General features: G+C 72.3%; 52 protein-coding genes and 1 riboswitch (2 of these 53 running past the window's edge). Of the genes, 35 read left to right on the plus strand and 17 right to left on the minus strand.

Annotation, left to right across the window (positions count from 1 at the left end):
- The 4 genes from ACZ7FF_RS03090 to ACZ7FF_RS03105 all read left to right on the plus strand — a co-directional run.
- Positions 1-471, plus strand: partial view of a lysophospholipid acyltransferase family protein gene (locus tag ACZ7FF_RS03090; protein WP_470809578.1) — the 3' portion only. It extends 243 nt beyond the left edge of the window; 471 of the gene's 714 nt are visible here — the last part of the coding sequence; its start codon lies beyond the left edge, outside the window; the stop codon is at positions 469-471.
- A gap of 25 nt (positions 472-496) precedes the next feature.
- Complete coding sequence (macS, locus tag ACZ7FF_RS03095) at positions 497-1,741, plus strand: MacS family sensor histidine kinase (RefSeq protein WP_470808981.1); 1,245 nt, start codon at positions 497-499, stop codon at positions 1,739-1,741.
- Positions 1,738-2,415 (plus strand): response regulator, encoded by a 678-nt coding sequence (locus tag ACZ7FF_RS03100; protein WP_470808983.1) that lies wholly within the window; start codon positions 1,738-1,740, stop codon positions 2,413-2,415. The genes macS and ACZ7FF_RS03100 overlap by 4 nt, the downstream gene beginning before the upstream one ends.
- Positions 2,416-2,535: 120 nt before the next feature.
- Complete coding sequence (locus ACZ7FF_RS03105) at positions 2,536-3,564, plus strand: 6-phosphofructokinase (protein WP_470808985.1); 1,029 nt, start codon at positions 2,536-2,538, stop codon at positions 3,562-3,564.
- 62 nt (positions 3,565-3,626) lie between these two features.
- Here the strand turns inward: ACZ7FF_RS03105 and ACZ7FF_RS03110 are convergent, their stop codons facing one another.
- Together ACZ7FF_RS03110 and ACZ7FF_RS03115 are read right to left on the minus strand one after the other, a co-directional pair.
- On the minus strand, positions 3,627-5,489 hold the full coding sequence (locus ACZ7FF_RS03110) for an anthranilate synthase family protein (RefSeq protein ID WP_470808987.1): 1,863 nt from the start codon (positions 5,487-5,489) through the stop codon (positions 3,627-3,629).
- A gap of 101 nt (positions 5,490-5,590) precedes the next feature.
- Positions 5,591-5,647, minus strand: a complete 57-nt coding sequence (locus tag ACZ7FF_RS03115; protein ID WP_111582571.1) for a trp operon leader peptide — start codon at positions 5,645-5,647, stop codon at positions 5,591-5,593.
- A 100-nt stretch (positions 5,648-5,747) separates the two neighbouring features.
- On the opposite strand from ACZ7FF_RS03115, the gene ACZ7FF_RS03120 reads away from it, so the two are divergent.
- Positions 5,748-7,100: a class II 3-deoxy-7-phosphoheptulonate synthase gene (locus tag ACZ7FF_RS03120; RefSeq protein ID WP_470808988.1), complete on the plus strand. Its 1,353-nt coding sequence runs from the start codon at positions 5,748-5,750 to the stop codon at positions 7,098-7,100.
- Positions 7,101-7,236: 136 nt separating this feature from the next.
- Positions 7,237-7,461, plus strand: coding sequence for a (2Fe-2S)-binding protein (locus tag ACZ7FF_RS03125; RefSeq protein WP_470808989.1), 225 nt, complete (start codon positions 7,237-7,239; stop codon positions 7,459-7,461).
- On the opposite strand, the gene bfr is transcribed toward ACZ7FF_RS03125, so the two are convergent.
- Positions 7,458-7,967: a bacterioferritin gene (gene bfr, locus ACZ7FF_RS03130; protein ID WP_470808991.1), complete on the minus strand. Its 510-nt coding sequence runs from the start codon at positions 7,965-7,967 to the stop codon at positions 7,458-7,460. The two genes, ACZ7FF_RS03125 and bfr, sit on opposite strands and share 4 nt — an antisense overlap.
- A 174-nt stretch (positions 7,968-8,141) precedes the next feature.
- Between bfr and ACZ7FF_RS03135 the strand changes: the two genes are divergently transcribed.
- Positions 8,142-8,774, plus strand: coding sequence for a sulfite oxidase-like oxidoreductase (locus ACZ7FF_RS03135; protein ID WP_470808992.1), 633 nt, complete (start codon positions 8,142-8,144; stop codon positions 8,772-8,774).
- A gap of 27 nt (positions 8,775-8,801) precedes the next feature.
- On the opposite strand, the gene ACZ7FF_RS03140 is transcribed toward ACZ7FF_RS03135, so the two are convergent.
- The 5 genes from ACZ7FF_RS03140 to thiO form a co-directional block, all read right to left on the minus strand.
- Positions 8,802-9,680, minus strand: coding sequence for a deoxyribonuclease IV (locus tag ACZ7FF_RS03140; protein ID WP_470808993.1), 879 nt, complete (start codon positions 9,678-9,680; stop codon positions 8,802-8,804).
- Positions 9,681-9,736: 56 nt separating this feature from the next.
- Positions 9,737-11,650, minus strand: coding sequence for a Stk1 family PASTA domain-containing Ser/Thr kinase (gene pknB, locus ACZ7FF_RS03145; RefSeq protein WP_470808994.1), 1,914 nt, complete (start codon positions 11,648-11,650; stop codon positions 9,737-9,739).
- A gap of 131 nt (positions 11,651-11,781) precedes the next feature.
- Positions 11,782-12,576 carry a thiazole synthase gene (locus ACZ7FF_RS03150; RefSeq protein ID WP_470808997.1) on the minus strand — a complete coding sequence of 265 codons (795 nt, stop codon included), beginning with the start codon at positions 12,574-12,576 and terminating at the stop codon, positions 11,782-11,784.
- Between the two features lie 3 nt (positions 12,577-12,579).
- Complete coding sequence (thiS, locus tag ACZ7FF_RS03155; protein WP_470808998.1) at positions 12,580-12,792, minus strand: sulfur carrier protein ThiS; 213 nt, start codon at positions 12,790-12,792, stop codon at positions 12,580-12,582.
- Positions 12,789-13,949, minus strand: coding sequence for a glycine oxidase ThiO (gene thiO / locus ACZ7FF_RS03160; RefSeq protein WP_470809000.1), 1,161 nt, complete (start codon positions 13,947-13,949; stop codon positions 12,789-12,791). The genes thiS and thiO overlap by 4 nt, the downstream gene beginning before the upstream one ends.
- Positions 13,947-14,058, minus strand: a riboswitch (TPP riboswitch). Its footprint overlaps the gene before it by 3 nt.
- Before the next feature lie 53 nt (positions 14,059-14,111).
- Here thiO and ACZ7FF_RS03165 point away from each other — a divergent pair.
- The 6 genes from ACZ7FF_RS03165 to ACZ7FF_RS03190 all read left to right on the plus strand — a co-directional run bounded on the left by ACZ7FF_RS03165 (position 14,112) and on the right by ACZ7FF_RS03190 (position 19,021).
- Positions 14,112-14,462 carry an avidin-fold protein gene (locus ACZ7FF_RS03165; protein ID WP_470809001.1) on the plus strand — a complete coding sequence of 117 codons (351 nt, stop codon included), beginning with the start codon at positions 14,112-14,114 and terminating at the stop codon, positions 14,460-14,462.
- A gap of 32 nt (positions 14,463-14,494) precedes the next feature.
- Positions 14,495-15,724: an NAD(P)/FAD-dependent oxidoreductase gene (locus ACZ7FF_RS03170; protein WP_470809003.1), complete on the plus strand. Its 1,230-nt coding sequence runs from the start codon at positions 14,495-14,497 to the stop codon at positions 15,722-15,724.
- 174 nt (positions 15,725-15,898) lie between these two features.
- Positions 15,899-16,264, plus strand: coding sequence for an Rv2175c family DNA-binding protein (locus tag ACZ7FF_RS03175; protein WP_470809004.1), 366 nt, complete (start codon positions 15,899-15,901; stop codon positions 16,262-16,264).
- 88 nt (positions 16,265-16,352) lie between these two features.
- Complete coding sequence (gene thiE / locus ACZ7FF_RS03180) at positions 16,353-17,000, plus strand: thiamine phosphate synthase (RefSeq protein WP_470809006.1); 648 nt, start codon at positions 16,353-16,355, stop codon at positions 16,998-17,000.
- Between the two features lie 108 nt (positions 17,001-17,108).
- On the plus strand, positions 17,109-18,032 hold the full coding sequence (gene metF, locus ACZ7FF_RS03185; RefSeq protein ID WP_470809007.1) for a methylenetetrahydrofolate reductase [NAD(P)H]: 924 nt from the start codon (positions 17,109-17,111) through the stop codon (positions 18,030-18,032).
- A gap of 56 nt (positions 18,033-18,088) precedes the next feature.
- Positions 18,089-19,021, plus strand: a complete 933-nt coding sequence (locus ACZ7FF_RS03190) for an SCO2102 family sporulation regulator (RefSeq protein ID WP_470809009.1) — start codon at positions 18,089-18,091, stop codon at positions 19,019-19,021.
- Positions 19,022-19,057: 36 nt separating this feature from the next.
- On the opposite strand, the gene ACZ7FF_RS03195 is transcribed toward ACZ7FF_RS03190, so the two are convergent.
- From ACZ7FF_RS03195 to ACZ7FF_RS03210, 4 genes are all read right to left on the minus strand, one after another.
- Positions 19,058-20,569 (minus strand): phytoene desaturase family protein, encoded by a 1,512-nt coding sequence (locus tag ACZ7FF_RS03195; protein WP_470809011.1) that lies wholly within the window; start codon positions 20,567-20,569, stop codon positions 19,058-19,060.
- 352 nt (positions 20,570-20,921) lie between these two features.
- On the minus strand, positions 20,922-21,551 hold the full coding sequence (locus ACZ7FF_RS03200) for a TetR/AcrR family transcriptional regulator (RefSeq protein ID WP_470809013.1): 630 nt from the start codon (positions 21,549-21,551) through the stop codon (positions 20,922-20,924).
- 47 nt (positions 21,552-21,598) lie between these two features.
- The gene (locus tag ACZ7FF_RS03205) at positions 21,599-23,683 is read right to left on the minus strand and encodes a YhgE/Pip family protein (RefSeq protein WP_470809015.1); all 2,085 of its coding nucleotides are present in this window, start codon (positions 23,681-23,683) and stop codon (positions 21,599-21,601) included.
- Positions 23,655-24,485, minus strand: coding sequence for an ATP-binding cassette domain-containing protein (locus ACZ7FF_RS03210; RefSeq protein WP_470809017.1), 831 nt, complete (start codon positions 24,483-24,485; stop codon positions 23,655-23,657). The genes ACZ7FF_RS03205 and ACZ7FF_RS03210 overlap by 29 nt, the downstream gene beginning before the upstream one ends.
- A gap of 162 nt (positions 24,486-24,647) precedes the next feature.
- Here ACZ7FF_RS03210 and ACZ7FF_RS03215 point away from each other — a divergent pair, with 162 nt between their 5' ends.
- The 3 genes from ACZ7FF_RS03215 to ACZ7FF_RS03225 all read left to right on the plus strand — a co-directional run bounded on the left by ACZ7FF_RS03215 (position 24,648) and on the right by ACZ7FF_RS03225 (position 26,782).
- The gene (locus ACZ7FF_RS03215; protein ID WP_470809019.1) at positions 24,648-25,211 is read left to right on the plus strand and encodes an SAV_6107 family HEPN domain-containing protein; all 564 of its coding nucleotides are present in this window, start codon (positions 24,648-24,650) and stop codon (positions 25,209-25,211) included.
- A 134-nt stretch (positions 25,212-25,345) separates the two neighbouring features.
- Entirely contained in the window at positions 25,346-26,116 is a 771-nt protein-coding gene (locus ACZ7FF_RS03220) for a methyltransferase (RefSeq protein ID WP_470809020.1), read from the plus strand.
- 276 nt (positions 26,117-26,392) lie between these two features.
- Positions 26,393-26,782, plus strand: coding sequence for a DUF3040 domain-containing protein (locus ACZ7FF_RS03225; RefSeq protein WP_470809022.1), 390 nt, complete (start codon positions 26,393-26,395; stop codon positions 26,780-26,782).
- Between the two features lie 497 nt (positions 26,783-27,279).
- On the opposite strand, the gene ACZ7FF_RS03230 is transcribed toward ACZ7FF_RS03225, so the two are convergent.
- The 4 genes from ACZ7FF_RS03230 to ACZ7FF_RS03245 all read right to left on the minus strand — a co-directional run bounded on the left by ACZ7FF_RS03230 (position 27,280) and on the right by ACZ7FF_RS03245 (position 32,932).
- Complete coding sequence (locus ACZ7FF_RS03230; RefSeq protein WP_470809023.1) at positions 27,280-29,664, minus strand: transglutaminase TgpA family protein; 2,385 nt, start codon at positions 29,662-29,664, stop codon at positions 27,280-27,282.
- Positions 29,661-31,022 (minus strand): DUF58 domain-containing protein, encoded by a 1,362-nt coding sequence (locus ACZ7FF_RS03235; RefSeq protein WP_470809024.1) that lies wholly within the window; start codon positions 31,020-31,022, stop codon positions 29,661-29,663. Before ACZ7FF_RS03235 ends, ACZ7FF_RS03230 begins: the two co-directional genes overlap by 4 nt.
- Positions 31,022-32,062 carry an AAA family ATPase gene (locus ACZ7FF_RS03240; RefSeq protein WP_470809025.1) on the minus strand — a complete coding sequence of 347 codons (1,041 nt, stop codon included), beginning with the start codon at positions 32,060-32,062 and terminating at the stop codon, positions 31,022-31,024. The genes ACZ7FF_RS03235 and ACZ7FF_RS03240 overlap by 1 nt, the downstream gene beginning before the upstream one ends.
- 258 nt (positions 32,063-32,320) lie before the next feature.
- The gene (locus tag ACZ7FF_RS03245) at positions 32,321-32,932 is read right to left on the minus strand and encodes a beta-class carbonic anhydrase (RefSeq protein ID WP_470809026.1); all 612 of its coding nucleotides are present in this window, start codon (positions 32,930-32,932) and stop codon (positions 32,321-32,323) included.
- Between the two features lie 357 nt (positions 32,933-33,289).
- Between ACZ7FF_RS03245 and rsmH the strand changes: the two genes are divergently transcribed.
- From rsmH to ACZ7FF_RS03330, 17 genes are all read left to right on the plus strand, one after another.
- Complete coding sequence (gene rsmH, locus ACZ7FF_RS03250; protein WP_470809027.1) at positions 33,290-34,246, plus strand: 16S rRNA (cytosine(1402)-N(4))-methyltransferase RsmH; 957 nt, start codon at positions 33,290-33,292, stop codon at positions 34,244-34,246.
- A gap of 42 nt (positions 34,247-34,288) precedes the next feature.
- A complete protein-coding gene (gene ftsL, locus ACZ7FF_RS03255; protein WP_470809028.1) occupies positions 34,289-34,885 on the plus strand; it encodes a cell division protein FtsL in 597 nt (198 codons plus the stop codon).
- Positions 34,886-34,890: 5 nt separating this feature from the next.
- Positions 34,891-36,855 carry a peptidoglycan D,D-transpeptidase FtsI family protein gene (locus ACZ7FF_RS03260; protein ID WP_470809029.1) on the plus strand — a complete coding sequence of 655 codons (1,965 nt, stop codon included), beginning with the start codon at positions 34,891-34,893 and terminating at the stop codon, positions 36,853-36,855.
- Positions 36,856-36,886: 31 nt separating this feature from the next.
- On the plus strand, positions 36,887-38,542 hold the full coding sequence (locus ACZ7FF_RS03265) for a UDP-N-acetylmuramoyl-L-alanyl-D-glutamate--2,6-diaminopimelate ligase (RefSeq protein ID WP_470809031.1): 1,656 nt from the start codon (positions 36,887-36,889) through the stop codon (positions 38,540-38,542).
- A gap of 4 nt (positions 38,543-38,546) precedes the next feature.
- Positions 38,547-39,953 (plus strand): UDP-N-acetylmuramoyl-tripeptide--D-alanyl-D-alanine ligase, encoded by a 1,407-nt coding sequence (locus tag ACZ7FF_RS03270; RefSeq protein ID WP_470809032.1) that lies wholly within the window; start codon positions 38,547-38,549, stop codon positions 39,951-39,953.
- Positions 39,950-41,023: a phospho-N-acetylmuramoyl-pentapeptide-transferase gene (mraY, locus tag ACZ7FF_RS03275; protein WP_452976706.1), complete on the plus strand. Its 1,074-nt coding sequence runs from the start codon at positions 39,950-39,952 to the stop codon at positions 41,021-41,023. The genes ACZ7FF_RS03270 and mraY overlap by 4 nt, the downstream gene beginning before the upstream one ends.
- A complete protein-coding gene (gene murD / locus ACZ7FF_RS03280; RefSeq protein ID WP_470809034.1) occupies positions 41,005-42,447 on the plus strand; it encodes a UDP-N-acetylmuramoyl-L-alanine--D-glutamate ligase in 1,443 nt (480 codons plus the stop codon). The genes mraY and murD overlap by 19 nt, the downstream gene beginning before the upstream one ends.
- Before the next feature lie 68 nt (positions 42,448-42,515).
- The gene (ftsW, locus tag ACZ7FF_RS03285; RefSeq protein ID WP_470809035.1) at positions 42,516-43,874 is read left to right on the plus strand and encodes a putative lipid II flippase FtsW; all 1,359 of its coding nucleotides are present in this window, start codon (positions 42,516-42,518) and stop codon (positions 43,872-43,874) included.
- A 6-nt stretch (positions 43,875-43,880) separates the two neighbouring features.
- Positions 43,881-44,969 (plus strand): undecaprenyldiphospho-muramoylpentapeptide beta-N-acetylglucosaminyltransferase, encoded by a 1,089-nt coding sequence (gene murG, locus ACZ7FF_RS03290; protein ID WP_470809037.1) that lies wholly within the window; start codon positions 43,881-43,883, stop codon positions 44,967-44,969.
- A gap of 26 nt (positions 44,970-44,995) precedes the next feature.
- Positions 44,996-45,790, plus strand: a complete 795-nt coding sequence (locus ACZ7FF_RS03295) for a cell division protein FtsQ/DivIB (protein ID WP_470809038.1) — start codon at positions 44,996-44,998, stop codon at positions 45,788-45,790.
- Between the two features lie 279 nt (positions 45,791-46,069).
- Complete coding sequence (gene ftsZ / locus ACZ7FF_RS03300; protein WP_470809040.1) at positions 46,070-47,281, plus strand: cell division protein FtsZ; 1,212 nt, start codon at positions 46,070-46,072, stop codon at positions 47,279-47,281.
- A complete protein-coding gene (gene pgeF / locus ACZ7FF_RS03305; protein WP_470809042.1) occupies positions 47,278-48,006 on the plus strand; it encodes a peptidoglycan editing factor PgeF in 729 nt (242 codons plus the stop codon). The genes ftsZ and pgeF overlap by 4 nt, the downstream gene beginning before the upstream one ends.
- Before the next feature lie 6 nt (positions 48,007-48,012).
- Positions 48,013-48,732, plus strand: coding sequence for a YggS family pyridoxal phosphate-dependent enzyme (locus tag ACZ7FF_RS03310; RefSeq protein ID WP_470809044.1), 720 nt, complete (start codon positions 48,013-48,015; stop codon positions 48,730-48,732).
- Between the two features lie 127 nt (positions 48,733-48,859).
- The gene (locus ACZ7FF_RS03315) at positions 48,860-49,501 is read left to right on the plus strand and encodes a cell division protein SepF (RefSeq protein WP_470809045.1); all 642 of its coding nucleotides are present in this window, start codon (positions 48,860-48,862) and stop codon (positions 49,499-49,501) included.
- A gap of 61 nt (positions 49,502-49,562) precedes the next feature.
- Entirely contained in the window at positions 49,563-49,853 is a 291-nt protein-coding gene (locus tag ACZ7FF_RS03320; protein WP_285553895.1) for a YggT family protein, read from the plus strand.
- Positions 49,854-49,907: 54 nt separating this feature from the next.
- The gene (locus ACZ7FF_RS03325; RefSeq protein ID WP_470809048.1) at positions 49,908-51,101 is read left to right on the plus strand and encodes a DivIVA domain-containing protein; all 1,194 of its coding nucleotides are present in this window, start codon (positions 49,908-49,910) and stop codon (positions 51,099-51,101) included.
- 349 nt (positions 51,102-51,450) lie between these two features.
- Entirely contained in the window at positions 51,451-51,636 is a 186-nt protein-coding gene (locus ACZ7FF_RS03330; protein WP_470809050.1) for a hypothetical protein, read from the plus strand.
- A 51-nt stretch (positions 51,637-51,687) separates the two neighbouring features.
- Here ACZ7FF_RS03330 and ileS read toward each other — a convergent pair whose 3' ends face one another.
- Positions 51,688-54,831, minus strand: coding sequence for an isoleucine--tRNA ligase (gene ileS / locus ACZ7FF_RS03335; RefSeq protein ID WP_470809051.1), 3,144 nt, complete (start codon positions 54,829-54,831; stop codon positions 51,688-51,690).
- Positions 54,832-55,427: 596 nt separating this feature from the next.
- On the opposite strand from ileS, the gene ACZ7FF_RS03340 reads away from it, so the two are divergent.
- Both ACZ7FF_RS03340 and lspA read left to right on the plus strand, forming a co-directional pair.
- Entirely contained in the window at positions 55,428-56,669 is a 1,242-nt protein-coding gene (locus ACZ7FF_RS03340) for a TraR/DksA family transcriptional regulator (protein WP_470809053.1), read from the plus strand.
- Positions 56,670-56,727: 58 nt separating this feature from the next.
- Positions 56,728-56,876, plus strand: the beginning of a protein-coding gene (gene lspA, locus ACZ7FF_RS03345) for a signal peptidase II (RefSeq protein WP_470809054.1). It continues 475 nt past the right edge of the window; 149 of the gene's 624 nt are visible here — the first part of the coding sequence; its start codon is at positions 56,728-56,730; its stop codon lies off the right edge, out of view.

Here is a 56,876-nt window from a genome sequence, read left to right on the forward strand (position 1 = left end):
CCGGTGGACCGCTCCGGCGCGCGCGGCGCCGGTGAGGCGGCGATCAAGAGCGGCATAGAGGTGCTGGAGCGCGGGGAGCTGTTCGGCATCTACCCGGAGGGCACCCGCTCGCCCGACGGCCGGCTCTACCGGGGCAAGCCCGGCGGCCTCGCGCGCGTGGCGCTCGCCACCGGTGCCCCGGTCATCCCCGTCGCGATGATCGACACCGAGAAGATCCAGCCGCCCGGCAAGGTGATGCCGAAGCTGATGCGGCCCGGCATCCGTATAGGGAAGCCCCTGGACTTCAGCCGCTACCAGGGCATGGAGCACGACCGCTTCGTGCTGCGCGCGCTGACCGACGAGGTCATGTACGAGATCATGAAGCTCTCGGGCCAGGAGTACGTCGACATGTACGCGACCGCCGCCAAGCGGCAGATCGCCGAACAGGCGAAGGCCGCCAAGGAAGCCGAGAAGAAGAAGGCAGAGGCCTAGCCGAGGGGACGGGGGCAGGGGGGACATGCCGAGGCGCGAGCGCGTGCTGCGGATGTCGGTGGAGGCGCCGCTGTGGCGTGCGCTCGCCGGTTACCGCGTCCTGACCATGCTGTACGCCATCGGCCTGTGCGCCTCGGCGTACTCCCACTTCGTCCGCCCCTGGATCGCGGTCTGCTACTACGCCGTCCTCGTGGTGTGGACGCTCGCCACCCTGCCCAGGGTGTCCGGCGCGGCGAACTGCACGAGGCGCTTCCTGGCGGTCGACCTGGCCGTCGCCCTCACCGGCATCCTGCTCACCCCGCTCGCCGACAACCACGAGCGGATCGCGGGCGGCGGCCCCACCCTGCCGTCGATATGGACCGCTGGCTCGGTGCTGGCCTTCGCCATCAAGGGCGGCTGGCGCTGGGCGGCCGCCGCCTCCACCGCCGTGGCCGTCGTCAACCTGGTCGAGCGAGGCCGTCCCGCCCGGGACACCGTGCACAACGTGATCCTGGTCTGGGTGGCCGCCATCGCCATCGGCTACGTGGTGGAGGTGGCCCGCGCCTCCGAGCGCACCCTCGCCCGCGCCCTGGAGATCGAGGCCGCGACCCGCGAACGGGAGCGGCTGGCCCGGGACATCCACGACGGCGTCCTCCAGGTCCTGGCGATGGTGAAGCGGCGGGGCGCGGCCCTCGGCGGCGAGGCCGCCGAGCTGGGGCAGCTGGCCGGGGAGCAGGAGGTGGCCCTGCGCACCCTGGTCTCCGGCGGGCTGGTGCCCGTCTCCCGGGTGTCGGAGGACGCGGCCGCCGGAGCCGTCGTACGGGCCGTGGAGGAGCCGGACGAGGACGGACCGGCCGGTCCGCTCGACCTGCGCTCCCTGCTCGCCTCCTACGCCTGCGGCCGGGTGAGCCTCGCCGAGCCCGGCGCCCCGGTGCCGCTGCCGCCTGCGGCGGCCCGGGAGCTGGCCGCGGCGGTCGGGGCAGCCCTGGACAACGTGCGCCGGCACGCGGGGGAGGAGGCGCGGGCCTGGATCCTGGTCGAGGACGAGCCGGAGGCGATCGTCGTCACCGTCCGGGACGACGGCCCCGGCATCCCCGAGGGCAGGCTCGCCGAGGCCGAGGGCGAGGGCAGACTCGGCGTCGCCCAGTCGATCCGGGGCCGGCTGCGCGACCTCGGCGGCAGCGCCGAGCTGATCTCCGTGCCCGGGCAGGGCACGGAGGTCGAACTGAAGGTACCGAAGGCAGCGAAGGGCGCCGGACGGGCGCGGGGGAAGAGGGCGGAGCGGCGATGACAGAGCGGAAGGACCCGATCAGGGTCATGGTGGTGGACGACCACCCCATGTGGCGCGACGCGGTCGCCCGCGACCTGGCCGAGTCCGGCTTCGAGGTGGTCGCGACGGCCGGCGACGGCGAGCAGGCCGTGCGCCGCGCCAAGGCCGCCGCCCCCGACGTCCTGGTGCTCGACCTCAACCTGCCGGCCAAGCCCGGCGTCCAGGTGTGCAAGGAACTGGTCGCCCACAACCCGGCGCTGCGGGTCCTGGTCCTCTCCGCGAGCGGCGAGCACGCCGACGTGCTGGAGGCGGTGAAGTCCGGCGCGACCGGCTACCTGCTGAAGTCGGCCTCCACCGAGGAACTCCTGGACGCCGTGGGCCGGACCGCGGTGGGCGACCCCGTGTTCACCCCGGGCCTCGCCGGACTGGTCCTCGGCGAGTACCGCCGCCTGGCCGCCGAGCCCGCCCCCGCCCCCGACACCGACGAGCCGGGCGCGCCCCGGCTCACCGAGCGGGAGACGGAGGTGCTGCGGCTCGTCGCCAAGGGCCTGAGCTACAAGCAGATCGCCGAACGCCTCGTCATCTCCCACCGCACCGTCCAGAACCACGTGCAGAACACCCTCGGCAAGCTCCAACTCCACAACCGGGTGGAGCTGGTGAGGTACGCCATCGAGCGCGGCCTCGACGGCGAATAGCCCGTATCCGTTCGTCCTGCGGCGCAACGCACCGGATTCACCCTTCCCGCCTCTCCCGATGTGACGCGAATCACCATTAGCGTGACTGAGCGTCAGGCAACCGCGGCGAAGGGACATTTCATGCGTGTCGGAGTACTGACCGGAGGCGGCGACTGCCCCGGGCTCAACGCCGTCATCCGGGGCGTCGTGCGCAAGGGCGTGCAGGAGTACGGCCACGACTTCGTCGGCTTCCGGGACGGCTGGCGGGGACCCCTCGAAGGCGACACCGTCCGCCTCGACATTCCCGCCGTGCGCGGCATCCTGCCCCGCGGCGGCACCATCCTCGGCTCCTCGCGCACCAACCCGCTCAAGGTCGAGAACGGCATCCGCCGGATCAAGGACAACCTGGCCAAGCTGGAGATCGAGGCCCTCATCACGATCGGCGGCGAGGACACCCTCGGGGTCGCCGCCCGGCTGTCCGACGAGTACGGCGTGCCCTGCGTGGGCGTGCCCAAGACCATCGACAACGACCTGTCCGCCACCGACTACACCTTCGGCTTCGACACCGCCGTCAACATCGCCACCGAGGCCATCGACCGCCTGCACACCACCGCCGAGTCCCATATGCGGGTCCTCGTCTGCGAGGTGATGGGCCGTCACGCCGGCTGGATCGCCCTCCACTCCGGACTGGCCGGCGGCGCCAACGTCATCCTCATCCCCGAACAGCGCTTCGACCTCGACCAGGTGTGCGCCTGGATCACCTCCCGCTTCAAGGCCTCGTACGCCCCGATCGTCGTGGTCGCCGAGGGCGCCATGCCGAAGGACGGCGAGATGGTCCTGAAGGACGGGTCGCTGGACTCCTTCGGGCACGTCCGGCTGTCCGGGGTCGGCGAGTGGCTGGCCAAGGAGATCGAGCGGCGCACCGGCAAGGAGGCCCGGACCACGGTCCTCGGGCACATCCAGCGCGGCGGCACCCCCAGCGCCTTCGACCGCTGGCTCGCCACCCGCTTCGGGCTGCACGCCGTCGACTGCGTCCAGGAGGGCGACTTCGGGAAGATGGTCGCCCTGCGCGGCGCCGACATCGTCCGTGTGCCGCTCGCGGACGCCACGGCCAGGCTGAAGACGGTCGACCCGAAGCTGTACGAGGAGGTCGGCGTCTTCTTCGGCTGACCGCGCGCGCCGGGCCCGGGGACCGCCGCGGTCCCCGGGCCCGGCCGCTCATCCCGGCCCGCTCACCTCGCCCCGCTCGCCTCGCGCAGCCCGCCCATCAGCTCCCGCACGACCGCGGCGCCGTTCAGCGTCAGCACCGACTCCGGGTGGAACTGCACCCCCGCGAAGCCGGGGCCGCGCAGCGCGTGCACCTCGCCGTTCGCCGCACGGCTCACCTCGACCCCGTGCGCGGCCAGCTCACGGGCGGCCCCCTCCTCGCAGCGCGCGACGAAGCTGTTGTAGAAGCCGACGGTCTCCGGCCGCCCGAACAGCTCGATCGCCGTCTGCGCACCCTGGTACGGCACCTCCTTGCGGACGATCTCCAGCCCCAGCTCGGCCGCGATCAGCTCATGGCCCAGACAGACGCCCAGGACCCCGTGCCGGTGCTCCCTGATCACGGTGGCGGCCAGCTCCCGCAGGAACCGCATCTTCGGATCGGCCAGGTCGGACGGGTCACCGGGACCGGGGCCGAGCACCACGGGCCCCTCGTGGGCGAGCACCGCCGCCCGCAGCCCCGGCTCGTCGTACCGCCGCACGGTCACCTCCAGGCCGCCCGAGCGCAGCACGTGCGCCAGCATCGCGGTGAAGGTGTCCTCACCGTCCACGACCAGGGCGTGGCCGTCGAGCGCGTCGAGGCGCTCCTGCATCCGCAGCCAGAAGGGGGCGAGCGAGGCCCGCCGCCCGTCCAGCGCGGCCCGCACCCGCGGGTCCTCGGCCAGCCGGGGCCGCTCCCGCTCCGCGCGCGGCCGCCCCGGCCGCACCCCGAGCGCCGCCAGCACGCCCGCGGCCTTGGCGTGGGTCTCGGCGACCTCGCCCGCCGGGTCCGAGCCGCGCACCAGCGTCGCACCCACCGGGACCCGCAGCCGGCCGTCCGCGCCGATGTCGGCGGTGCGGATCAGGATGGGGGAGTCCAGCGTCTGCGCGCCCCCGGAGTCCCGGCCGAGCAGCGCCAGCGCGCCCGCGTAGTAGCCGCGGCCGCCCACCTCGTGCCGCTCGATCACCCGGCACGCGTTCTGCACCGGCGAGCCGGTCACCGTGGCCGCGAACATCGTCTCCCGCAGCACCTCCCGCACGTCCAGGGAGGACTTCCCGCGCAGCTCGTACTCGGTGTGCGCGAGGTGGGCCATCTCCTTGAGCCGTGGCCCGACGACGACCCCGCCCATGTCGCCGACGGTGCACATCATCTTCAGCTCCTCGTCGACGACCATCGACAGCTCCTCGATCTCCTTGCCGTCGGCGAGGAAGTCCAGCAGGTGCCCGGGTGTCGGCCCCTCGGCGGGATACCGGTAGGTCCCGCTGATCGGGTTCATCACGACCGTCCCGCCGGACATCCGCACGTGCACCTCGGGGCTGGCCCCCACCAGCGTGCGATCCCCGGTGTGCACGACAAAGGTCCAGTAGGCCCCCCGCTCACCCTCCAGCAGCCGGCGGAACAGCGCGAGCGCGTCGGCGCGGCCGAACCCCGGGATCTCGCCCTCGTACGTCCGCCTGATCACGAAGTTCGCGCCCTCGCCCCGGCCGATCTCCTCCTCCAGCACCCGTCCGACGATCCCCGCGTACTCCTCGTCGCCGACGTCGAAGCCCCCGCCCTCGACCCGCACGTCATGGCGGGGCAGCGAGCCGAGCGCCTCGTCCAGGGGGATCTCGTACGACTCCTCCGGGGTCAGCACCAGCAGCGGGGTGCCGTCGTCGCGGACGTCGAAGCCGCGCTCGCGGATCTGCCGGAACGGGACCAGCGCGAGGCCCTCGCCGGGCAGGTCGGCGAGCCGGTCCCGGGCGGTCACCGGGCCGATCAGCACCTCCACCGGGTGGTCGGCGCGGCCGGGGACGCGGCGGCGGAGCAGTGCGAAGGGACGGGGATCGGACAGCAGGTCCACGAGGTTCACGGGTCGGTCTCCTTCTCAGACGTCTGACGGAGAGGAACGACCCGGAGAAACACCGAAGGCCGCCCCTCGGGCGGCCTTCGCGAAGTCTTGCGTACGCGCAGTCAGTGGGCCGCCGGAGAAGCGGTCCACCACCAGTTCTGGTTCGAAAGCGCGAACATGCGAGGAACCCTACCGCACCGGTGTCCACGGGGCAGTCACCTCGTCTCACCTTTCGGGCCAGACGTAGAACATGGGACACGACCCCGTAAGGTTTACGAGGTGACCGTGAACGCTAAGACCAGCCTGAGCGCTGGCAACACCTGGCGAGACCTGCCCGCGGCGCAGCAGCCCGAGTACCCCGACACCGAGGCTCTGCGCGCAGTGATCGCGGACCTCGAGTCGTATCCGCCGCTCGTCTTCGCGGGCGAGTGCGACCAGCTGCGCGCCCGGATGGCGGCCGTCGCCAAGGGAGAGGCGTTCCTCCTCCAGGGCGGCGACTGCGCCGAGGCCTTCGACGCGGTGTCCGCCGACCATATCCGCAACAAGCTCAAGACGCTGCTCCAGATGGGCGCCGTCCTGACCTACGCGGCCTCCGTGCCCGTGGTGAAGGTCGGCCGGATCGCGGGCCAGTACTCCAAGCCGCGCTCCAAGCCGACCGAGACCCGCGACGGCGTGACGCTCCCGGTGTACCGGGGCGACTCCGTCAACGGCTTCGACTTCACCGAGGCCAGCCGCATCCCGGACCCCGAGCGGCTCAAGCGCATGTACCACGCCTCGGCCTCCACGCTGAACCTGGTGCGCGCCTTCACCACGGGCGGCTACGCCGACCTGCGACAGGTGCACGCCTGGAACCAGGACTTCGTGAAGACCTCGCCGTCGGGCCAGCGCTACGAGCAGCTCGCGCGGGAGATCGACAACGCGCTGAACTTCATGCGGGCCTGCGGCACCGACCCGGAGGAGTTCAAGACCGTCGAGTTCTTCTCCTCGCACGAGGCGCTGCTGCTGGACTACGAGTCCGCCCTGACCCGGGTCGACTCCCGCACCGGCAAGCTGTACGACGTCTCCGGGCACATGGTGTGGATCGGAGAGCGCACCCGGCAGCTGGACCACGCGCACATCGAGTTCGCCTCCAAGATCCGCAACCCGATCGGCATCAAGCTCGGCCCGAGCACTACGGCCGAGGAGGCGCTGCGGTACATCGACCGCCTCGACCCCGAGCGGGAGCCGGGCCGGCTCACCTTCATCGTCCGCATGGGCGCCGACAAGATCCGCGACCGGCTCCCCGAGCTGGTCGAGAAGGTCACGGCGTCCGGCGCGGGGGTGGCCTGGGTGACCGACCCGATGCACGGCAACACCTTCGAGGCGGCCTCCGGGCACAAGACCCGCCGCTTCGACGACGTGCTCGACGAGGTCAAGGGCTTCTTCGAGGTGCACAAGGCGCTCGGCACCCACCCGGGCGGCATCCACGTGGAGCTGACCGGCGACGACGTGACCGAGTGCGTAGGCGGCGGCGACGAGATCTTCGTCGACGACCTCCACCAGCGCTACGAGACGGCCTGCGACCCGCGGCTGAACCGCAGCCAGTCGCTGGACCTGGCGTTCCTGGTCGCGGAGATGTACCGGGACCAGTGAGTGCTCTGGGGCGCGGATCACACAGGATCCGCGCCCCTCGTACTGTTGCGGTTCCCCCGGGATGGGTAAGGTTAGGTTTGCCTCACCGGAAATCGGGATGGCAGTGAGCGAGCGATCCCGTCGGGAGGTGGGCCGGATGTACGTGTGCAGTTGCTTCGGCGTCACCGAGCAGCAGGTGCAGCAGCACGCCGCGAACGGCGCCTGCACCCCGCGCCAGATCGCCTCCGCCTGCAAGGCGGGCACCGACTGCGGTGGCTGTGTGCGGCGCATCCAGGCGCTGCTCGGCCGGGGTGCCTGCCCCCGCCGTGACCTGATCGACCGGCGCGCCCCGGCCCTGGAGCGGCTGGACGACGCCGCCTAGAGCCCGCCGGTGCCCGGACCGGACGGGTCGGGCTGGCTCTGCTCGATCACGGTGGACAGATACAGCGCCTCGCCCAGCTTGTCCACGAGCTCCAGCTGGGTGTCGAGGTAGTCGATGTGGTGCTCCTCGTCGGCGAGGATCGCCTCGAAGATGTTCGCCGACGTGATGTCGTCCTTGTCGCGCATCACCTGGACGCCCCGGCGCAGCCGGTCGATGGCCTCGACCTCGATCTGCCGGTCGGCCCGGAACATCTCCGTCACCGTCTGCCCCACCTGGACGTGGGAGAGCCGCTGGTAGTTCGGCAGCCCGTCCAGGAGCAGGATGCGGTCGGTGAGCAGCTCCGCGTGCCGCATCTCGTCGAAGGACTCGGCCCGGGTGTACTCGGCGAGCTTCGTCCATCCCTTGTGGTCCTGCAGCTTGGAGTGCAGGAAGTACTGGTTGATGGCGGTCAGCTCGGCGGTCAGCTGTTCGTTGAGCAGTTCGATGACCTCGGGGTCGCCTTGCATGCGAGGGGGCTCCTTCCGGACAACCGGTCTCGGTGATTGCGCCGCATGATTGCACCGCCCGTGAAGATCGTCCAGTAAGTGCGTACTTAGTAAGTTGATCCCGTGTTGTTAGCCCTTGTCCGTTTTGGTGTTTGGTGGTCAAGGGCACTCCCACAGGTCTGTCAGGATGGATACATGGGTCGACCGGTGGAGCGAGAGTCTGGAGCAACGGCAGGGTCCGAGCTTCCGCCGGGTCAGCGGCTCCAGCGCGGCTGGCCGGTCACGCACTACGGGCCCGTCCCGAAGTTCCGGCCCGAACGCTGGGAGTTCCGGGTCTTCGGCGCCACCGCCGACGGCGACAAGCACACCTGGAACCACGAGGGGTTCACCGCCCTGCCGTACACCACCGTGGTGGCCGATCTGCACTGCGTGACGAAGTTCAGCATGACCGGCGCGGAGTGGGGCGGTGTCCCGGCCCGCGCGATCGTCGACCTGGCACCGCCGGCCCCGGACGTCACCCACGTGATGGTCTGGGCGGAGTACGGCTTCAGCTCCAACCTCCGCCTCGCGGACTTCCTCTCCGACCGCACGATCTTCGCCACCCACAAGGACGGCGAACTCCTCACCGCCGAGCACGGCTTCCCGGTCCGCCTGATCGTGCCCCACCTGTACGCCTGGAAGGGGCCCAAGTGGGTCCGGGGCGTGGAGTACATGACCGCCGACCGCCGCGGCTTCTGGGAGGAACGCGGCTACCACAACATCGGCGACCCCTGGAAGGAACAGCGCTACTCCTACCAGGAGGAACCGGGCGAGGGCCCGGAACTCTGACACCGGCGCCCTCCGCGCCGGCGACGGTCAGCCGTCCCTGAGCCGCTTCAGGCGCTCCACGTCCGCCGCGTGCCCCTCCTTGCCGCCGGGGGTCTCGATGACCAGCGGCACGCCCTCGGTGGCCGGGTGGTTCATCAGGGCGCGGAAGGGGTCCTCGCCGATGTGGCCGGAGCCGATGTTCTCGTGCCGGTCCTTGTGCGCGCCGACCACGTCCTTGGAGTCGTTGGCGTGGATCAGCTTCAGCCGCCCCTCGCCGACGGTCTCCACCAGCAGGTCCAGCGTCTGGTGCATGCCGCTCGGCCCGGTCAGGTCGTGCCCCGCGGCGAAGATGTGGCAGGTGTCCAGGCAGACGCCCAGCTTCGGATGGGAGTCCAGCGCCTCGAAGTACGGACCGAAGTCCCATGTCCGCGAGCACAGCGAGGCACCCTGGCCCGCGGTCGACTCCAGCAGCAGGAACGGGTCGTCGTCGTGGGTCAGCTCGTCCAGCAGCGGCAGCAGGTGCGCGCGCACCTGCTTCAGCGCCACGTCCCGCGCCCGGCCGCCGGTCGCGCTCCCGGTGTGCACGACCACACCCAGCGCGCCGATCTCCCGCCCCCGCCGCAGCGAGTGTCGCAGCGACTCCACCGACCGCTCCACGGTCGCCTCGGTGTGCGAACCGAAGTTGATCAGATAGGGCGCGTGCACGTATGCCGGGACCGACTCCTCGGCACACGCCTCCCGGAACGCCTCGTCCTGCCGCGGGTTGCCGGCGGGAGTGGCCCACCCCCGCGGATTCGCGACGAAGACCTGCACGGTCTCGGCCGCCAGTTCACGGGCGTACGACATGCCCACGGAATGCAGCCCGCCGGCGACGGGGACGTGACCGCCCACGGGGTTGCGGGGGAGGGAGGACTGATCGGGACTCACCCGTTCAGGGTGTCATGCCCGCCCCCGGTCCCGGACCGCGGTCCCGGTGACCCCGGTCACCGGATGGTGATCGTGATCGTCGACCCCTTCGGGGCCCTGTCGCCCGCCGGGACCGACTGCTTCTTCACGGTGTCGCCGAAGAGGCCGAGCAGGCCGCGGTCCTCGTCGACCTTGAAGCCGGCGCCCTCCAGGGCCTTGTGCGCGTCGTCGACGCTGTCGCCGACCACGTCGGGGACCTCGATCATCTCGGGGCCCTTGGACAGGGTCAGCGTCACGGTGTCGCCCTCGGCGGCCTGGCCGCCGTCGCCGGGGCTCTGCCGGGCGACCTTGCCCTTGTCGTACTGGGAGTTGACCTGCTCGGCGGCGATCCTCACCTTGAGCCCGGCGCCCGTCAGGGCCTGCTTCGCGCTGTCGAGGTCGTCGCCGGTGACGTCCGGGACGTCGACCGGGCTGCCCTTGCTGACGGTCAGCGCGATCGCCGAGCCGGCGTGCCGCCTGGTGCCCGCCGGTGGGGTCGTGGAGATCACGGACCCCCGGGGGACGTCCCCGTCGAACTGCTGGGTGACCATGCCCGGTTCGAGGCCCTCCGCCTTCAGCCGCGCCCGTGCCTGGGCCAGCGGCCGGCCGTGGACGTCCGGCACGTTCACCGTCTCCGGGCCGAGCGAGATGGTCAGCGCCACCGAGTCGTGGTCCCGGATCCGGGACCCCTGCGCCGGGTCGGTGCTGATCACCGTGCCGCGCTGGACGGTGTCGTCGTACGACCGCCTGACGTGACCGACGTCCAGCCCGGCGGCCTTCAGCCGGTCCCGGGCCTGCGCCTCGGTCTTCGCCAGCAGCGGCGGGACCTTGGTGAACTGGCCGGAGTTGATGTACCAGACCCCGGTGCCCACGCCGAGCACCAGCAGCACGGCGGCGACGACCGTGAGCATCGTGCGCCGGGAGCGGCGCGCGGGCACGGGCTCGCCGTGGAACCGCGTGGTGCGGCTGACGCCGTCCCCGGCCGCGTCGTCGTTGACCGGCAGCGGCCTCGGCACCGTCAGCGAGCGCGGGATCACGCTCGTACGGTCCTCCGCGTTGTCGTGCTCCGCGGAGCGGGCCTGCGGCGGCACCCTGTCCAGCTGCTCCTCGGTCAGCGCCCGGCGCGCCTCGCGCACCTCGGCGAGCAGCGCCACCGCGTCCTGCGGCCGGACGTCCGGGGTGCGCGCGGCGGCCGAGGCGACCAGCGCGTCCAGCTCGGGGGGCAGCTCCGGCACGAGGGCCGAGGGCGGCGGCACGTCCTCGTGGACGTGCCGGTAGAGCACCTGCGCGGGCGACTCCCCGGCGTGCGGCTTCGCGCCCGTCAGCATCTCGTAGAGGACGACGCCGCACGCGTACACGTCGACGCGCGGGTCGGCCGTGCCCTGCTCGATCTGCTCGGGCGCCAGGTACGACACGGTCCCGAGCACGGCACCCGTCGTACTGGTCACCGTGTCCACGGAACGGACGAGACCGAAGTCGGCGACCTTGACCCGCCCGTCGTCGCCTATCAGCACGTTCTCGGGCTTCATGTCCCGGTGCACGAACCCGGCCCGGTGCGCGGAGCCGAGCGCGGCGAGCACCGGCTCCAGGATGTCCAGCGCGGCCCGCGGCTGCACGGCGCCCCGCTCGCGCAGCACGTCCCGCAGGGTGCACCCGGCGATGTACTCCATCGCCAGGTACACGTACGACCCGTCGGCACCCTGGTCGAAGACCTGGACCACGTTGGGGTGGTCGAGCCGGGCGACGGACTTCGCCTCCCGGATGAACCGCTCGACGAAGGATCCGTCGGCCGCGAGCGTCGGGTGCATCACCTTCAGCGCGAGCACGCGGTCGAGGCGGGTGTCCAGGGCCCGGTAGACCGTGGCCATCCCGCCGACCGCGATCCGCGCGTCGACGCGGTACCGGCCGTCGAGCACCTGCCCGACGAGGGGGTCCTGAAGGGTCGTATCCACGCAGGGGAGTCTACGAGCACCGGCCGGCTGACCTCCCGGTGAGACCGCTCCCGCCCCCGTACTGCAGCCGACCTGTGACGCTTCACACGCCCGCGGGCGGGACGCAGGCGCGGGGCGGGGGAGCGGACGGGCTAGAAGGCCGGGCGCTCGGGATCCAGCCGGGCCATCCCCTCCGTCGGGGACGACGCCTCCGCGAGATACCTCCGGGGGATCCGCCCGGCCAGCCGGGCCAGCCGGCCGCCCTCCACGGCATGCCTCATGGCGGCCGCCATGAGCTCCGGTTCCTGTGCCCGCGTCACCGCGGAAGCCAGCATCACCCCGGCGCACCCCAGCTCCATCGCCAGGGCCACGTCCGACGCGGTACCGGCGCCGGCGTCCAGGATCACCGGCACGCGCGCGTGCTCGACGATCAGCTGGAAGTTGTGCGGGTTGCGGATGCCGAGCCCGGACCCGATCGGGGACCCCAGCGGCATGACAGCCGCACACCCGACGTCCTCCAGCTTCCGCGCCAGCACCGGGTCGTCGTTGGTGTACGGCAGCACCGTGAACCCGTCGTCGACCAGCGTCTCCGCCGCCTCCAGCAGCTCCACCGGATCGGGCAGCAGCGTCCGCTCGTCGGCGATGACCTCCAGCTTGACCAGGTCCGTGCCGAGCGCCTCCCGGGCCAGCCGGGCGGTCAGCACGGCCTCCCCGGCGGTGAAGCAGCCCGCCGTGTTCGGCAGCACCCGGACGCCCAGTTTCTCCAGCACCGACAGCACCGAGCCGTGCACGGACGGGTCCACGCGCCGCATCGCGACCGTCGTCAGCTCCGTGCCGGAGGCGGTCAGCGCCCGCTCCAGCACGTCCAGGCTGGGCGCTCCGCCCGTGCCCATGATCAGCCGGGACCCGAGGGTCACCCCGCCGAGGACGAAGGGATCGTCGGCCATGGCTCAGCCTCCCTGGACTGCGGTGAGGACCTCGACCCGGTCGCCCTCGGCGAGCGCGGTGGCCGCCCACTGGGTGCGCGGGACGACGGTCTCGTTGACGGCGGCCGCCACCCCGGAGGGCGCGGCGACCAGCGACCGCACGACGGTGTCGAGAGCGGTTCCCGGGGAGATCCGGCGGCGCTCCCCGTTGACGGAGATGGTGACAGGGGCGGTCATGCGGGCTGCTCCGTGAGGACGGCGCCGAAGCGCGCGGGCGAGAACGGACGGGCTTCGGCGGGGAGGTCGCCGGTGACGAGCGTGTGCGCCAGCACGTCCCCGGTGACCGGTGTGAGCAGCACCCCGTTGCGGTAGTGCCCGGTGGCCAGCAGCAGCCCGTCGAGCCCGGACGGGCCGAGCAGCGGCGCGTTGTCGGGGGAGCCGGGGCGCAGTCCGGCCCGGGTCTCGGTGAGCGGGAGCTCGGTGATGCCCGGCACCAGTTCGTGGGCGTCGCGCAGCAGCTCGTAGACCCCGCCCGCGGTGACCGTCGTGTCCCAGCCCAGCTCCTCGCTGGTGGCGCCGACGACCACTTCGCCGTTCTCCCGGGGCACGAGGTAGACGTGGCTGCCGCGCACCACGGCCCGCACGGTCCGGTTCAGGAACGGCGCGTACCGCGGGGGCACGGTCAGCCGCAGCACCTGGCCCTTCACCGGCCGCACCGGCGGCAGCAGCGCGTCCGGCACGCCGGCGAGCCGCCCGCTGAGGCTGCCGCCCGCGAGCACCACCTGCCCGGCGCCCAGCGCGGTGCCGTCCGCCGTGGTGGCCCCGGCGGCCCGGCCGCGTACGACGTCCAGGCGCTCGGCCCAGGCCCGGTGGAAGACCACCCCGGCCTGCTCGCACGCGGCCACCAGGGCCCCGGCCAGCCGCCGCGGGTCGATCTGGTGGTCACCGTCGACCCGCAGCCCGCCGCGCACCCCCGGCGCGAGCATCGGCTCCAGGCGCCGGCACTCCCGCCCGGACAGCCACTCCGAGTCGAGGCCCGAGCGCTGCTGCAGGGCGTGCAGCTCGCGCAGGTGGGCGCGGTCGTCGGCGTCGAGCGCCACGGCGAGCGTGCCGCAGCGGCGGTAGCCGAGGTCGTGGCCGGTCAGCTCGGTCAGCTCGGCCGCGAAGGCCGGGTAGCGGCGGGCCGACTCCAGGTTCAGGGCGAGCAGGGTCTCCTCGCCGTAGTGCAGCTCGGTGACCGCGGCCAGCATCCCGGCCGCGACCTGCGCGGCCCCGCCCCCGGGCGCGGGGTCCACCACGGCCGTCGCGAGCCCGCGCTGCGCCGCGCGCCAGGCCGTGACCAGGCCGATGATCCCGCCCCCGATGACGAGGACGTCGGACGTACGTGACGACATGGGCTTCCAGCCCCTCCCTTCGCCGGCATGACCCGGATCAGGTTCGTACGGTCGGAGGCCGCCAGCCTCCCTCTCAGCCCGGTGCGTCCGGGCTCCCGCGAGTGCTTGTACCTTGGCCACCCTAGCCCGCCGCGCTCGTCACCCGTAAGGGAGCCCTCCGCCATGCCCCGATCGCTCGACGGACTGATCCTCGCCCCGGTCGCGGACCAGGCTCCGGGCCAGGTGGGCACCGGTACCCGGTTCGCCTACCACGAGAAGGACGGCGAGATCTGGGCCGAGTACGCGGGCGGTGACGTGGTGCGCGGCCATCTGGTCGGCACCCGCGCAGGTGACCGGCTGGACTTCCGCTACGTGCAGCTCAGGACCGACGGGACCACGGCCTGCGGGCACTGCGTGTCCGTGGTCGTGGCTATGCCCGACGGCCGGGTGCGCCTGGAGGAGACCTGGGAGTGGGAGTCCGCCCCCGGCAGCGGCACGAGCGTTGTGGAAGAGGTCACCGAGCACGCCCGCTGACTGACAGATCGTCATCTGTCTATGGTGATCGGGTGAGCGAGCAGACAGCGGAAGCGGGGACGCAGGGGCGGCGCGTGGTCGTCGTCGGCGCGGGCATGGCCGGGGTGCAGACCGCGGTGGCCCTGCGGGAACAGGGTTTCAAGGGCAGGGTGACCGTCATCGGCGCCGAGCCGCACCAGCCGTACGACCGGCCGCCGCTGTCGAAGGCCGTCCTGCTGGGCAAGGCCGAGGACTCCGCCTTCGACGTCGACTTCGAGTCGCTGGGCGTCGACCTCAGGCTCGGCTGCGAGGTCCAGGGCGTGCGCCCCGGCGAGCACGAGCTGGACACCGAGGCGGGACCGGTGCCGTACGACGTCCTGGTCCTCGCCAGCGGGGCCGAACCGATCACGCTGCCCGGCACCGAGGGCGTCCCCGGGGTGCATCTGCTGCGGACCCTGGACGACGCCGAGCGGCTGCGGCCCGTGCTCGCCCGGCAGCACGACATCGTGGTCGTCGGCGCCGGCTGGATCGGCGCCGAGTTCGCCACGGCCGCCCGGGAGGCGGGCTGCGCGGTGACCGTCGTCGAGGCCGCCGACCGGCCGCTGGCCGGGGCGCTGCCCGCCGAGGTCGCCGCGCCGATGGCCGGCTGGTACGCCGACAGCGGTGCCGAGCTGCGCACCGGCGCGCGTGTGGACCGCGTCGAGCCCGGCGCGGTCGTCCTCGACGACGGCACGCGGCTGCCCGCGGGCGCCGTCGTCGTCGGCATCGGCGCCCGCCCCGCCACCGCCTGGCTGGCCGGCTCCGGCATCGAGCTGGGCGCGCGGGGCGAGGTCGTCGCCGACGCCCACCTGCGCGCCTCCGTGGCCGACGTGTACGCCGTCGGCGACTGCGCGTCGTTCCCCTCGGGCCGTTACGGCGAGCGTCTGGTCATCCACCACTGGGACAACGCCCTGCAGGGGCCGCGCACGGTCGCCGCGAACATCCTCGGCGAGACCTCGGCCGTCTACGACCCGGTGCCCTACTTCTGGTCCGAGCAGTTCGGCCGCTTCGTGCAGTACGCCGGCCACCACGCCGCGGCCGACCGGCTGGTGTGGCGCGGCGACCCGGCGGGCCCCGCCTGGACGGTGTGCTGGCTGCGCGAGGACCGCCTGGTGGCGCTGCTGGCCGTGGGGCGCCCGAGGGACCTGGCCCAGGGCCGCAAGGTGATCGAGGCGGGCCGGACCATGGACGCCGACGCGCTGGCCGACCCGGCCAGGCCGCTGAAGGACGCCACGGCCGGCTAGGGCCCGTCTGGCCATTCCCGTCTGCCGCGAATGGTCAGGACAGGCCCTGGTGCCCGAAGGGGCGGGGCCGTGGTGCCGTGCGGCTCCGCCGCACGGGCGCGACCGGCCGCGACGGAGGGCACTCGCCCACCGGCATAGAGCGGCACCCCCGGCCGAACGCCTACGCTAGTACCCGTGACCGAGATTGACACGAAGATCGATGCTCTCGTCCCCGCCTGGCTCACCCTCCCCGACATCGCCGAACAGCTCGGCGTCGAGGTGACGCGTGTGCGGCAGCTGGTCAAGGAGGGCCAGCTCATCGCCGTACGCCGAGGTGAGAACCGGGCGCTGCACGTCCCCGCCGCCTTCATCGACGAGGACAAGGTCGTCAAGGGCCTGTTCGGGACCCTGACGCTGCTGAGGGACGACGGCTTCACGGTCGAAGAGATGATCGAGTGGCTCTTCACCCCCGACCCGACCCTGCCGGGCACTCCCGCGCAGGCCCTGAGCGAGAATCGCGGCACGGAGGTGAAGCGCCGCGCCCAGGCGCTCGCCGTCTGAGCCGAACCACATCGTGAGGCGGCGTGCGGGCCCGGTCCGCACGCCGCCCGCACCGCCGCCAGGGACACCTACCAGGGGGGACCCACGCATGTCCGACACCGCCCGCGCCGCGCTCGCCGGCGCCCGTCTGTACCTGTGCACGGACGCCCGCAGGCGCCAGGGCGACCTCGCCGGGTTCCTGGACGCGGTCCTGGCCGGCGGCGTCGACATCGTCCAGCTGCGCGACAAGGGCATGGAGGCCGCCGAGGAGCTGGCGCACCTGGAGGTCCTCGCCGACGCCTGCGCCCGGCACGGCAAGCTCCTCGCGGTCAACGACCGGGCCGACGTCGCCCACGCCGCCCGCGCCGACGTGCTGCACCTCGGCCAGGGCGACCTGCCGGTCCCGGCGGCCCGCGCGATCCTCGGCGAGGACGTGCTGATCGGCCGCTCCACGCACGCCGAGGACGAGGCCGCCGCGGCCGCGGTCCAGGAGGGCGTGGACTACTTCTGCACCGGCCCCTGCTGGCCCACCCCGACCAAGCCCGGCCGCCACGCGCCCGGCCTCGACCTGGTCCGCCACACCGCGGCTCTCCGCACCGAGCGCCCCTGGTTCGCGATCGGCGGCATCGACCTCGCCAACCTGGACCAGGTGCTGGACGCCGGCGCCCGCCGGGTGGTCGTGGTCCGCGCGATCACCGAGGCGGACGACCCGGGGGCCGCCGCGGCCGAGTTCGCCAAGAGGCTGCGCCAGGCCTAGCGGCGGCGCGGGGCCCGGCCTGTCCAAGGGGTGGACAGGAAGTCGACAAATCGGGCAAATTCCCCGACTTCGGTTGGGGTGCCGCCCGCCCCTGGCTAACCTGCCGGTATGGCCCTCGGAACCGCATCCACCAGGACTGATCGCGCACGCACCGTGCGCGACATCCTCGCCACCGGCAAGACCACATACTCGTTCGAGTTCTCGGCGCCGAAGACCCCCAAGGGCGAGCGGAACCTGTGGAGCGCGCTCCGGCGGGTGGAGGCGGTCGCCCCCGACTTCGTCTCCGTGACCTACGGCGCCGGCGGATCCACCCGCGCGGGCACGGTCAAGGAGACCGAGCAGATCGTCGCCGACACCACCCTCACCCCGGTGGCCCACCTCACCGCGGTCGACCACTCCGTCGCCGAACTGCGCAACATCATCGGCCAGTACGCGGACGCCGGGATCCGCAACATGCTCGCCGTGCGCGGCGACCCGCCCGGCGACCCCATGGGCGACTGGGTCGCGCACCCCCGGGGCGTGACCTACGCGGCCGACCTCGTCCGGCTCATCAAGGAGTCGGGCGACTTCTGCGTGGGCGTCGCCGCCTTCCCGGAGATGCACCCCCGCTCCAGCGACCGGGACACCGACGTCGCCCACTTCGTGGACAAGTGCCGCGCCGGCGCCGACTACGCCATCACACAGATGTTCTTCCAGCCGGAGTCGTATCTCCGGCTGCGCGACCGTGTCGCCGCCGCGGGCTGCGACACCCCCGTCATCCCGGAGGTCCTGCCCGTCACCAGCGTGAAGATGCTGGAACGGTTGCCCAGGCTCAGCAACGCCCACGTCCCGGACGCCCTGAAAGAGCGGATCCTCACAGCGAAGGAGGATCCGGCGGCGGTACGCTCCATCGGTATCGAGTTCGCCACGGAGTTCTGCGCGCGACTGCTGTCCGAGGGAGTGCCCGGACTGCACTTCATCACGCTCAACAACTCCACGGCGACCCTGGAAATCTACGAGAACCTGGGCCTGCACCACCCCCCGCAGGCCTAGACCGGCCGCACCGCGATACGACACACTGCGTAACGGCCACTGGGAGAGGGGCGTACATGGGCTGGACGGTCCTCTACATCGCGTTCGGCGTCGTCGCACTGTGGCTGCTCGGCGAGGTGCTGCTGCAGTACAAGGCGCGCCTGCGCTGGCGGCTGCTCGCCTTCGCCGGGTTCCTCGGTGTCGTGCTCGGCGTGCTGATGCCGTCCGTCATCGTGATCGGGCTGGGCGCGATCGCCTTCGCGGTCGGCCAGACCTACGTCACGCTGTCGTTCCGCCGCGGCTTCGCGGCCGGCTGGGCGGTCAAGCGCCCCGACGCCGAGGCCGAGCCCGGCGGCAGCAAGCGCCGCCGCGGCCGGCCGGACCACGACGAGGCGGACCCGGACCTGGACGGCCCCGGCCCGGAGGCCGCCGAGGACGACCGGGACGCCGACCGGGACGCCTACGGCCAGAGCGCCGCACAGGGCGCCTACGACGAGTACGACCGCGACGACGTCTTCACCCCGGCCCGCCCGGGCGCCGCCGAGACCTCCGCCGTCTACGAGCCGCAGCCCATGCCGGAGGACACCGGCAACTACGGCGTCTACGGCGACACCGCCGCCTACGCGAACACCGCCCAGCAGGCGACCGGCGAGCAGCAGCAGAGCTACGCCTACGACTACTCCGGCTACGCCCAGCAGGGCTACGGCTACACCGCCGACGGCCAGCAGCAGGGCTACGCCAACTACTCCGACCCGTACGTCGGCAGCCAGTCCTACGGCGGCGCCGGCTACGACACCGGTTACGCCCAGCGGTACGGCCAGCAGGGCTACACCCAGGACCCGTACGCCACCGGCGGCTACGGCGAGACCCCGGCCGGCGGGGTGTGGGTGCCGCAGCAGCGCACCGACGAGACCTACGGCGGCGAACTCCCGCAGGAGCAGCCGTACCCCCACCAGGGCCACGGACAGCAGCAGCCGGGCGCGGGGTACGACGAGCAGTACCGTTTCTGACGCTCAGGGAGCGGTCTTCCGGAGCCTAGGGGCGGGTCACTGCGAGCCCCTGAAGCCCGGGCCCTCCACGATCAGCCCTGCCACCAGCGCCCCGGACATGCCCGCGTGCGGCAGTCCGCCGCCCGGGTGGGACCAGCCGCCCACCCGGTACAGACCGGGCAGCCGGGTGGTGTTGGACGGGTGCAGGAAGCGGCCGCCCCCGGCGGCGAGCGACGGCGCGGGCACGGCGCCCAGGCAGGCATCCGTCTCGTCCTCGGTGTGGTCGGGGGTGCGCACCTCCTGCCACAGGACACGGTCCCGCAGCCCGGGGACCGCCGACCCGGCGGCCTCGACGACCAGGTCCGCGCAGCGCCGGACCAGGCCGGCCTCGTCCCAGCCGGCCTCGGCCGGCACCACGGCGGACAGCACCACCGACTCGTGCGCCTCGTCCGGGACGAGCGCCCGGTCGCCGGGGCGCAGCACGGTCACCGTGGGACGCACGGGCCCGTGACCGGCCGGATCGGCCAGGAAGTCCAGCTCGGCGACGGGGTCCGGCGCGTGCACGACCGTGCGGTGCGCGGCGCCTGCCTCCCGGCCGCCGCGCAGGGCCAGCAGGACGGTGAACCGGCCCGGGCGGCGCGGGATCGCGTCGGCCCGCACATCGCCGTCCGCGTCCAGCGGATGCTCCGTCAGGGCCGGCAGCCGCGCCGGGTCCACGTCCGCCACGACGTGGTCCGCCTCGGCCCGCGTCCCGTCGCGCAACTCCACGCCCGCCGCCCGGCCGTCCTTCTCCAGCACCCGGGTCACCTCGGCGCCGAAGACGAACTCGACCTTCCGCCGCACGCACCGCTCGTACACCGCGCGCGCCAACTCCCTCAGGCCGCCGAGGACGTACCAGCTGCCGAAGGCGTGCTCCATGTACGGCAGCACGGCCGCGCTCGCCGGAGCGGTCCGCGGGTCGAGGCCGTACGCGAGCGCGTGGCTCGCCAGCAGCGCCGCCAGGCGCTCGTCGCGCAGCTCCCAGGACCCGATCTCGGCCAGGGTGGCCGCCCGCCGGGTGCGCAGCAGCCGCTTGTGCGGCACGGCCGGGTACGGCTCCTTCTCGGCCAGCACCCGCCAGTTGGGCCACAGCGGCTCCTCCAGCAGCGGCCGGCGCGTGCGGTCCCAGGCCTCGCGGGCCCGCACCAGGAAGTCGCCCCAGCGCTCGCCCGCGCCCCCGCCCAGCGCCTCGTCCAGAGCCGTGACCACGCCCGCACGCGAGGCGTTCGGCACGGCCGCCTCGGTGCCGTCCGCGAACACGTGCCGCGCGGACGGGTCGACCTGGACCAGCTCGACGCAGTCCTCCAGCGGCTCCTTGCCGGTCTTGACGAACAGGTCGCGGTAGACGGCGGGCAGCGTCAGCAGCCCCGGGCCGGTGTCGAAGCCGAACCCGTCCCGCTCGAAGCGGCGCACCCCACCGCCGTACGTGTCCGTGCGCTCGTACACCACCACCCGGTGGCCCGCGACGGCCAGCCGGGCAGCGGCCGCCATCGCGCCCATCCCGGCGCCGATCACCGCAATCCGTGCCATGCCTGCGACTTTATCGACCGCCACCGACAATCCGGCCCCCGGGCATGCGTGCGCAGGGCTGAGTATCCGTACCTAGGTGGCGAGATGAGTATGTACGCGGATGGGCGGCGGCCCGTGTGGACGGGAGAGTGGACACACGGCAAGGGGGCGTGGCCCGGCACCGCCGACACGGGGCGGCGGAACGGTGCCCGCCACCTGGCCGCTCCTTCCGCCGATCCGTCGGCGGAAGCGAGTCGGGGGCCCGGGGCAGACCACCCACGGGGGACCAACGGGGGAAGGCCGTACGGGGAAGTACGGGGAAGTACGAGGGCGCCGGTCCGGCAGCGGACCGGCGCCCTCCTCGTGTCCCCGCTCAGGCCTTGCCGCTGACCCGGCCCTGGAGCAGCCGGGACAGGGCCGCGTGGACGTCGTCCAGGGAGCGCTCCGGCTGGAAGGACTTCCAGTCCAGCGCGGCCACCAGCACCATGCCGACCAGCGCGGCCGCCGTCAGCTGGACGTCGATCTCCTCGCTGAACTCGCCGGCCGCCACCCCCTCGCGCAGTACGCCCTCGACCACCGCGACGGCCTCCTGGCGGACCACCATCAGCGTCGACTGCCAGGCCCGGTTGGTGCGCCACAGCTCCGCCACGTACAGCTGGGTGAAGGCCGGGTAGCGGTCGATGAAGACCAGGCCCGCGCGGACCATCGCGTCCAGCGCGTCCACCTTGTCGCCGCCCGCGCGCGCGGTCTCGTCCGCCGCGTCCTTGAGGGAGGCGGTGAGCAGGCCCACCCCGTGCCGCAGCAGTTCCTCGAAGAGGACGGACTTGCTCGCGAAGTTGTAGTAGACCGTGCCCTTCGCGACTCCGGCCCGCTCGGCGATCTCGTCCACCGTGGTGGCGGAGAAGCCCTGCTCGGCGATGAGCGTGACGGCCGCCTCGTAGAGCTTCTGCCGGGTGGCCTCGCGGCGCGTGCTGCCGCCGGACCTGGCGCTGCTGCTTTCCATGGCACCGATTCTCACAGGTAAGCGCGCCCGCGGGGCCCTCCGGGCGATCACAGGCTCAGCTCCGGGTGAAGCCGGTCCAGCGTCCACACCTGCCGGCGCCGGGCCGCGAGCGCCGTGAGCGCCAGCGCGCCCGCCGTGAAGGCGGTCAGCACCGCGCACGCCTGCCACACCGGGCCGAGCCCGCCGCCCGTGATCAGCCGGCGCAGCGCCGCCACGACGTAGCTCATCGGCAGGTACGGGTGGATCGCGTTGAAGAAGCCCGGGCTGGTCTGCACGGGGTACGTGCCGCCCGCCGAGGTCAGCTGGAGCATCAGCAGCGCCAGGACCAGGATGCGTCCCGCCGCGCCGAAGCGGGCGTTGAGCCACTGCACGATCGCCGCGAAGCACGCGGTGACCAGGAACAGGAACCCGATCGTGCCGGCCGCCCGCAGCATCTGCAGCCCGATCCCCCAGTGCAGCACGGCCATCAGGGCGGCCACCTGCAGCACACCGACCGCGGCCACCGGCAGCCAGCCCGCGAGCGCGATCCGCCAGGCCGGCGAACCGGCCGCCAGCGCGCGCCGGTTGAGCGGCGGGATCAGCATGTAGGCCACCATCGCGCCCACCCACAGGGACAGCGGGATGAAGTACGGGGCGAACCCGGTGCCGTAGTTGGGCGCCTTGTGCATGTCGTGGGAGGCCAGCTGGACCGGGTCGGCCATCACGTCGGTGCGCTGGTCGCGGTCCCGCTTGTCGTAGTCGGGGATCTTCTTCGCGCCGTCGTGCAGCCCGCCCGCGAGCTTCCCGGAGCCGTCGGTGAGCTTGTAGATGCCGCCGTTCAGGGTCTGGGCGCCGGACGAGGCCGTGCCGATGCCCTTGTCGAGCTTGGTCGCCCCGGTCTGGGCGGTGCCGAGCCCGGTGTGCAGCTTCTCGGCGCCGGCGGCGACCTGCTGCGCGCCGTCGTTCAGCTTGTCGATCTTCTTGACGGCGTCGTCGACGTCCTCCGAGAGGTGCGGCGCGCGCTCGGCGAGGGCCTCGGCCTGCTTCTGCAGCGTGCCGAGGTTGGCCCGCATGGTCTTCAGGTCGCCGTCCTGGTCGGCGATCAGCGTGTTGAGGTCGTCGGCGACCGTGGCCACGTCGGCGGCCGCCTGCCTGGCCCGCTTCAGATCCGGGCAGACCGGGTCGGGAACGACCCCGGTCTCGCAGCGCGCCTTGTAGACCTCGTCCAGGACGGCGGAGGAGGCGTGGGCGGTCTTCGCGGCGCCCGGGGCGAGCTTCACCAGGACGTCGAGGTTGTCCTTGACCGTCTTGGACGAGTCGGCGACCAGCCGGGCGGTGTCGCCGATGGTCTTCTCGTTGTCCTTGAGGAAGGGGCCGGCCTTGGCGTCGATGCCGTCGACCTTGTCGGCGAGCGACTGCGTGCCGTCGGCGACCTGCCGGGAACCGTCCTGGAGATCACCGGCACCCGAGTTCAGCTTCTTCAGGCCCTTGGTCAGCTTGCCGCTGCCGCTCTTGGCGTCCCTGAGTCCGTCCGCGAGGTCCTGAGAACCCTGCTCGGCCTTTCCGAGGCCGCTGTTCAGCCTGTCGGCCCCCTTGGCGGCGGTGACGGTCTTGTCGTGGATGCCGGAGAAGGAGATGAAGATCTTGTCCAGGAAGGAACGGGAGGCCTTGGTGGACGCGGCCGTGCGCACCTCGTTGAAGACGGTGCGGGAGATCTGGCCGACGATGTAGTTGTTGGCGTCGTTGCTGCGGACCTGAAGGGCGCCGGTCTCCGGGGAGCCGCCGGAACTGGAGGCGATCCGCCTGCTGAAGTCGGCGGGCATGGTGAGCGACAGGTAGTACGTGCCGTTCTCCACGCCCTTGCGGGCCTCGGCGTCGCTCACCTCGTGCCAGTCGAAGGTCCGGCTGTCGCGCAGCCCGCCGACGATGTCGTCGCCCGCCGTGAGCTTCTTCCCGCCGACGGAGGCGCCCCGGTCGTCGTTCACCAGGGCCACCGGGATGCGGTCCAGGCGGCCGTACGGGTCCCAGAACGACCACAGGTACAGGGCGCCGTAGAGCAGCGGCAGCACGAGCAGCGCCACCAGGGCGGCGCGGGGCAGCTTTCCGCGCCCGAAGCGCCTCAGCTCAAGCGCGGCCAGCTTCGGCGAGCGCATCTTCGTCCCCCTTCCGCCCGGTGTCGACCGGGTCGCTCTTCCCGCTCTGCGTGGATTCCGCCGTGCCGCTCTTCCCCGGCTGTGCGGTGCCGTCCGGCTCTGCCCCGGCCTCACGGTCCCGCGCGGTCGGCACGGTGACGCAGTCCTCCGGGGCGGTGCGGCACACCGCCAGCACCGTCGTGCCCGCGCGGGCGAGGGAGCGGAGCAGCTCCCAGACCTCGGCGCGCTCGGCGTCCGAGAGCTTCATCTCGATGTCGTCGACACCCAGCAGCCGGGGCCGGCCGAGCAGGGCCAGCGCGACGGACAGGCGCAGCTCCTGCACCCGCTCCAGGTCGCGTACGGCGGTCCGGGAGCCCTTGGGCAGCGTCTCCAGGTCGAGCCCCGCCGCGGCCAGGGCCGCGTCGACGCGCAGCCGCGCCTCGTGCGTGCGCTGGGCCCGGGGCCGCAGCACCTCGCGCAGGGAGTCGCCGAACCGGCGCTGCAGCAGGGCCCGTTCGCGCAGGTGCTCCCCGACGGTCAGGGCCGGCTCCAGGTCGGTCACGCCGGCCACGTTGGCCACCGCGCTGACGTGTCGCAGCGCCGCCATGTGCCGGGGGAGTTTGATCCCGCCGACGGTGGCCACTCCTTCGGTGGGCTTCATCCGTCCGGTCAGCGCGAGCAGCAGACAAGTCCGGCCGGAGCCGGACGGTCCCTCGATCGCGATCAGCGAGCCGGGTTCCGCGTCGAGGGTGATGCCGCGGAAGGCCCACCCCCGCGGTCCCTTGAGCCCGAGGCCTTCGGCTGTGACGTCCACGCCGTCCACAAGCCCCCCTGCCTTGAAAATTTGAACTGACTGGTCAGTGCAAAAATACGCCCGAACCTACGATCGAGGCAAAAGCGCAGGTCAGAACGGATTGTCAGTGCCATACCTCACGATGGGCACATACGGCACCTGTGCCGTCACCCAGACGACAGGAGGTTCGTCATGGCCAACTCCTCCGCGGCCGCCGCCCACCGGGGCCGCGCCTCAGGCCCTGCCCCCTCACTGACCGGCCCGGCGAGCGACGTGCACCCCGTGCTCCGCCGGACCACCGCCCCGCCCGCCGCCCTCGACCTGCTCGCCCAGGCCCGCGCCGCGCTGGAGGAGGCCGCCGTCCTGGAAACGCCGAACGAGCGCTATGCGACGGCCCACCTCGCCGCCCTGCGCACCGCCGCCGCCGTGCTCGCCGCCCGGGGCCGCCCCGAGACCTCGCCGCGCCGCCGGGCCCGGATCCGCAGCGCCTGGGAGGTGCTGCCCGAGATCACCCCCGAACTCACCGAGTGGAGCGCGCTGTTCGCCTCCGGTGCCGCCCGCCGCGCCCGCGCCGAGGCCGGCATACAGGGCGCGGCGAGCCGGCGTGACGCCGACGACCTGATACGGGACGTGGCGATGTTCCTGCGCATCGTGGAGCGGATGCTCGTCCTCCAGCCGGTCCTGCCCCAGCCCCGCCAGGACGCCGGCGGCCAGGAGGGCCCACGGGCCCGCGGTGACCTCCCGGACGCGGGCTGACCACGGGATGTGCGCCATCCGTCCGCCGTGCGAGACGGACACGGCCGGACCCCACCGTGGTGACCTGGCAGGGCGCCCGAGGCAATAGGGTGGAGGCGCCTGAAGCCGTCCGCCCTGCCGAGGAGTCAACTGCCGTGTCGGACCCGATGCGCCCCCGCGCCTCCCTCCGTACCGCCGTGGTCTGGGAGGTCCTGCAGGACGCCCTCGACCGCCGGGTCAAGGCCACGGGACGAGACTCGCTGGACGTCCTCGACACCGGAGGCGGCAGCGGCAACTTCGCCGTGCCCGTCGCACGCCTCGGCCACCGGGTCACCGTGGTCGACCCCAGCCCCAACGCGCTGTTCGCGCTGGAGCGCCGCGCCGCCGAGGCCGGCGTGGCCGACCGGGTCAAGGGTGTCCAGGGCGACGCCCACGGCCTGTTCGACGTGGTCGAGCGCGGTGGCTACGACGCGGTGCTGTGCCACGGCGTCCTGGAGTACGTGGACGATCCGGCCGAGGGCGTCCGTAACGTCGTCGCGGCCCTGCGCTCCGAGGGCGTGCTCAGCCTGCTGGCCGCCGGGCTCGGCGGGGCCGTGCTCGCGCGCGCCCTCGCCGGCCACTTCAAGGAGGCCCGGCAGGCGCTGCAGGACCCCGACGGCCGCTGGGGCACCGGCGACCCGGTGCCGCGCCGCTTCACCGCCGAGCAGCTGACCGGGCTGGTCGAGGGCGCGGGCCTGCGGGTCGGCGCCGTGCACGGCGTGCGTGTCTTCGCCGACCTCGTGCCCGGCGTCCTGGTGGACACCGAGCCCGGCGCGCTCGACGCCCTGCTGAAGCTGGAGGCCGCGGCGGCCGAGCTGCCGGCCTTCCACTCCGTCGCCACCCAGCTGCATGTGCTCGGCGAGACGCCGGGTGCCGCCGAGGTCTGAGCGCACCGCCGGGACCCGCCGCTGATCAGGGCCTTGGCAGCGGATGGAGTACGCCACAAGCCCCCCGATCGTGGGGTTTGCGCCGTATGATCGAGGTACACCACCCGGCATGACGGGTCGGCCGCCGGGGAATGGAAGCCTCAGCGAGCCGGGACGCCATGACGGATTCCGTTTGGCCAACTGGCGTAGAGGGGCGGGTTTCACGGGGGCGATTCCCTGCCTATCCTGAAGGGACCCCCCGGGTCGCCCCGGCGACTGCACGATGAGGAGGACTCCGTGCCGCTCTCGGAGCACGAGCAGCGCATGCTCGAGCAGATGGAGCGAGCGCTGTACGCCGAAGATCCCAAGTTCGCGTCGGCGCTTGAGGGAAGCGGGCTGCGTACGTACACCCGGCGTCGGGTCTACCAGGCGGTCGCGGGCTTCCTCGTGGGTATCGCGCTCCTCATGGCCGGAATGGTCGCGCAGCTGATCTGGGTCAGCGTGGTGGGTTTCCTCGTCATGCTGGGCTGTGCCGTGCTCGCCGTCACGGGCTGGCGCAAGGCCCCGAAGCCGGGTGAGCAGCCCGCGGGTGCGGGCGCGGTTCGTCGGGCGGTACGGCCGAAGCGCTCCATGATGGACCGGATCGAGCAGCGCTGGCAGCGCCGCAGGGACGAACAGGGCCACTGACCGCTTCCGCGGACCTCCTCCAGACCTCCGTGAGGGGCGACCACCAACCGGTGGCCGCCCCTCACGCATACGCCCACGACCGCCCCGGCGAGCCCTCGACAACGCCCGAGACCAGGCCGAGGAGGGGCCGAGTGAGCCGACGGCTCCGTGCCGAGTGGGCCGCGGTGCCGAGTGCACCGGCGTCACCGTGCCGAGCCCGGGTTCGGGGTGCCGAGCGCGCCGGCGACTTCGTGCCGAGTGGGCTGAGGCGCTGAGTGTCCCGGCGACTCCGTGCCGAGCGCGGGGCGGGGGTGCGAGTGCGCCGGCGACTCCGTGCCGAGAGGGCCGGGGTGCCGAGTGCCACGGTGTCACCGCGTCGGGCCCGGCCGGGGCGCGTGCCTCAACCTGTCCGTACCCGAGTGGTCCCGGCCCTGAGGGTTCCTGGGCTCTCCGCGCCCGGCCGGCTCGGGCGCCGGAGGTATGACTCCTGCGCGCCGGGCCGGGCCGGGTGTTCGAGCCTAGCTCTGCTGCTCCGAAGGCCTGCGCAGGGACGGGCGGTAGGTCAGCAGCCGGGTGCGGAGGGCTGACCAGCGGGCCGACAGGGTCCACAGGAGGCGGACCGTCGAGCGGGGCAGGAACAGTGCCCGCAGGCGTGTCCCGGTGCTCACCGTGCCGCGCAGCCCCTCGATCACCCGGCGGACGTCCTCCGCGACCCCCGCGGCCGGATGCGGCCGGGGCGCGTACAGCACCTGCTCCACCGCGTCCGCCACCCGGTGCACCGCGGCCGCGGTCGCGGGGTCGAGGTGCCCGAGCCGGACGATCCGCGCGGCCGTCCCGCGCGGCGTCAGCGATTCGTCCGGCGGGATGCCGTGATCCCAGGCGCTGTCCGTCAGCTCCTGCCAGGCGGCCAGGGCGTGCGCCACCGCACCCTCCTCGGTCCGGGCGTGCCCGCCGAGCCGCGCCGAGCGCACCCGCGCCCGCCACAGCATCGGCGAGAGCGGAACCGCCGCCACCGCCAGCACGGCCACCCCGATCAGCACGTACCACCACGGGGCCGGACCGCCGCCGCCCCCGGACGGGACCGCCGCAGCCGACTGGGTGCCGCAGCCGTCCAGCCTTGCCTGCCGGCCGGAGCACCCCTCGCTGGCCGAGGCCGCCGCAGCGGGCGCCGACGACGCGTTCTTGGACGGCAGGGCCTGGTCCGGCAGCGAGGTGCCGGGCGTGTCCGACTGCGTGTACGCCGGCGTGGTGCCCCGGGTCGGCGTCGGCTCGAAGCGGGTCCAGCCCACGCCCTCGAAGTACAGCTCGGGCCAGGCGTGCGCGTCCTTCAGGTTCACCGACACCGTGCCGTCGGCCTGCGGGGTGCCGGGCGCGAAGCCCACCGCGACCCGGGCCGGGATGCCGAGGGTGCGGGCCATCGCCGCCATGGCGAAGGAGAAGTGGACGCAGAAACCCTGCTTCTTCTTCAGGAAGTTCGCGATGGCGTCGGGCCCGCGGCCGACCTGCACCTGCGTGTCGTACGTGAAGCCCCCGCTGACCGCGAACCAGTCCTGGAGCTTGACGGCCTCCTCGTAGTGGTTCTTGGCGCCCGAGGTGATCTCCGTGGCGGTGCGCGCCACCACCTTCGGCAGCGCGGACGGCACGTCGGTGTACTCACGCCTGAGGGCGGCCGGCGGCTCCGGCGCCGAGGCCAGCTGCTCCGCGGTCGGCTGCACGTCCAGGCTGCTCACCTGGTACGTCTCGCCGCGCGTGTTCTGCCCGTGGTCGCCGACCAGGGTCATGCCGACCGGTTCGTACCGCCAGCTCCCGTTGATCCGCACACCGCTCGGCGGGTAGGGCATCGGCAGCCAGTCCTGGGCGTACCAGTCCGCCGCCGTGACCGTGGTCCGGATCGTGCTCCGCTTGACGTCCGGGCTCAGGCCGATGGGCGCGGGGAACGTGTCCGGCACGCCGACGATGTGCCGCTGCGCCGGCTTCCAGGTGGTGCCGTCGAAGTCGTCCAGGGACACTATGCGCAGGTACATGTCCGAGATGTCGTTGGCACTGGTTCTCACGGACAGCACCTCGCGGTCGTTGTCCGTGTTGAGGCTGTCGCGCAGTGACACCAGCGGGTTGACCGCGGAGATGGTGCCCCCGTTGCCGTTGCCCGCTCCCACCCCGGTGCCCGCGGCGTCCAGCAGGCCGCCGCGCATCGAGGGCAGCAGGAGCGGCACCATCAGGGCCACCCCGAGGGCCACCGCGCCGATCCGGCGCCCGGTGCGCACCGGGGCCACGGCGCCGGTGTCCGGGGTGCCGGGGGAGCGGGGCATGCTGCCGAAGACCCGGCCCCACTGCGCGAGCCGGTCCCGGCCCTCCGCGAGCAGCAGCATCAGATAGCCGCCCGCCGCGACCAGGAACCACAGCCAGTCGGCACCGCCGTTGGACAGCCCCGCGGCCACCGAGTACAGCGCGAGCAGCGGCAGCCCGGCCGGGGCCGCGCTGCGGAAGGTCACCGCGAGCGTGTCCACCAGCAGGCCGATGAGCAGCACGCCGCCGATCAGCATCAGCTTGATGCCGTCGGTGAGCGGTGCCGGTATCGCGTACTGGCTGACGTCCTGGGAGCCCTGGTGGAGCAGGTCGGCGAGGTACCGGAAGGTGTCCGGGCCCGGGATCAGCCCGACGATCGCGTGCTCCCGGGCGAAGACCAGGGTGAGCAGCAGCAGGGTGGCCAGCGCCTGGGCCGCCACGGTCATCGGCCGGCCCAGCGGCACCCGCCGGGCCGCCGCGCCCACCCCGGTCTGGACGGCCACCAGCGGGATCAGCTCCAGCAGCCAGGACGGCCGGTCCACCAGGGGCAGCAACGCGCACGAGGCCATCAGCGTGGCCGCGGCGGCGCACAGGGCCAGTCGTGCCCGCCCGCTCATACCGGTGCCTCCCCGCTCACGACGGCCAGGCCCGAGCGCTCCCGGTCCGCGAGCCGCCACAGTTCGTCGAGCGAGGCGCCGCGCGGCACGCTCAGCGCCGTCCAGCCCGCCTCGCGCAGCATCCGCAGCCGCTCCTCGTGCCGGTCGCCCGGGCGTGCCACGTCGGTCGCCTCCCGCACCCAGGTGTCCGGGTCCAGTACGAAGGCGACGCCACCGCCGCCGCGGCGGCTCATCTTGGCGACCGTCGCGGCCTGCTCCTCGTCCAGGTCGCCGAGGAAGGCGATCAGCAGCCCCTCGTTGCCGCCGCGCAGCACGTCGTAGGCGCGGGACAGGCCCGTGCCGTCGGAGTGGTCGATCACCGCGAGGGTGTCCATCATCAGACCGGCCGCGTCCGCGGTCTCCTGGCCGCTGCCCGCGAACCCGTCGCCGCCCTCGCCGGGCACCGCGCTGCCACTGTCCGTCAGCAGCCGCACGGAGAAGCCCCGTTCGAGCATGTGCACCAGCACCGAGGCGGTGCCGGAAACGGCCCATTCGAAGGCCGAGTCGGGGCCCGCGCCCTCGTAGGCGCCGCCCCGGGTGTCCAGCAGCACGGTGCAGCGGGAGCGCCGGGGCTGCTCCTCGCGGCGCACCATCAGTTCGCCGTAGCGCGCGGTGGACCGCCAGTGCACCCGGCGCAGGTCGTCGCCGTAGCGGTAGCCGCGCGGGATCACGTCGTCCTCGCCGGCCAGGGCCAGGGAGCGCCGGTCCCCGTCGCCGTATCCCCTGGCCTCGCCGCTGAACCGGACCGGGGCCAGCGGGTCCACGCGCGGGATGACCGTGAGGGTGTCGAACGACGAGAAGGAGCGGGTCAGTTCGCACATCCCGAAGGGGTCCGTGAGCCGCAGCTGGAGCGGGCCCAGCGGATAGCGGCCGCGCAGATCGGAGCGGACCCGGTAGGACACCTCGCGGCGGCCTCCCGGCTCCACCCGGTCGAGGACGAACCGGGGCCGCGGCCCGAGGACGTAGGGCACACGGTCCTGGAGCATCAGCAGACCGGTGGGCAGCCGGGAGACGTTGTCCATCCGCAGGTGGACCCGGGCCTCGCTGCCGGCCGGTACGCGCGCGGGGGAGAGGCGGCGGCTGCCGGAGACCCGGTAGCGCGTGCGGTACAGCACCGTCGCGCAGATCAGCGGCAGCGCGGCCAGCAGCAGGCCGACCCGCAGCAGGTCGCTCTGGCCCAGCACGTACGCGCAGATCGCGGCGGCGATCCCGGCCGCCAGGAAGGAGCGGCCACGGGTGGTGAGACCCGCGAGAGCCGTACGGATCCCGCCCGCCTCCCCACGGTCGGCCTCGGCCTGCCCGGTCCCCCCGGCGCTCATCACAGACCCCGCGGGGGCTGCTGGGGATAGGCCGGCACACCGCGGCCCAGGCCGCCGAAGCCGCTCTGCCGGCCGGGCGCCGCCGGGACCGGCGTGTGCTGGATGATCTCCTGCACCACCTGCTCCGCCGTACGGCGGTTGAGCTGGGCCTGGGCGGTCGGCAGCAGCCGGTGGGCGAGGACGGCGACGGCGAGCGCCTGGACGTCGTCCGGCAGCGCGTACTCCCGGCCGGCGAGGGCCGCGGACGCCTTCGCCGCGCGCAGCAGGTGCAGCGTCGCGCGCGGCGAGGCGCCGAGTCTGAGGTCGGGGTGGGTGCGGGTCGCGGCGACCAGCTCCACCGCGTAGCGCCGGACGGCCTCGGAGACGTGCACCCCGCGCACCGCTTCGATCAGCTTCAGGATCTCGTGCGCGTGCGCCACCGGCTGGAGGTCCTCCAGCGGGTTCGCCCCGCCGTGGATGTCCAGCATCTGCAACTCGGCCTCGACGCTCGGGTAGCCGACGGATACCCGAGCCATGAAGCGGTCGCGCTGCGCCTCGGGCAGCGGGTAGGTGCCCTCCATCTCGACCGGGTTCTGCGTGGCCACCACCATGAAGGGGCTGGGCAGTTCGTAGGTCTGCCCGTCGATGGTGACCTGCCGCTCCTCCATGGACTCCAGCAGCGCCGACTGGGTCTTGGGCGAGGCGCGGTTGATCTCGTCGCCGATCACGATCTGCGCGAAGATGGCGCCCGGCTTGAACTCGAAGTCCCGGCGCTGCTGGTCCCAGATGGACACACCGGTGATGTCCGAGGGCAGCAGGTCGGGCGTGAACTGGATGCGCCGCACGGAGCAGTCGATGGACCTCGCCAGCGCCTTGGCGAGCATCGTCTTGCCCACCCCGGGGACGTCCTCGATCAGCAGGTGGCCCTCGGCGAGCAGTACGGTCAGCGCGAGTCGTACGACCTCGGGCTTGCCCTCGATCACGCCTTCCACCGAACCGCGCACCCGTTCCACCGTGGCGGTCAGATCAGTGAGGCTCGCTCGATCGTCATAGGTCGTCACCCGGCCCTCCTCGGCCCGTTCTTTCCGGGCCGACGCTCTCGATGCGAAACCGGCCCACCCCGAAACACGGACACCACGCGGGAATAGTTCCGCGTGACGTCACACCCCGCATTCTTGCTGCCGTTACCGATTCGTGTCACTCGCCTGTGGACAACTGCCCGCATGATGTCGGTCTTGCGGCCTTTTCGACCACGTTTTCGATGTGATGTGGTACGGCGGCGGAGGTGCGTGTCCGGGGCGGCCGGCCGGTACGTCCGGTCAGGCCGGGTCGACCTCGCGCAGCAGACCGGTGTGCACGTCGAACACGAAGCCGCGCACGTCCTCGGTGTGCAGCAGGAACGGCGAGGTGCGCACCCGCTGCATGGACTGCCGCACGTCCTGGTCCACGTCCTGGAAGGACTCCACCGCCCACGCCGGGCGCTGGCCGACCTCCATCTCCAGGTCGCTGCGGAAGTCCTCGGTGAGGGACTCCATGCCGCAGCCCGTGTGGTGGATCAGCACGATGCTGCGGGTTCCGAGCTTGCGCTGGCTGATGGTCAGGGAGCGGATGACGTCGTCGGTGACGACGCCGCCCGCGTTGCGGATGGTGTGGCAGTCGCCGAGCTGCAGGCCGAGGGCCTTGTGCAGGTCGAGCCGGGCGTCCATACAGGCCACGACGGCGACATGGAGGACCGGACGGGCGTCCATGCCGGGGTCGGTGAAGGCCTCGGCGTACCGCTCGTTGGCCTCCACCAGGCGGTCCGTCACGGGGCCGCCAGCGGTTATGGCGTCTTCGGATCCAGTGGGTACTGCTGCAGAAGTCGACATAGCCATGACGTTACTGGTCGCCTGCCGCCCCGGCCTGCTGTGACTAGGGACAAAGAACGTCATCGTGGCTTGTTGTGAGCTACCCCACACGGACGGCAAACCTGGGCCGGGCGGGTGAATCGGTGCGAATACGGGCGTCTTCCGGGAGCCCTGGCGCGACGCGCAGGCCGGTTGATTGACCGCGAGACAGGGTGGACTAAAGTGACGCGAAGCGGGAGGCGCGGCTCTCCCTGCTGGTGAAACCCCGGAGACCCAGGCGCGAGCCCGGACAGTCTCCCCCGCGTGCGCGGCGCGTACGTACGGCTCGGCCTCCTCCCGCTCCCGGTCGGCTGACGCTTCCGGCGCCGGCCGCCCTTCCCCCTCACGAGCCGGCAGGGACCCGGTGGTACGGACGGCCCCGCCGGATCATGAGAGGCCTCCTTGAGCCAGAGTCGACACGTCCCGGTGATGCTCCAGCGGTGCCTGGACCTGCTGGCGCCCGCCCTGGAGCGTCCGGGAGCGGTGGTCGTCGACTGCACCCTCGGTCTCGGCGGGCACAGCGAGGCGCTGCTGACCCGGTTCCCCGAGGCGCGGCTGATCGGCCTCGACCGGGACAAGGAGGCGCTGCGCCTGTCCGGGGAGCGGCTGGCGCCGTTCGGCGAGCGGGCCACCCTGGTGCACGCCGTCTACGACGAACTGCCCGACGTCCTGGAAACGCTGCGCATCGCGCGCGTGCAGGGCGTGCTGTTCGACCTCGGCGTCTCCTCCATGCAGCTCGACGAGGCCGACCGCGGCTTCGCCTACGCGCAGGACGCGCCGCTCGACATGCGGATGGACCAGACGGCCGGCATCAGCGCCGCCGAGGTCCTCAACACCTACCCGGCAGGCGAACTCGTGCGCATCCTGCGCGCGTACGGCGAGGAGAAGCAGGCCAAGCGGATCGTCTCGGCGATCGTGCGCGAGCGCGAGAAGGAGCCGTTCAGCAACAGCGCCCGGCTCGTGGAGCTCATCCGCGACTCCCTTCCGCAGGCCGCCAAGCGCACCGGCGGCAACCCGGCCAAGCGCACCTTCCAGGCGCTGCGCATCGAGGTCAACGGTGAACTGTCCGTCCTGGAGCGGGCGATCCCGGCCGCGGTCAAGGCCCTCGGCGTCGGCGGACGCGTCGCCGTGCTGTCGTACCACTCGCTGGAGGACCGGCTGGTCAAGCAGGTGTTCGCGGCCGGTGCCGCGTCCACCGCGCCGCCCGGGCTGCCGGTCGTGCCCGAGCGCTACCAGCCGCGGCTCAAGCTGCTCACCCGCGGTGCCGAACTTCCCACGGAGGAAGAGGTTTCCGAGAACCGCCGTGCCGCCCCCGCCAGACTGCGGGGCGCCGAGCGCATCAGGGAGGACGCCGAGTGAGCGAGACGGGTCGGTTGGTTTCCCGGACTCAGTGGGGGAGTGGTGAGTAGGAAACCCGAACTGAGGGGGAGGGCCGCCCGGCTCGCCCGGCTCTTCCCGGCCGGCCGCGCCAGGGCGGCCCGTACCCCGTTCGTCCTGCTCGTCGTCCTGCTCCTCGGGGGCGGCCTCATCGGGCTGCTGGTGCTGAACTCCGCGCTCAGCGAGGGCTCGTTCAAGCTGGCCGACCTGCAGAAGCAGACGAAGAACCTCACCGACGAGGAGCAGGCGCTCCAGCGGGACATCGACGCCTACTCGTCCCCCGACGCCCTCCAGCGCCGGGCCCGTGAACTCGGCATGGTCCCGGGCGGCGACCCGGCCTTCCTCGGCCCCGGCGGCACGGTCAAGGGCGTCCCCGGCGCGGCCACCCCCGAGTCCGCCGCCCTCACCGACCCGGTCCCGCCCGAGGTCCTGACCCCGCCGGCCGGCCTCCCCGCCGCGCCCGGCCCGGCCCGCGCCGCCTCCGGCTCACCGGCCCCGCCGCAGAGCACCCCCACCGCGCGCACCACGCCCGTCGTGCCCCCGCCCTCCGCCTCCGCGGCGGTGGCGGCCCCGCCCCTCACCACCTCCCAGCCCACGTCCACCCCGACCCCCGGCAGGTGACGGAAGTGTCCGACAGGGAACCGCCGCGCCGCCGCGTGCCCGGGCCCGCGAAGCCCCCCCGGCCGCGGGGAGTTGTCCGGCGGCAGCCCGCGCCCGGCGCCCGGCCGGTCCGGCGCCCCACCGGGGCCCGGCCGGCGGCCCGGCGCCGGCTCCGGCTCGGCAGCCCCCGGCCCCGGCTGCGCATGATCAGCCTCGCCCTGACCCTGGTGCTGATCGCGTTCGTCGTGCGGCTGCTCCAGGTGCAGGCCGTGGACGCCGGCGCGTACGCCGCCAAGGCCGAAGAGAACCGGTACGTCGTCCACACGCTGACCGCCGACCGCGGCGGGATCACCGACCGCAACGGCGTGGCCCTCGCCATCAGCGAGGACGCGTACGACATCACGGCCGACCCGACGATGTTCAGCGCCAAGCAGCTGAAGATCGGCGACGGTCCGGAGCAGGCCGCCGCGCTGCTCGCGCCGATCCTCGGCCAGGACCAGGCCGCGCTCGTGAAGAAGCTGCGGCCGAGCAACAGGAACTCCCGCTACGCCCGGCTCGCCACCCGGCAGACCCCGCAGGTCTGGAAGCAGATCAAGGACCTGAGGACCGCCCTCGCGAACAAGGCCGGGACGGACCCCAGGACGGTCAACGTGCTCGCCGGCGTCTTCGCCGACCCCAGCAGCCAGCGCGTGTACCCCAACGGCGACCTCGCCGCCGGGATACTGGGCTGGGTCAACGCCGACGGCCAGGGCGGCGGCGGCATCGAGCAGGAGCTGAACAAGCAGCTGACCGGCAAGGACGGCAGGATCCGCTACGCCCAGTCCGGTGGGCGCGAGATCCCCACCGCAGGGTCCACCGAGACGCCCGCCGTGCCCGGCTCCGACGTCGAGCTGACCATCGACCGCGACATCCAGTGGGCGGCGCAGAACGCGATCACCGAGCAGGTGAAGAAGTCCCGGGCCGACCGCGGTTACGTCGTCGTGCAGGACACCCGCACCGGCCAGATCCTGGCCATGGCGAACTCGCCCGGCTTCGACCCCAACGACCTGTCGAAGGCCGACGCCGAGGCCATGGGCAACGCGGCCGTGCAGGACGCCTTCGAGCCCGGCTCCACCGCCAAGGTCATGTCGATGGCCGCCGTCCTGCAGGAGAACGCGGCGACCCCGCTCACCCACGTGGTCGTACCCAACCGGCTGCACCGCGGCGACCGGCTCTTCTCCGACGACGTCGACCACGCCACCTGGAACCTCACGCTGAACGGCGTCCTCGCCAAGTCCAGCAACATCGGGACCATCCTCGCCACCGGACAGCTCGGCAGGACGCAGCCGCAAGCGAACAAGGTCCTCTACTCGTACCTGCGCAAGTTCGGCATCGGCAGCCGTACCGGGCTCGGCTTCCCGGGCGAGACGGCGGGCATTCTCGCGCCGTACCAGAAGTGGTCCACCTCGCAGCAGTACACGATTCCTTTCGGCCAGGGTTTCTCCCTCAGCGCGATGCAGGCCGCCTCCGTGTACTCGACCATCGCCAACGGCGGCGTGCGGATCGAGCCGAGCCTGGTGCGCGGCACCAAGGGCCCCGACGGGCGCTTCACACCCGCCCAGAAGCCCAGGGAGACGCGGGTGGTCAGCGCGAAGACCGCAAGGACGCTCGCCCAGATGCTGGAGTCCGTCGTGGACGACGAGCAGGGAACCGGCATCAAGGCGCGCATCCCCGGCTACAACGTCGCGGGCAAGACCGGCACGGCCAACCGCGTGGATCCGGCCACCGGCAGGTACCGCGGATACACGTCGTCGTTCGCCGGTTTCGCGCCCGCGGACAACCCCCGGATCACCGTCTACTGCGCCATCCAGAACGCCACCTCGGGCAGCTACTTCGGCGGCCAGATCTGCGGCCCCATCTACAAGCAGGTGATGGAGTTCGCCCTCAAGACCCTCCAGGTCCCGCCGACCGGGGCGCCGGCCGCCAACCTGCCCGTCGACTACAAGCCCTGATCAGCACCCCGGAAACACCAGGAACGAGCCCGTGACAACGATCACCCCCGACGCCGGCAACCAAGGGGCCGAGAACCCCTCGCTTCGCTCCGGAGCGGGTACGCCCGGTACGCTCACCGCCGTGCCACACGCTGATCAGTCCCAAACCACTCAGAAGGGCGCTTCCGTGACATATCCGGGACCGCCGCGACCGGTTCAGGCCTCCGCCACACCCCTCGCGGAGCTGGCCGATCAGCTGGGGGCCGCCGTTCCGGAGGCCGCCGCCGAGGTCACGGGGATCACCCACGACTCGCGCGCCGTCCGCCCCGGCGACCTGTACGCCGCCCTCCCGGGCGCCCGCCTGCACGGCGCCGACTTCGTCACCCAGGCCGCCGGCCTCGGTGCCGCCGCCGTGCTCACCGACCCGACGGGTGCCGAGCGCGCCGCCGCGACCGGACTGCCGGTCCTGGTCGTGGACGAGCCGCGCACGGTGATGGGCGAGCTGGCGGCCCGTATCTACGGACACCCGGGCCGGGACCTGCTCCAGATCGGCATCACCGGGACCTCCGGCAAGACCACCACCGCCTACCTCGTCGAGGGCGGTCTGAGGACCGTGCGCAGCACCGGCCTCATCGGCACGGTCGAGATGCGCATCGGCGACGAGCGCATCAAGTCCGAGCGCACCACCCCCGAAGCCACCGACCTGCAGGCCCTGTTCGCCGTCATGCGCGAACGCGGCGTGGAGGCGGTCGCCATGGAGGTCTCCAGCCACGCCCTGGTCCTCGGCCGGGTCGACGGCTGCGTCTTCGACATCGCCGTGTTCACCAACCTCAGCCCGGAACACATGGAGTTCCACTCCGACATGGAGGACTACTTCCGGGCCAAGGCGCAGCTGTTCACGCCCGGGCGCAGCAGGTTCGGCGTCGTCAACGCCGACGACGAGTACGGCCGCCGGCTGGTCCGGGAGGCGACCGTCCCGGTCGTCACCTTCTCCGCCGAGGGCCACCCCGACGCCGACTGGCGCGCCGAGCACGTCGAGGTCGGCCCGATGGACTCGACGTTCACCGCCGTCGGTCCCGACGGCGTGCGCGTCCACGCCAAGTCGCCGCTGCCGGGCCCCTTCAACGTGGCGAACACCCTCGCCGCGATCGTCGCCCTCGCCGCGGCCGGCCTCGACCCGCAGACCGCCGCCGACGGCATCGCGGCCGTACCGGGCGTGCCCGGCCGGCTGGAGCGCGTCGACGCCGGGCAGCCCTACCTCGCCGTCGTGGACTACGCCCACAAGACCGACGCGGTCGAGTCGGTGCTCAAGGCGCTGCGCAAGGTCACCAAGGGCCGGCTGCACGTCGTCCTCGGCTGCGGCGGCGACCGCGACCAGACCAAGCGCGCCCCGATGGGCGCCGCCGCGGCCCGGCTCTCCGACACGGCCGTACTGACCTCCGACAACCCCCGCTCCGAGGACCCGCTCGCCATCCTCGCGACCATGCTCCAGGGAGCGGCCTCCGTGCCCGCCCACGAGCGCGGCGAGGTGCTCCTCTTCGAGGACCGGGCCGCCGCGATCGCCGCCGCCGTGGGCCGTGCCCAGGCCGGCGACACGGTGCTGGTCGCGGGCAAGGGCCACGAGCAGGGCCAGGACATCGCCGGCGTGGTCCGTCCCTTCGACGACCGCCAGGTGCTTCGCGAAGCTATCCAGCAGACCCAGGGATGAACTTGTGATCGCCCTCTCCCTCGCCGAGATCGCAGCAGTCGTCGGCGGGCAGACGCACGACATACCGGATCCGTCCGTGCAGGTCACCGGACCGGTCGTCCGGGACTCCCGGGAGGTGGTCCCCGGCAGCCTGTTCGCCGCCTTCGCCGGCGAGCGTGTGGACGGCCACGACTTCGCACCGCAGGTCGTCGAGGCGGGCGCGGTCGCCGTACTGGCGTCGCGCCCCGTCGGCGTGCCCGCGATCGTGGTCGACGACGTCCAGGACGCCCTCGGCGCCCTCGCCCGGCACGTGGTGGCCCGGCTCGGCGCGACCCTCGTCGCCCTGACCGGCTCGGCCGGCAAGACCAGCACCAAGGACCTCATCGCCCAGGTGCTCGCCGGCAAGGCGCCGACCGTCTTCACGCCCGGCTCCCTCAACAACGAGATCGGGCTGCCGCTGACCGCCCTGTCCGCCACCGAGGAGACCAGGTTCCTCGTGCTGGAGATGGGCGCCCGGGGCATCGGGCACATCCGCTACCTCGCCGGCCTCACCCCGCCGAAGATCGGCCTGGTGCTCAACGTCGGCACCGCCCACATCGGGGAGTTCGGCGGCCGCGAGCAGATCGCGCAGGCCAAGGGCGAACTGGTGGAGGCCCTTCCGGAGGACGGCGCGGCCGTTCTCAACGCCGACGACCCGCTGGTGCGGGCCATGGCCTCCCGTACCAAGGCGAAGGTGGTCCTTTTCGGAGAGTCGACCGAAGCGGACGTACGCGCCGAGAACGTGCGACTCACGGACAGCGGACAGCCCTCCTTCAGGCTTCACACACCCTCCGGTGCATGCGATGTGACCATGCGCCTGTACGGTGAGCACCACGTGTCGAACGCGCTCGCCGCGGCCGCCGTCGCCCATGAGCTGGGCATGTCCGCAGCTGAGATCGCCACCGCGCTCTCCGAGGCGGGCTCCCTCTCCCGCTGGCGCATGGAGGTCACCGAGCGCCCGGACGGCGTGACCATCGTCAACGACGCCTACAACGCCAACCCCGAGTCCGTGCGGGCCGCTCTCAGGGCGCTCGCGGCCATGGGCAAGGGGCGACGCACGTGGGCGGTGCTCGGCAAGATGGCCGAGCTGGGGGACGAGGCGCTCGCCGAGCACGACGCCGTCGGACGGCTCGCCGTCCGGCTCAACGTCAGCAAGCTCGTCGCCGTCGGGGGGATTGAGGCCTCCTGGCTGCAACTGGGCGCATATAACGAGGGTTCGTGGGGTGAGGAGTCGGTGCACGTGTCCGACGCACAGGCGGCGATCGACCTGTTGCGCAGCGAGTTGCGCCCGGGGGACGTCGTACTCGTGAAGGCGTCCCGTTCGGTGGGGCTCGAGAGCGTGGCCCAGGCACTGCTCGAGACGGGTGCCGAGGGTGAGGTCGCCGCCCGATGATGAACCAGATCCTGTTCTCGGGAGTCATCGGCCTGTTCCTGACCCTGGTCGGCACCCCGCTGCTGATCAAGCTGCTCGCGCGCAAGGGTTACGGCCAGTACATCCGTGACGACGGCCCGCGCGAGCACGCCAGCAAGCGCGGTACGCCGACCATGGGTGGTATCGCCTTCATCCTGGCGACGGTCGCCGCGTACTTCCTCAGCAAGGTGATCACCGGCAAGCCGCCGACGTTCTCCGGCGTGCTGGTGCTCGGGCTGATGGTCGGCATGGGCCTGGTCGGCTTCCTGGACGACTACATCAAGATCGTCAAGCGGCGTTCGCTGGGCCTGCGGGCCAAGGCGAAGATGGCCGGCCAGCTGATCGTCGGCATCGCCTTCGCCGTGCTGTCGCTGATGTTCGCCGACGCGCGCGGCAACACCCCGGCCTCCACCAAGCTGTCGTTCATCACCGACTTCGGCTGGTCGATCGGCCCGGTGCTGTTCGTGATCTGGGCGCTGTTCATGATCCTCGCGATGTCGAACGGCGTGAACCTCACCGACGGCCTGGACGGCCTGGCCACCGGCGCCTCCGTGCTCGTCTTCGGCGCCTACACCTTCATCGGCGTCTGGCAGTACCAGGAGTCCTGCGCCAACGCGCAGACCCTGACCAACCCGGCCGCCTGCTACGAGGTGCGCGACCCGCTCGACCTCGCCGTGGTCGCCTCCGCGCTGATGGGCGCCTGCCTGGGCTTCCTGTGGTGGAACACCTCGCCGGCGAAGATCTTCATGGGCGACACCGGCTCCCTCGCCCTCGGCGGCGTCCTCACGGGCCTGGCCATCCTCTCCCGCACGGAGCTGCTGGTGGCCATCATGGGCGGCCTCTTCGTCCTCATCACCATGTCGGTCGTCATCCAGGTCGGCTCCTTCCGGCTCACCGGGAAGCGTGTCTTCCGGATGGCACCACTGCAGCACCACTTCGAACTCAAGGGCTGGTCCGAGGTCCTTGTGGTGGTCCGGTTCTGGATCATCCAGGGCATCTGTGTGATCGTCGGACTGGGCCTCTTCTACGCGGGATGGGCAGCGGAAAAGTGACCTCCTCGGTGCCTTCGGGCTCCTCTGAGTTCCAGGGCAAGCGCATCACCGTCGCCGGGCTCGGCGTCTCCGGCGTCCCGGCGGCGAAGGTGCTGCACGCGCGCGGTGCGGTCGTCACGGTCGTCAACGACGGCGACGACGCACGCGCGCGTGAGCAGGCCGCGCAGCTGCGGGCGCTCGGCGTCACCGTGCGCCTCGGCGACGGGGCGACCCTGCCGGAGGGCACCGAGCTGATCGTCACCGCGCCCGGCTGGAAGCCCGACAAGCCGCTGTTCCTGGCCGCGGCCGAGGCGGGCGTGCCGGTCTGGGGCGACGTCGAGCTGGCCTGGCGCCTCAGGGGCCCCGGCGCGGCCCCCTGGCTGGCCGTGACGGGCACCAACGGCAAGACCACGACCGTGCAGATGCTCGCCTCCATCCTGAAGGCGGCCGGACTGCGCACGGCCGCGGTGGGCAACATCGGCGTCTCCCTGCTGGACGCCGTCCTCGGCGACGAGCAGTACGACGTGCTCGCCGTGGAGCTGTCCAGCTACCAGCTGCACTGGGCGCCCTCGCTGCGCGCCCACTCCGCCGTCGTCCTCAACCTCGCGCCCGACCACCTCGACTGGCACGGCTCCATGGAGGCCTACGCCGCCGACAAGGGCCGTATCTACGAGGGCAACCGGGTCGCCTGCGTCTACAACATGGCCGACAAGCTCACCGAGGACCTGGTGCGCGAGGCCGACGTCGAGGAGGGCTGCCGGGCGATCGGGTTCACCCTCGGCACCCCCGGCCCCTCCCAACTCGGCGTGGTGGAGGGCATCCTGGTCGACCGCGCCTTCGTGGCGGACCGGCACAAGAACGCGCAGGAGCTGGCCGAGGTCTCCGACGTCAACCCGCCTGCCCCGCACAACATCGCCAACGCCCTTGCCGCGGCGGCCCTCGCGCGCGCCTTCGGGGTGCCCGCCGGCGCCGTGCGCGACGGCCTCAGGGCCTTCCGCCCGGACGCCCACCGCATCGCGCACATCGCCGACATCGACGGCGTGGCGTACGTGGACGACTCCAAGGCGACCAACACCCATGCCACTGAGGCATCGTTGGCGTCATATGAGTCGATTGTATGGATTGCTGGTGGCCTGGCGAAGGGCGCGACCTTCGACGAACTGGTCGCCAGATCGGCGAAGCGGCTTCGCGCCGCCGTCCTGATCGGCGCCGACCGGGCACTGATCCGTGACGCCCTCGCGCGACACGCCCCGGAAGTACCCGTGGTGGACCTCGACCGGACCGACACTGGGGCGATGCTCCAGGCGGTGACGGAGGCGAAGCGGCTAGCGGTCGCCGGCGACACGGTGCTCCTTGCCCCGGCCTGCGCCTCCATGGACATGTTCACCAACTACAACCAGCGCGGTGACGCGTTCGCGGCGGCGGTCCGCGAACTCCGCGCCTGACCCCGGCCGCCCGCCGGGCGGATCCTGGGAGGGACGCGTGGGACGGCCGACGTTCAGTGGAGGTGCCGATGCCCAGTAGCCGTACCGGTAAGCCGCCCGTGCAGCGGGCGTCCCGGCGTCCCGCCCTCGCCCGGACGAGGCGCGAGAACCCGGTGCAACGCTTCCTCACGCGCGCGAGGAAGGCCTGGGACCGGCCGCTGACCGCCTACTACCTGATCGCCGGCGGCAGCGTGCTGATCATCGTGCTGGGCCTGGTGATGGTCTACTCGGCCTCCCAGATCACCGCCTTGCAGCTGTCGCTGCCCGGGTCGTACTTCTTCCGCAAGCAGTTCCTGGCCGCGCTCATCGGCGGCGCGATGCTGCTCGCGGCCTCCCGCATGCCGGTGAAGCTGCACCGGGCGCTGGCCTACCCGATCCTCGCCGGTGCCGTCTTCCTGATGGTCCTGGTGCAGATCCCCGGGATAGGGATGGCGGTCAACGGCAACCAGAACTGGATCTCCCTCGGCGGCTCGTTCCAGATCCAGCCGAGCGAGTTCGGCAAGCTGGCGCTGGTGCTGTGGGGCGCGGACCTGATCGCCCGCAAGCAGGAGAAGCGGCTGCTGACCCAGTGGAAGCACATGCTGGTGCCCCTGGTGCCGGTCGCCTTCCTGCTGCTCGGGCTGATCATGCTCGGCGGCGACATGGGTACGACGATCGTCCTGACCGCGATCCTGTTCGGGCTGCTGTGGCTCGCCGGGGCACCGACCCGGCTGTTCGCCGGGGTGCTGGGCGTGGCCGTGGTCCTCGGCGCCATCGCCATCGAGACCAGCCCGCACCGGCTGGCCCGGCTCAACTGCATCGCGGCCACCACCCCGGGCCCCAACGACATGTGCTGGCAGGGCGCGCACGGCATCTACGCCCTCGCCTCCGGCGGAATCTTCGGCTCCGGCCTCGGTGCGAGTGTGGAGAAATGGGGCCAACTGCCCGAAGCCCACACCGACTTCATCTTCGCGGTCACCGGTGAGGAACTGGGTCTGGCGGGGACGCTGTCGGTGGTCGCCCTGTTCGCGGCTCTAGGCTATGCGGGTATCCGCGTGGCCGGACGCACGGAGGACCCCTTCGTGAGGTACGCCGCGGGAGGTGTGACGACCTGGATCACCGCGCAGGCGGTGATCAACATCGGTGCGGTGCTCGGCCTGCTGCCGATCGCCGGCGTCCCCCTCCCGCTGTTCTCCTACGGAGGGTCCGCCCTGCTGCCGACCATGTTCGCCATCGGGTTGCTGATCGCCTTCGCGCGGGACGACCCCGCTGCGCGGGCGGCTCTTGCCATGCGGCAGCCTCGCTTTGGTAGAAAGCGGGCGGGAGGCTCCGGTGCCGAGCGGGGGCCTCGGAGATGGAACACGATGCGACGGCGTGCCCCAGTGGCGCGTTCGTCCGGAGAGCGGTGAATTTCGGTGCATGTCGTACTCGCCGGTGGGGGGACCGCCGGCCACATCGAGCCCGCGCTCGCCCTCGCGGACGCCCTGCGCAGGCAGGACCCGACCGTGGGCATCACGGCCCTGGGCACGGAGCGCGGCCTGGAGACCCGGCTCGTCCCGGAGCGCGGCTACGAGCTGGCGCTCATCCCGGCGGTGCCACTGCCGCGCAAGCCCACCCCTGAGCTGATCACCGTCCCGGGCCGGCTGCGCGGCACGATCAAGGCCGCCGAGCAGATCCTGGAGCGCACCAAGGCGGACGCCGTGGTCGGCTTCGGCGGCTATGTCGCGCTGCCGGGCTACCTGGCCGCCAAGCGGCTCGGTGTGCCCATCGTGATCCACGAGGCCAACGCCCGCCCCGGCCTGGCCAACAAGATCGGCTCGCGGTACGCCGCCCGGGTCGCGGTGTCCACCCCGGACAGCAAGCTGCGCGACGCCCGCTACATCGGCATCCCGTTGCGCCGCTCCATCGCCACCCTGGACCGGGCCGCCGCCCGCCCCGAGGCCCGCGCGATGTTCGGGCTCGACCCGAACCTGCCGACGCTGCTCGTCACCGGTGGCTCGCAGGGTGCCCGCCGCCTCAACGAGGTCGTCCAGCAGGTCGCCCCCTGGCTGCAGCAGGCCGGCATCCAGATCCTGCACGCGGTCGGCCCGAAGAACGAACTGCCGCAGGTGCACCAGATGCCGGGGATGCCCCCCTATATCCCGGTAAGTTACCTGGACCGGATGGACCTCGCGTACGCCGCGGCCGACATGATGCTCTGCCGCGCGGGCGCGATGACCGTCGCCGAACTCTCCGCCGTCGGGCTCCCGGCCGCCTATGTCCCGCTGCCCATCGGCAACGGCGAACAGCGGCTCAACGCCCAGCCGGTGGTCAAGGCCGGCGGCGGGCTCCTGGTGGACGACGCGGAGCTGACGCCCGAGTGGGTTCAGCAGAACGTCCTGCCCGTCCTCGCCGACCCGCACCGGCTGTACGAGATGTCCCGGGCGGCAAGCGAGTTCGGCCGCCGGGACGCCGACGAGCTGCTCGTCGGCATGGTGTACGAGGCCATCGCCTCGCGCCGTTAGGACCGTATGACGAAAGGGCAGTGAGCGTGGCCGGACCGACGACCGCCGAGCGCGGTGAACGCCAGCAGGAGTCGTCCGGCCCGCCGCTCGTCCGAGGGCTCACAAGACTGCGCCTTCGTACGATCGTCATCCTGGCCGTGGTCCTCGTGCTCCTCGGGGCCGGTTCCGTCTGGGTGTTGTACGGCTCCTCGTGGCTGCGCGTCACGCATGTCTCGGTGTCCGGCACGGGCGTGCTGACCCCGGCCGAGGTGCGGGACGCGGCCGCCGTGCCGGTCGGGGGGCCGATGGTCTCCGTCGACACGGACGCCGTCGAGGCCCGGCTGCGCCGCCGACTGCCCCGGATCGACACCGTCGACGTGGTCCGCGCCTGGCCCCATGGGATCGGACTGAAGGTGACCGAGCGGACCCCGGTGCTACTCGTCCGCAAGGGCGGGGACTTCACCGAAGTCGACCACGAAGGTGTCCGGTTCGCCACGGTTTCCCAGGCGCCGAAGGCCGTTCCCCTGCTGGAGTTGGCGGTTTCGCGCTCCGGTTCGGGGGCGGCGAGCTACCGCCGCTTCGGCACCGGCCGACTGGTGCGCGAGGCGGTCCGGGTCGCCGGTGATCTGCCGGACTCCGTCGCGAAGCTCACCCGGGCCGTCCGCGTCCGCTCCTTCGACGACATCTCGCTGGAGTTGGGCGACGGCCGCACGGTCGCATGGGGCAGCGGCGAGAACGGCCGCGCCAAGGCACGGACCCTCGCAGCTCTCATGAAAGCAGCTCCCGGTGCACGGCACTTCGACGTGAGTGTCCCCACCGCCCCTGCGTCATCGGGGAGTTGACGCACATCAGCGCAGGCCAGCACCCTGGTTGGGCACTGCTACGGCTGATCACATAGGGTGAAAAGAAAAACGGGAGGTTCGGCGTGTTCGTTGAACGGGCGCCACTTGTCGACTTAGTGTCCTGTTCAGAAGACTCCAGGGAACAGACACACTGGTAACCCTAAACTTCAGGGTTAGGGTTCGGGTCGGCGCTACGGACCGTCCCATTCGGCATCCGCCGTCCCCGCGCGGGGCACCGCACGTGAACGGCAACGTAATTCGAGGCGAGAGGCCTTCGACGTGGCAGCACCGCAGAACTACCTCGCAGTCATCAAGGTCATCGGTGTCGGCGGCGGTGGTGTCAATGCCATCAACCGGATGATCGAGGTCGGTCTCAAGGGCGTCGAGTTCATTGCCATCAACACCGACGCGCAGGCGCTGTTGATGAGCGACGCCGACGTCAAGCTCGACGTCGGCCGGGAACTCACCCGCGGACTCGGAGCCGGAGCCAACCCGGCCGTCGGCCGCAAGGCCGCCGAGGACCACCGCGAGGAGATCGAGGAGGTCCTCAAGGGGGCCGACATGGTCTTCGTGACGGCCGGTGAAGGCGGCGGCACGGGCACCGGCGGCGCACCCGTCGTGGCCAACATCGCGCGCTCCCTCGGCGCCCTCACCATCGGCGTGGTCACGCGCCCGTTCACCTTCGAGGGACGGCGCCGCGCGAACCAGGCCGAGGACGGCATCGCGGAACTGCGCGAAGAGGTCGACACCCTCATCGTCATCCCCAACGACCGGCTGCTGTCCATCTCGGACCGCCAGGTCTCGGTCCTGGACGCCTTCAAGTCCGCGGACCAGGTCCTGCTCTCCGGTGTCCAGGGCATCACCGACCTCATCACCACCCCGGGCCTGATCAACCTGGACTTCGCCGACGTGAAGTCGGTCATGTCCGAGGCCGGCTCGGCCCTGATGGGCATCGGCTCGGCCCGCGGCGACGACCGCGCGGTGGCCGCGGCCGAGATGGCGATCTCCTCGCCGCTCCTGGAGGCGTCCATCGACGGCGCCCGGGGCGTGCTGCTCTCCATCTCCGGCGGCTCCGACCTCGGCCTGTTCGAGATCAACGAGGCCGCCCAGCTGGTCAGCGAGGCCGCCCACCCCGAGGCCAACATCATCTTCGGCGCGGTCATCGACGACGCCCTCGGCGACGAGGTACGGGTGACCGTGATCGCGGCCGGCTTCGACGGCGGCCAGCCGCCGGCCCGCCGGGACAACGTGCTCGGCTCGGCCTCCACCTCCTCCGCGCCCCGCCGCGAGGAGCCCGCTCCGGCACGGCAGCCGGAGCCCAGCCGCCCGTCCTTCGGCTCGCTCGGCAGCGTGAAGCCGAAGGAGGAGCCGGAGCCGGCGCCCGAGCCGGTGGCCGACATCCCGGTCGCCCCGCCGGTGCCGCCGGCGCCGCGGCCCGCCTACTCGGACAGCGCGGCCGAGGAGCTGGACGTGCCGGACTTCCTCAAGTGATAGGACGACCCGACAGCGTGGGCGGCGCCCACTTCGCCTTCACCGACAGGTGGGGCGGGGTGAGCGCCGCTCCGTATGAGGAGCTCAACCTGGGCGGCGCGGTCGGCGACGCCCCGGAGGCCGTAAGGGCCAACCGGGATCTCGCCGCCAAGACGCTCGGCGTGGATCCCGACCTGGTCGTCTGGATGAACCAGGTGCACGGCGCGGACGTGGCCGTGGTGGACGAGCCGTCGGGCGAGCGCCCCGTGCCCGAGGTCGACGCCGTCGTCACCACCCGCCGCGGACTCGCCCTCGCCGTCCTCACCGCCGACTGCGTGCCGGTCCTGCTGGCCGACCCCGTCGCCGGGGTCGCCGCGGCGGCCCACGCGGGCCGGCCCGGCTTGGTCAAGGGGATCGTCCCCGCCGCCGTACGGGCCATGGTCGAACTCGGCGCCTCGGCGGACCGGATCGTCGCCCGCACCGGGCCGGCCGTCTGCGGCCGCTGCTACGAGGTGCCGGAGGCGATGCGCGCCGAGGTGGCGGCCGTCGAGCCCGCGGCGCACGCTGAAACGAGCTGGGGTACGCCGGCGGTCGACGTGAGCGCCGGAGTGCACGCCCAGCTCGCCCGGCTCGGGGTGTGCGACCGGGCGCAGTCACCGGTGTGCACGCTGGAGTCGGACGACCACTTCTCGTACCGCCGCGACCGCACCACCGGGCGGCTCGCGGGCTATGTGTGGCTGGACTGATGGGGCATGACGGACCGTAAGACCGAACTCGCCGCAAACCTGGCGAAAGTGGAGCAGCGCATCACCGACGCCTGCTTGGCGTCGGGGCGCAAGCGGGAGGAGGTGACCCTGATCGTGGTCACCAAGACCTATCCCGCGAGCGATGTGCGGATCCTGTCGGAACTCGGTGTGCTACATGTCGCCGAGAACCGCGACCAGGACGCCGCCCCCAAGGCCGCCGCCTGTGCCGATCTGCCGCTGAAATGGCACTTTGTCGGTCAGTTGCAGACCAACAAGGTCCGCTCCGTGGTCGGTTACGCCGATGTCGTGCAGTCAGTCGACCGCGACCGGCTCGTCACCGCGCTCTCGAAGGAGGCGGTGCGCGCCGGTCGCGAGGTGGGCTGCCTGATCCAGGTCGCGCTCGACGCGGATGCGAGCGGCCGCGGTGAGCGCGGGGGTGTGGCCCCCGGGGGAATCGAAGAGTTGGCCGACCTCGTCGCCGGGGCGCCGGGGCTGCGGCTCGACGGGCTGATGACCGTCGCCCCGCTCACCGGGGAGTACGCGGGACGCGAACGGGCCGCGTTCGAGCGGCTCATGGATTTGTCGACTGACCTGCGCCGAGCCCATCCGGCTGCAACCATGGTGTCCGCAGGGATGAGTGCGGACCTCGAACAGGCCGTGGCGGCCGGGGCGACACATGTGCGCGTCGGCACCGCGGTACTCGGCGTCCGCCCCAGGCTCGGGTAACGTCGCCAAGAAGTCGGACCACAGCAGAAAATATGGTCAGTACCCGCGAAGCGGGCACAACGACCACGTGGATCGCGGGCACTTGGCAGTCGTCAGCCGATCCACCACAGAGCGGAGGACTCAGAGAATGGCCGGCGCGATGCGCAAGATGGCGGTCTACCTCGGCCTCGTGGAGGACGATGGGTACGACGGCCGCGGATTCGACCCTGACGACGACTTCGAGCCCGAGCTGGACCCGGAGCTCGACCGGGATCACCGGCGACATGAATCGTCACACCAGTCGCATGGTGCACACCAGCCCCAAAGGGACGAAGAGGTACGAATCGTCCAACCGCCCGCGCCTCGGGAGCCGATGGCCCGTGCGACTTCGCTCGCCGCGGAATCGGGGCGCCCGGCGCGGATCGCGCCCGTGGCATCCATCACACAAGAACGCCAGTCCCTGGAGAAGAACGCACCGGTGATCATGCCCAAGGTCGTGTCGGAACGAGAGCCTTACCGGATCACCACGCTGCACCCGCGGACCTACAACGAGGCCCGTACCATCGGGGAACACTTCCGTGAGGGCACTCCGGTGATCATGAATCTGACTGAGATGGATGACACAGACGCGAAGCGACTTGTCGACTTTGCGGCCGGTTTGGTGTTTGGTCTTCACGGCAGCATCGAGCGGGTGACGCAGAAGGTGTTCCTGTTGTCTCCTGCTAACGTCGATGTCACGGCGGAGGACAAGGCCCGCATCGCAGAGGGCGGGTTCTTCAACCAGAGCTGAGACGCAGACCGGACCGAAGCCACGGACAGAGCACGGAACAGGGGAGAGGGAAACGCAGGCCATGAGCGTGTTCGCGCAGGTGATCTACATCGCGCTGATGGTGTTCCTCGTCGTGCTCATCTTCCGGCTGGTCATGGACTACGTCTTCCAGTTCGCCCGCTCATGGCAACCCGGCAAGGCGATGGTGGTCGTACTGGAGGCCACCTACACTGTCACCGATCCACCGCTGAAGCTTCTGCGGCGGTTCATCCCGCCGCTGCGTCTCGGGGGCGTGGCGCTCGACCTGTCCTTCTTCGTACTGATGATCATCGTCTACATTCTCATTGCCATCGTGCAGAACTTCGTGAGATGAGCCTGTGGACGACCCGGTCTTGCCGACTGCCGATGACTACGTTGAGGTGAAGAGATGCCGTTGACCCCCGAGGACGTGCGGAACAAGCAGTTCACGACCGTCCGCCTCCGAGAAGGCTATGACGAGGACGAGGTCGATGCCTTCCTCGACGAGGTCGAAGCCGAACTGACCCGTCTGCTCCGCGAGAACGAGGACCTGCGCGCCAAGCTGGCCGCCGCGACGCGTGCCGCTGCCCAGAACCAGCAGAACGCCCGGAAGCCTCCGGAGCAGGACCAGCAGCCCGGTATGCCCCAGCAGGGTATGCCCCAGCAGGGCATGCCGCAGCAGGGCATGCCGCAGCAGGGGATGCCGCAGCAGGGGATGCGAGGTCCCGGCGCTCCGGTGCCCGCCGGCATATCGGGCCCGCCGCAGCAGCAGATGGGTGGCCCCATGGGTGGCCCGCCCCAGCTGCCGAGCGGTGCCCCGCAGCTGCCCGCCGGTCCCGGTGGCCAGGGTGGCCCGCAGGGTCCCGGCCCGATGGGCCAGGGTCCGATGGGTCAGGGCCCCATGGGTGGTCAGCCGCCCATGCAGCAGCAGATGGGTGGCCCGATGGGCGGTCCCATGGGTGGTCCCATGGGCGGTCCGATGGGCGGCCCCGGTCAGGGCCCCGGTGGCGACAGCGCCGCCCGTGTCCTCTCGCTGGCCCAGCAGACCGCCGACCAGGCGATCGCCGAGGCCCGTTCCGAGGCCAACAAGATCGTCGGCGAGGCCCGCAGCCGCGCCGAGGGTCTGGAGCGTGACGCCCGGGCCAAGGCCGACGCCCTGGAGCGGGACGCGCAGGAGAAGCACCGTGTCGCGATGGGCTCCCTGGAGTCCGCCCGCGCCACGCTGGAGCGCAAGGTCGAGGACCTGCGGGGCTTCGAGCGCGAGTACCGCACGCGTCTGAAGTCGTACCTCGAGTCCCAGCTGCGTCAGCTGGAGACCCAGGCCGACGACTCCCTGGCCCCCCCGCGCACCCCGGCGACGGCTTCCCTGCCGCCGTCCCCGGCGCCCTCCATGGCCCCGGCCGGCGCGGGTGCCCCGTCCTACGGCGGCAACCAGACGATGGGCGGCTCGCCCGCTCCGTCCGCGCCGTCCTACGGCGGTCAGCAGCAGATGACCCCCGCGATGACCCAGCCCATGGCTCCGGTCCGCCCGCAGGGTCCGTCCCCGATGGGCCAGGCGCCCTCGCCGATGCGCGGGTTCCTGATCGACGAGGACGACAACTGACGGCCGCGTAATCCAGTACGACAAGGGCGTCGGCAGCGTTCAGGGCGGGACCCCGGACTTCGGTCCGGGGTCCCGCCCTTTTTACGCGTGTTGACGACGGTGTCGGCGTGCTGCCATGGAGTGACCGACATCGGTGAACACCGGCAGCGGACGGGCCGACGGGGAAACGGTCCGGTGCTGGGCGGCCGAGGCACGCGCACAGCTGACGTTGGCCGGCCGTGGCGGCGGGGGCCGTGGTGGAGGTCGATGCGGGGACGGTCACGGGCGGGGTCCACATCGGCTGGGACCCGGACCCCATGCTCCGGGGGGCCGGGACGCGGTGCCTGGCCGAGCGGCGGTTCGCGACCCCGTGCCGCGCCACCGGACGCTGCTCGACGACGCGATGACGGCGGCGATCGCCGCGATCCTGACGGCCAGGGGCTTCGTCCTCGGCGGGGGCCCCGACGACTCCTCGATCGGGGCGCTCTACGTGGTGCGGCCGCCGGACCGCCCGCTGCCGGCCTTGCCCGGCCTGGACGCGGCGAGCGCCGGATGAGCGGGGAAGGGCCCGGCCCCCGCACGGGGGCCGGGCCCTTCCCGACGCCGGCTACGCCTTGCGCAGGCGGAAGGTGAGGGACAGGCCCTCGTCCGTGAACGGCTCGCCGTAGCCGGCGTCGGCCTCGCCCTGGGCGAAGTCGGTCGACAGGACCTCCTCGGCGATCAGCCCGGTGTGCTCGGACAGGGCCGCGACCACCGCCGGGTCCGTGGAGGTCCAGCGCAGCGCGATCCGGTCGGCGACGTCCAGGCCGCTGTTCTTGCGGGCCTCCTGGATCAGGCGGATCGCGTCACGCGCGAGGCCCGCCTGCCGCAGCTCCTCGGTGATCTCCAGGTCCAGGGCCACCGTGGCGCCCGAGTCGGAGGCCACCGACCAGCCCTCGCGGGGCGTCTCCGTGATGATCACCTCGTCGGGAGCGAGCGTGACCGTCTCGCCGTCGACCTCCACCGAGGCCGTGCCCTCGCGCAGCGCCAGCGACAGCGCGGCCGCGTCCGCGTTCGCGACGGCCTTCGCCACGTCCTGGACCCGCTTGCCGAACCGCTTGCCCAGCGCACGGAAGTTGGCCTTGGCGGTCGTGTCCACCAGCGAGCCGCCGACCTCGGAGAGCGACGCCAGCGAGGAGACGTTCAGCTCCTCCGTGATCTGCGTGTGCAGCTCGCGGTCCAGGGTCTCGAAGCCCGTCGCGGCGATCAGCGCGCGGGACAGCGGCTGTCGGGTCTTGACGCCCGACTCCGCGCGCGTGGCGCGGCCGAGCTCCACCAGCCGGCGGACCAGGACCATCTGCCGGGACAGCTCCGGGTCGATCGAGCTGAGGTCCGCCTGCGGCCAGCCGGCCAGGTGCACGGACTCCGGCGCGCCCGGGGCGACCGGCACGACCAGGTCCTGCCACACCCGCTCGGTGATGAACGGGGTGATCGGGGCCATCAGCTTCGTGACCGTCTCCAGCACCTCGTGCAGGGTGCGCAGCGCGGCCTTGTCGCCCTGCCAGAAGCGGCGGCGCGAGCGGCGGACGTACCAGTTCGAGAGGTCGTCGACGAACGCGGACAGCAGCTTGCCGGCGCGCTGGGTGTCGTACGCCTCCAGGGACTGCGTCACCTGGTCGGTGAGCGCGTGCAGCTCGGACAGCAGCCAGCGGTCCAGCAGCGGGCGCTCGGCCGGTGCCGGGTCGGCCGCGCTCGGCGCCCACTGGGACGTACGGGCGTACAGCGCCTGGAAGGCGACCGTGTTCCAGTACGTCAGCAGGGTCTTGCGCACGACCTCCTGGATGGTGCCGTGGCCGACCCGGCGGGCCGCCCACGGGGAACCGCCGGCCGCCATGAACCAGCGCACCGCGTCCGCGCCGTGCTGGTCCATGAGCGGGATCGGCTGCAGGATGTTGCCCAGGTGCTTGGACATCTTGCGGCCGTCCTCGGCGAGGATGTGGCCGAGGCAGACCACGTTCTCGTACGACGACTTGTCGAACACCAGGGTGCCGACGGCCATCAGCGTGTAGAACCAGCCGCGGGTCTGGTCGATCGCCTCGGAGATGAACTGCGCCGGGTACCGGCTCTCGAACAGCTCCTTGTTCTTGTACGGGTAGCCCCACTGCGCGAACGGCATCGAGCCCGAGTCGTACCAGGCGTCGATGACCTCCGGGACGCGCGTGGCCGTGCTCCCGCAGCCCTCGTGCGGACAGGCGAAGGTGACCTCGTCGATGTACGGGCGGTGCGGGTCGAGGCCCGACTGGTCGGTGCCCGTCAGCGCGGACAGCTCCGCGCGGGAGCCGACGCAGGTGAGGTGGTCCTCCTCGCAGCGCCAGATCGGCAGCGGGGTGCCCCAGTAGCGGTTGCGGGAGAGCGCCCAGTCGATGTTGTTGTTCAGCCAGTCGCCGAACCGGCCGTGCTTGACCGTCTCCGGGAACCAGTTGGTGTTCTCGTTCTCCTGGATCAGCCGGTCCTTGACGGCCGTCGTGCGGATGTACCAGGAGGGCTGCGCGTAGTAGAGCAGCGCGGTGTGGCAGCGCCAGCAGTGCGGGTAGCTGTGCTCGTACGGAAGGTGCCGGAAGAGGAGGCCACGCTGCTGCAGGTCCTCGGTGAGCTTCTCGTCGGCCTTCTTGAAGAAGATGCCGCCGACGAGCGGCACGTCCTCCTCGAAGGTGCCGTCGGGGCGCACCGGGTTGACCACGGGCAGGCCGTAGGAGCGGCAGACCTTGAGGTCGTCCTCACCGAAGGCGGGGGACTGGTGGACCAGACCCGTGCCGTCCTCGGTGGTGACGTAGTCCGCGTTGACCACGTAGTGGGCGGGCTCCGGGAACTCGACGAGCTCGAACGGACGTTGGTAGGTCCAGCGCTCCATCTCGGCGCCGGTGAAGGTCTGCCCCGTGGTCTCCCAGCCCTCGCCGAGCGCCTTGGCGACGAGCGGCTCGGCGACGACGAGCTTCTCCTCGCCGTCGGTGGCGACGACGTAGGTGACCTCCGGGTGCGCGGCGACCGCCGTGTTGGACACCAGGGTCCAGGGGGTCGTCGTCCACACCAGGAGCGCGGCATCGCCCGCGAGCGGACCGGAGGTGAGCGGGAAACGGACGTACACGGACGGGTCGACGACCGTCTCGTAGCCCTGCGCCAGCTCGTGGTCGGACAGGCCGGTGCCGCAGCGGGGGCACCAGGGGGCGACGCGGTGGTCCTGGACGAGCAGGCCCTTGCCGAAGATCTCCTTCAGCGACCACCAGACCGACTCCACGTACTCGGGGTCCATGGTCCGGTAGGCGTCGTCCAGGTCGACCCAGTAGCCCATGCGGGTCGTCAGCTCGGCGAAGGCGTCGGTGTGCCGGGTCACCGACGCGCGGCACTTGGCGTTGAACTCGGCGATGCCGTACGCCTCGATGTCCTGCTTGCCGGAGAAGCCCAGCTCCTTCTCGACCGCCAGCTCCACGGGCAGGCCGTGGCAGTCCCAGCCGGCCTTGCGCGCCACGTGGTAGCCCCGCATGGTGCGGAAGCGGGGGAAGACGTCCTTGAAGACGCGCGCCTCGATGTGGTGGGCACCGGGCATGCCGTTGGCGGTGGGCGGGCCCTCGTAGAACACCCACTCCGGGCGGCCCTCGGACTGCTCCAGGCTCTTGGCGAAGATCTTCTGGTCGCGCCAGAAGTCGAGCACGGCGTGCTCAAGCGCGGGCAGGTCGACCTGGGCGGGCACCTGGCGGTACGTCGGCGCTGTCATCTGCGAGCATCCTCCAACGGACTTGCTGCCTTCCGTCGGAGGGACGAGAGCCTCCACGCCGTGTGCGGCGCGCTCCCGCGGTACCACCCTCCTTGGCCCGCCGCCGTGCCGTACACGCCGGTGAGCCCCCTCATTGGGGTCGCGAAGCCGGTTCTACCGGCCCTGGGCCTTCGGCACGGGGCTTTCTTCCGGCGGCTCCGGGGTGATCTTCACGTCGCGCTCACCCCCGGGCTCACACCGTCCCCGGGTCGCTCTGGGCTGCGTACGCCGCTACTCGTCCCCATCCACGCTTCTCGCTCCGCCCAGTGTACGGCGCCGTGCGGACAGCGGCCGACCGCTTTTCGGGGGTGCCGGCGGTGGTGGCGGGGAGCCGGGCGGGATGCCCCGAATGGCGAGGGTTCGGGCGCTCGCATCCCGGGATGCCGGGCTCGGCGGATTACCCGGCGGGGAGCTGGGCACAACGGATGCAGGCCCGCTGCGCGGGGGGTGCGGGCGGGCGAATCGGGCGGTGTGCCCCGTTGCCGCGGGACTCGAGTCGATTTATCGTCCCAGCACGATTCGCGAGCAAGATCACAATATGTGAAGGGGCCGCGGCCATGGTGGCGAAAAAGACCGCCGTACAGCAGCCGGCGACCGGCCGGGCCAGGGGCGCGGCCGTTTCCGGCGGTACGGCTGCCTCCGGTGGCGAGGCCGGAAGGGCGTCCGGGAAAGCGGCCGTCACGAACAGCACGCACGCGGGGGCCGCGTCCGCCGGACGGACCAGGCTGGTGAAGTCGGCTCGGGCGCGCGCGGGAGAGCCCCAGGGGGAGGAACACCGGGGCGGCACGAGGCGTTCCAGGGACACCGCGGAACGGGCCGGCCCGGAGCCGCCGCCGGACGAGACGGCGGCGGAGCCATCCCCGGGGAGGACCACGGCGGGGAAGGCGCCCTCGAAGGCCTCCGGGGCGTTCGGGGAGGCGCCCGCCGGGACGACGGCCACCGATGGCGGGGCCGCGGCGGGGAAGGCGGCCGGCACCACGGCCGCGACGAAGAAGGCCACGGCGAAGAAGACCGTGGCGAGGGAGGGGGACGCCAAGGCGGTGGCCCGCAGGGGTTCCGCCAAGAAGGGAGCCGTCGTGAAGCCGGTCGTGGAGCAGGCGGCTGACGCCGAGGAGGCCGCCGGGCACACGGCGGCGAAGAAGACCGCCGCCAAGAGGACGGCGGCCAAGAAGACGGCGGCGGTGAGGAAGACAGCGGCGGTGAAGAAGACGGCGGCCGGCGGCGGGCGCGCGGCCGCCGAGGGACCTGCCACGGCGCGGGATCAGAAGAGCACGGCCAAGAAAGCGGGCGCGGCGCGGGCCGCGAAGCAGACGGGAGCCACGACAGTGGTTGCGAAGAAGACTCCTGGCACGGCCACGGCGGAGACCGCCGTTCCCAAGGCGCGGATCGCCGCGGTGGAGCCCGGTGAGCTGGCGGTGCGCCCCGGCGAGGACCCCTGGACCGCGGAGGAGGTCGAGGAGGCCCGCGCGGAGCTGCAGTCCGAGATGGAGCGGCTGCGCGCGGAGATCAGCTCCTCCGAGGCGTCCCTAGTCGGCCTGATGCGCGACTCCGGCGACGGCGCGGGCGACGACCAGGCCGACACCGGCACCAAGAACATCACCCGCGAGCACGAGATGGCGCTGGCCGCCAACGCGCGCGAGATGCTGACCCAGACCGAGCGCGCCCTGGAGCGGCTGGACGCGGGCACCTACGGCCTGTGCGAGAACTGCGGCGACCCCATCGGCAAGGCCCGCATGCAGGCATTCCCCCGGGCCACCCTGTGCGTGGAGTGCAAGCAGAAGCAGGAACGCAGGTCCTGAGCCCGAGGGCCGTGCCGTAGTCTCGTCCTCAGTCAGGCACCTAGGTTGAGGGACTCACGTGGCAGAGGCGGAGCGCATCATCGGTACGCCGGACACCCCGGACGACGGCGGCGAGCGGACAGCGGCCGGAACGCCCGCGGGAGCCGCCGCGGCCGGCGCCGGCGAGGAGCAGGGCCCCGCGCAGCGGCGGACCGGCCGCGGGCGCCG

This window comes from Streptomyces sp. NPDC037126, from assembly GCF_055605965.1.

What these genes read in the sequence shown, in the direction of transcription:
- ACZ7FF_RS03215 (WP_470809019.1), top strand. Translation starts at nt 24,648, where the DNA reads ATGGCCAACTCCTCCGCGGCCGCCGCCCACCGGGGCCGCGCCTCAGGC.
- ACZ7FF_RS03235 (WP_470809024.1), bottom strand. Translation starts at nt 31,022, where the DNA reads ATGAGCGCCGGGGGGACCGGGCAGGCCGAGGCCGACCGTGGGGAGGCG.
- thiS (WP_470808998.1), bottom strand. Translation starts at nt 12,792, where the DNA reads ATGACCGCCCCTGTCACCATCTCCGTCAACGGGGAGCGCCGCCGGATC.
- ACZ7FF_RS03195 (WP_470809011.1), bottom strand. Translation starts at nt 20,569, where the DNA reads ATGGCACGGATTGCGGTGATCGGCGCCGGGATGGGCGCGATGGCGGCC.
- ftsW (WP_470809035.1), top strand. Translation starts at nt 42,516, where the DNA reads ATGCCCAGTAGCCGTACCGGTAAGCCGCCCGTGCAGCGGGCGTCCCGG.
- ACZ7FF_RS03315 (WP_470809045.1), top strand. Translation starts at nt 48,860, where the DNA reads ATGGCCGGCGCGATGCGCAAGATGGCGGTCTACCTCGGCCTCGTGGAG.
- macS (WP_470808981.1), top strand. Translation starts at nt 497, where the DNA reads ATGCCGAGGCGCGAGCGCGTGCTGCGGATGTCGGTGGAGGCGCCGCTG.
- ACZ7FF_RS03320 (WP_285553895.1), top strand. Translation starts at nt 49,563, where the DNA reads ATGAGCGTGTTCGCGCAGGTGATCTACATCGCGCTGATGGTGTTCCTC.
- ACZ7FF_RS03190 (WP_470809009.1), top strand. Translation starts at nt 18,089, where the DNA reads ATGGGCTGGACGGTCCTCTACATCGCGTTCGGCGTCGTCGCACTGTGG.
- bfr (WP_470808991.1), bottom strand. Translation starts at nt 7,967, where the DNA reads ATGCAAGGCGACCCCGAGGTCATCGAACTGCTCAACGAACAGCTGACC.
- ACZ7FF_RS03340 (WP_470809053.1), top strand. Translation starts at nt 55,428, where the DNA reads ATGGTGGCGAAAAAGACCGCCGTACAGCAGCCGGCGACCGGCCGGGCC.
- ACZ7FF_RS03150 (WP_470808997.1), bottom strand. Translation starts at nt 12,576, where the DNA reads ATGGCCGACGATCCCTTCGTCCTCGGCGGGGTGACCCTCGGGTCCCGG.
- ACZ7FF_RS03200 (WP_470809013.1), bottom strand. Translation starts at nt 21,551, where the DNA reads ATGGAAAGCAGCAGCGCCAGGTCCGGCGGCAGCACGCGCCGCGAGGCC.
- thiE (WP_470809006.1), top strand. Translation starts at nt 16,353, where the DNA reads ATGTCCGACACCGCCCGCGCCGCGCTCGCCGGCGCCCGTCTGTACCTG.
- ACZ7FF_RS03165 (WP_470809001.1), top strand. Translation starts at nt 14,112, where the DNA reads ATGCCCCGATCGCTCGACGGACTGATCCTCGCCCCGGTCGCGGACCAG.
- ACZ7FF_RS03245 (WP_470809026.1), bottom strand. Translation starts at nt 32,932, where the DNA reads ATGACGTTCTTTGTCCCTAGTCACAGCAGGCCGGGGCGGCAGGCGACC.
- ACZ7FF_RS03205 (WP_470809015.1), bottom strand. Translation starts at nt 23,683, where the DNA reads ATGCGCTCGCCGAAGCTGGCCGCGCTTGAGCTGAGGCGCTTCGGGCGC.
- ACZ7FF_RS03105 (WP_470808985.1), top strand. Translation starts at nt 2,536, where the DNA reads ATGCGTGTCGGAGTACTGACCGGAGGCGGCGACTGCCCCGGGCTCAAC.
- ileS (WP_470809051.1), bottom strand. Translation starts at nt 54,831, where the DNA reads ATGACAGCGCCGACGTACCGCCAGGTGCCCGCCCAGGTCGACCTGCCC.
- ACZ7FF_RS03125 (WP_470808989.1), top strand. Translation starts at nt 7,237, where the DNA reads ATGTACGTGTGCAGTTGCTTCGGCGTCACCGAGCAGCAGGTGCAGCAG.
- ACZ7FF_RS03230 (WP_470809023.1), bottom strand. Translation starts at nt 29,664, where the DNA reads ATGAGCGGGCGGGCACGACTGGCCCTGTGCGCCGCCGCGGCCACGCTG.
- ACZ7FF_RS03325 (WP_470809048.1), top strand. Translation starts at nt 49,908, where the DNA reads ATGCCGTTGACCCCCGAGGACGTGCGGAACAAGCAGTTCACGACCGTC.
- murD (WP_470809034.1), top strand. Translation starts at nt 41,005, where the DNA reads ATGGGCAGCGGAAAAGTGACCTCCTCGGTGCCTTCGGGCTCCTCTGAG.
- ACZ7FF_RS03100 (WP_470808983.1), top strand. Translation starts at nt 1,738, where the DNA reads ATGACAGAGCGGAAGGACCCGATCAGGGTCATGGTGGTGGACGACCAC.
- mraY (WP_452976706.1), top strand. Translation starts at nt 39,950, where the DNA reads ATGATGAACCAGATCCTGTTCTCGGGAGTCATCGGCCTGTTCCTGACC.
- thiO (WP_470809000.1), bottom strand. Translation starts at nt 13,949, where the DNA reads ATGTCGTCACGTACGTCCGACGTCCTCGTCATCGGGGGCGGGATCATC.
- ACZ7FF_RS03310 (WP_470809044.1), top strand. Translation starts at nt 48,013, where the DNA reads ATGACGGACCGTAAGACCGAACTCGCCGCAAACCTGGCGAAAGTGGAG.
- metF (WP_470809007.1), top strand. Translation starts at nt 17,109, where the DNA reads ATGGCCCTCGGAACCGCATCCACCAGGACTGATCGCGCACGCACCGTG.
- ACZ7FF_RS03135 (WP_470808992.1), top strand. Translation starts at nt 8,142, where the DNA reads ATGGGTCGACCGGTGGAGCGAGAGTCTGGAGCAACGGCAGGGTCCGAG.